This is a genomic window from Mycobacterium sp. E802 (genome assembly GCF_001666875.1).
GTDB lineage: Bacteria > Actinomycetota > Actinomycetes > Mycobacteriales > Mycobacteriaceae > Mycobacterium.
In genome coordinates, this window is sequence record NZ_LZJD01000047.1 from 1 (window position 1) to 42,908 (window position 42,908).

Consider the following 42,908-nt stretch of genomic DNA (forward strand, 5'->3'; position numbering starts at 1 on the left):
TCATTTGTCCTTCGGCCGCCGCGCCCGGCGCAGGGGCGTTGTGCCCGCTTATGAGCGACAATCGAGCGACAATCGCCACATGGGTAGCCATTGACAACTATTGTCACAAGGACGCTCTTTACTCCTGTCACTTGTGTGTGTTTTAGCCTCAGCGGCAACGGTTTTCGGGTTGTCCAGCTATCAGCGACGGTGTCGCTGACAGTCGGGCAATGGACTGGTGAGGCTGACGAGACACCAGAACAATATGGGTCGGATGTGACTACCCGCTGTGGGGCTGGCGTTCCCCATGTGGCGCAGGAGGCGATTGTCGCTCGATTGTCGCTTGTAGGCGGGCATCTCGACTCCCCTTCCGGAGGCGCGATCGGTGAGGCGCCTGTGACTCGGGGGACGACGAGTGGTCAACGGCTCGAGGGCTTTCTGGCGGGCCCGGGGCGGGCGGCCCTACGGTGGGCGGGCTCGGGGCGGGAGGCCTCCAGTCCGGCCGCGAACTCCCGCCCTCAGCGCCCGGCGGCGAACTCCCGCAAAGACTGCACCTGCGCCGCATCGAGCGACGGGCGCACGGTCTCACGGGCTTTCGCCACGTCCGCCGCGGTGACGTCGGCCGCATCGATCGACCGTCGCATCGCCGTCATCGCCGCCTCGCGCAGCAGCGCCACGCAATCGGCCGCGCTGTAGCCGTCCAACTCGGCCGCCAGGGCGTCGAGGTCGACGTCGGCGGCCAAAGGGATGGCTTTGCCTGAGGTCCGCAGGATCTCGCGACGTGCCTCGGCGTCGGGCGGTTCGACGAACACCAGCCGCTCCAGGCGGCCGGGCCGGAGCAGCGCGGGGTCGATGAGATCGGGCCGGTTCGTCGCACCGAGCACCACGACGTCGCGCATCGGCTCGATGCCGTCGAGTTCGGTCAGCAACGAGGCCACCACGCGGTCGGTTACCCCGGAGTCGAAGCTCTGCCCCCGTCGCGGGGCCAACGCATCGATCTCGTCGAGGAACACCAGCGACGGCGCGGAATCCCTGGCCCGGGCGAACAATTCGCGAACGGCCTTCTCCGAGGAGCCGACCCACTTGTCCATCAGTTCGGCACCTTTGACGGCATGCACCGAGAGCTTCCCCGAGCTGGCCAGCGCCCGCACCACAAAAGTCTTGCCGCATCCGGGCGGCCCGTAGAGCAGCACGCCGCGCGGCGGCTGGATACCCAGCCGCTGGAACGTGTCGGGATGCTGCAGCGGCCACAGCACCGCCTCGGTGAGGGCCTGTTTGGTCTCAACCATGTCGCCGACGTCGTCGAGCGTGACCGAACCGACCGAAACCTCCTCGGCCGCCGACCGCGACAACGGCCGGATCACCGTCAGTGCACCGGTCAAATCCTCTTGCCACAGCACCGGCTCATTGCCGTCGGCACTGGCCCGTGAGGCGGCCCGCAGCGCACCCTCGCGCACCAGGGCGGCCAGGTCGGCGACCACGAAACCGGGTGTGCGGTCTGCAATTTCGCCAAGATTGAGCTCGGCCGTCGGGACACCGCGCAGCAGCACTTCCAGTAGCGACTTGCGGGTGGCGGCGTCGGGCAGGGTGAGGGCCAGTTCGCGGTCGCACAGATCCGGCGCGCGCAAGCGCGGGTCCACCCCGACGGGAACGGCCGACGTCGCGACGAAGGCCACCCCGGCGGTGGCGACCGCGTCCCGCAGCTCGGCGATGATCAGGGCGGCCACCGGTTCGGGGGCCCGGTCGGCGGCAGCCGGCAGCAGTGCGTCGATGTCGGAGATCAGCAGCACCCCGCCACCGTCGCGCACCGTGGCCACCGCGTTGGACACCCGGCTCAGGCGATCGTCGGCGGCCAGTGCCCCCACCTCGGGCCCGTCGAGCTCCACCAGCCGGCGCTCGCTGCACACCGTCCGCACCATGGTGGCCTTGCCGACGCCGGCGGAACCGGTCACCAGCACGCCGAGATGGGGTGTGGCGCCGAGGGTCTCGAGTAATTGCGGCTCGTCGAGGGACAGCTTGAGCCATTCGGTGAGCTTGCCCGCCTGGGTATGGGCGCCCTTGAGATCGTCGAAACTCACCGTGGGCTCGCTGCGTGCGGGGCTGACCGTATGGGCGCCAGTGGAATCCGTCGTCGCCGTCGATGTCGCAGACGGCTCAAGGCCGGGCCCCCACGACACCACCGAGTTGGGCTGGATGCTCACCGGACCGCCCGGATCGACACCGGTGACCGTCAACAGCTCCGAGGTCCAGGTGATGCCGACCGACGACGCCAGCGCCGCGGTCGCCGCCGATGTCGAGGTCCCCGGTCCCAGATCGCGGGGCAATAGCGACACAGTGTCGCCGACCGTCATCACCTTGCCCAGAAGCGCCTGGCGCAGGGTTGCCGACGAGATCGAGTCGGTGGCCAGTTTGGACCCGCTCACCGTGACCGCGCGGGCGCCGTACACCGTCACCGGCGACACGATCACCGTGGCGTTCTCGCGGATTCCGGCATTGGACAAGGTGACATCGTCGAGCAGCGCGGTGCCGCTGGGCGTACCGGCGGGAGCGACGCCGACGACGGCTGCGGTGGTCCGTGACCCGGTCACGGAGACGGCGTCCCACTCGCGAAGACCCAACGCGGCGATCGCCTCGGGATGTAGCCGCACCACGCCCCGTCGTGAATCGAGCGCCGAGGTGTTCAGCCGCGCGGTGAGGCGCAGGTGTCCGAGTGCCGGATCTTCGTCGACCTCGAGCTGCGACATGTCAGCGTCCCGGCTTCCTCAGACCGAGGCGCGCCATCGACCGGCGGTGCGGTTGTCCGCGCCGGATCGCCCGCCGGGCGGCGCGTCGCTGCCGCGGCTTGTCGTCCCAGGACTCGGGGTGGCTGGCCACCCACTTCTTGGTGCGGATGGCGAACGGGATGTGGATCACGTAGGCGACGATGATCACCATGATCACGATGTAGCCGTAGAACACCGAGGCGGCGACGCCGATGGCGACCAGTGCCAACAGTGGGGCCACCATGTTCGGCGGTACCGAGAAGGTGTGGATCTTGCGCATCGGGATCCGGCTGACCACCAGCAGTGAGACGCCGATCATCCAGATCGACACCGCCCACTCGCTGGTCCACCACCCTTCGCCGAACTGCATTTTGGCGGCCAGCAGGCCGATCGCGCCGATGGCACCCGCCGGTGCGGGCATGCCGACGAAGTACTCCTTCTCGTACGCAGGCTGGTCCACGTCGAGCAGCGCGTTGAACCGGGCCAACCGCAGCACGATGCACACCGCGTACAGCAGCACCACGATCCAACCGATGCGGGAGTGCGACAGCAGGGTGCCGTAGACGATGAAGGCCGGTGCCACACCGAAATTCACCGCATCGGCGAGGGAGTCGATCTCCTCGCCCATCTTCGAGGTGGCATTGAGCATGCGGGCCACCCGCCCGTCGAGCGCATCGAGGATCGCCGCGACCGCCAGAAACGCCATCGACTCGGTGGGCCGGTTGTCCAGCGCCATCTTGACCGCAGACAAGCCCAGACAGATTGCGGCCACCGTCATCGCGCTGGGCAGCATCCGCACCGTGAACGTGGGCGGTTTGATGCGCGGCTTGACGCGGGCCTTGATCACGGCAACTCCGCCAGAACGGTTTCCCCGGCCAGCGTCCGCTGCCCATTGCTGACGAGCAGTTTGGACCCGGCGGGCAGGTAGGTGTCGAGCCGGGAGCCGAACCGGATCAATCCATAGGTTTCGCCGATCGCGAGTTTGTCGCCGACGTGGGCGTTGCACACGATGCGCCGGGCCACCAACCCGGCGATCTGCACCGCGATCACCTCAACGCCGTCGGCGGTACGGATGACGACGCTGTTGCGTTCGTTGTCCTCACTGGCGGCTTCGAGCTCGGCCGAGTGGAAGCGGCCCGGGCGGTGCTGCACGGCCACCACGTCACCGCCGATCGGGGCGCGCTGCACATGGGCGTCGAGCACCGACAGGAAGATGCTGACCCGCGGCAGCGGGGTGGCGGGCAGGCCCAGCTCGGCCGGTGGCACGGCGTCCTGGATCAGACACACCAGGCCGTCGGCCGGGGCCACCACCACGCCGGGGCGCGTCGGCGGCACCCGCGGCGGATGACGGAAAAACGCGGCGTTCGCCCCGGCCGCCAACAGGCCCGCGCGTCGTACCCAGCGCCGCTTGCGGCCCAGGGCAGCGACGGCGAGGCTGGCGCCGACAAACGGTAGGCCCGCCGAATGCATCGGCGGAACACTGGATCGCACCAGCGCCGCAAGGCGTTCTGGGCCGGATTGGAGATCAGGGCGTCTGGCCATCGGGAGGATTCTACGTGCGGACCGTGGCGGATTCGCTAGCTCAGGTCCCAGACGGGAACTGCTGACCCGGCCGTAAGTTCGGTGACGTCCTCGTCGATCTCCAGCAAGCAGTTCGCCGAGGCGAGCCACCGCAGATGATGCGACGCCGGCGGGCCGTAGCTGCTGACCGAATCCCCGGTCAGCACACCGCGGCGGAACTGCCGTTTCCCGCGCGGAGACGTGAGGTCCTCGGTCAGCTGCGCGGTGCGTCGTGGTCGGTCGGCTGCGGCGTGGCCCATGGCCGCGCGCAGCGGGGAGCGGACGAACACCTCGAAGGACACCAGCGCGCTCACCGGGTTGCCGGGCAGCGTGATGATCGGCACGCCGTTCACGGTGCCCGCGCCCTGGGGCATACCGGGCTGCATCGCCACCTTGACGAACTCCACCTGATCCGACAACGCATCCTTGACCACCTCGTAGGCGCCTGCGCTCACGCCGCCGGTGGTGATGATCAGATCGGCATCACGCGCGTGGGCGGCCAGCCCGGCGCGGAAGGCGTCGACGTCGTCGGCGGACATCGGCGCGATGGTGGCCTGCGCGCCGGCATCACGGACCGCCGCGGCCAACATGACCGCGTTCGACTCATAGATCTGTCCCGGCTGCAGCTCGGTGCCCGGGGCCACCAGCTCGGTTCCGGTGGACATCACCACGACGCGCATCGGCGGCACCACCGGGAGCGTGGCCAGACCCAACGCGGCGGCCAGTCCCAGCGCGGCCGGGGTGATCACCTGACCGGCCTGCAGCACCACGGTCCCGGCGGTGACGTCCTCGCCGGCCCGGCGGATGTGCTGGCCGGCCCGGGCGCTCGCGCGGATGGTGACGGTATCGGTGGCGCCGTCGGTGGCCTCGACGGGAACCACCGCGGTGGCACCGGCGGGCAACGGGGCCCCGGTCATGATGCGGTGGGCCGTGCCGGGCTGCAACGTCAACAGATCGGTGCGGCCGGCGGGGATGTCCTCGGCGACCGGCAACCGCACCGGGGCGTCCTCGGTGGCGGTCGCCACGTCGTCAGCCACCACGGCGTATCCGTCCATCGCGGAGTTGTCGAAGCCGGGCAGCGACAGTGGGGCGATGATCTCGGCGGCCAGCACCAGCCCGAGCGTGTCGTTGAGTGGAAGTTCTTGTGCTGCGCGGCTTTTGATCAGCTCGGCGACGACGTGCTGGTGTTCTTCGACGGTCCGCATGGTCACACGCCGAAGCTGACGCCGGTGAGCTCTTCGGACACCGCCCACAACCGGCGCTGCAGCTCCTCGTCGTGCGACTGCTTGCTGGATTTCACGAGCTTCGGATAGCCGCGCAATTCTCGGAAGCCGTCGGGCCCGTAGTACTGGCCGCCTTGCACGCCGGCATCGGTCGCGGCACGCAGGGTGGCCAGCGCACCCTTGAGCGCGCTGTTGGTGACCAGGGCGGTGATCTGGCTGACGCCGGGCAACCCGGCCCCGGGAATGTGGCGGGTCAGTTCGGTGTCCGAGATCCCCGGATGGGCGGCCACCGCGATCGTCGGCGCGTGCTTGGCCGTCAGACGCCGCTGCAGCGCATAGGTGAACAGCAGGTTCGACAACTTGGACTGCCCGTACGCGGCGACCCGGTTGTAACTGCGTTCCCACTGCAAGTCGTCGAAATGGATGCCCGCCTGGATGTCATGGGCGATGCTGGCCACTGCCACCACGCGCGATCCCTCGACCGGCAACAGGTGATCGAGCAACAGCCCGGTCAGCGCGAACGCGCCGAGATGGTTGGTGCCGAACTGCAGCTCGAAACCGTCGACGGTGGTCTGCTTCGGTGGGTACATCACCCCGGCGTTGTTGATCAGCAGGTCGATCCGCGGATAGGCAGCCTTCAATTCGTCCGCCCCGGCCCGGACCGAGTCCAACGAGCCCACATCGAGCTTCTGCAGCCTCAGGTCCGCTTTCGGCGCCGCTTTGGTGATCCGCTCGACGGCATCACGGCCCTTGTCCAGATTGCGTACCGCGATGAGGACGTGCGCCCCCTTGGCGGCGAGCACGCGCGCGGTCTCATAGCCCAGCCCGGTGTTGGAGCCGGTCACGATGGCAATCCGGCCGGACTGATCGGGAACGTCGGCCTCGGTCCACTTGGAATTGGCGCTCATGCGTCGAACTCTACGGGCAGCCTTGGGGCATGCTCGGGTCATGGACAATGTTCCGGCGGTGACGTTGGGTGATCCGGCGCATCCCCCCAGCCGTAAGGCCCCACTGGTGTGGGCCTTGAGCGCCGCGATCCCGTGGGTGTTTCTGACTCTCGCCCAGGTGATCTGGTTGGCTCTGGACCGGCGGATGATGTGGCTGCACGGTGTGGCCGCGATCGTCACCGTGCTGGGTGCGGTGCTGTTCATCGTCGTCGTACCGATGTGGCGCTACCGCGTGCACCGGTGGGACGTCAACGTCGGCTCCGGGACACCCGCGGTGTACACCCGCACCGGGTGGATCGTGCAGGAGCGGCGCATCGCGCCGATTTCGCGGGTACAAACCGTGGACACCTACCGTGGCCCGCTGGATCGGTTGTTCGGCCTGGCCAACGTGACGGTGACGACGGCGTCCTCGGCCGGTGCGGTGCGCATCGTGGCGCTGGACGACGCCGTCGCCGAGCAGGTGGTGGCCCAGCTGACCGACATCGCGGCGATCGGTGAACAGGACGCCACGTGACGGCGCCGGCTGGGCCGTCCTGGCAGCGGCTGAGCCCGCGCATGCTGCTGGTGCACCCGGTTCACGAGGTGCTGCAACAGATTCCACTGCTCGTGGGTTCGGTGGTGCTCGGATCGGCCACCGGTAATGCCGGTTGGACCGTCGCCGCGATCGCGCTGACGATTGCGGTCGGCATGGCGCGATGGTTCACCACCGGCTATCGCATCGAGCCCGACGAGGTCCAACTGCGTACCGGCCTGCTGCAACGCAAGGTGCTCTCGGTGCCGCGCAACCGGATTCGCTCGGTGTCCACCGATGCCCGCCTGCTGCACCGCGCCCTCGGGCTGACCGTGTTGCGGATCAGCACCGGCCAGGAAGCCAAGGGCGACACCGAATTCGCCCTCGACGCGGTCGAGGCGCAAGAGGTGCCGCGCCTGCGGGCGATCCTGCTGGCCGATGCCGTACCGGCCGCCGACGCCCCGACGGGGCGGTTGCTGGCCCGGTGGCAACTGTCTTGGTTGCGTTACAGCCCGCTGAGTTTCACCGGTCTGGCCATGATCGCGGCCGCCGCGGGGGTGATCTACCAAGCTGGAGTCGGTGCGGCGCTGCAGGATTCGCAGCTCGCACGATCTGGTGTCGCGTTCGCGGAACGGCTTGGTGTGCTGGTCACCGTGGTGGTGGCGGTCATCGGGGTCTTGGTGGCCTCGGTGGTGTTGTCGGTGCTCAGATCACTTGTGACGTACGGGAACTTGCTCCTGCGTCGGGATTCCGAGGTGCTACACCTGCAGCACGGCTTGTTACGCCTACGCGAGCACACCTACGACATGCGGCGGCTGCGCGGCGGCACACTGCGCGAGCCGCTGCTGGTCCGGGCTTTCGGTGGTGCCCGCCTGGACGCCGTGATGACCGGCGTGGGTGGCGAAGGCGAGGCATCGCTGCTGCTGCCGCCGTGCCCCGCCGGTACCGCCCGCGCCGTGCTGGCCGACCTGATCGATGACCCCGGCGCTGTGGAGGCACCGCTGGTGGCCCACGGTTCGGCGGCGCTGCGCCGGCGCTGGACCCGTGCCCTGGCGTTGCCACTGCTCGTGGGTGCGGTGATGCCGGCCGTCGGGGTGCCGGTCTGGGTGTGGGTGCTGTGGGCGCTCATCACGGCGTGTGCCTGCCTGCTGGCCGCGGATCGGGCCCGCTCACTGGGGCACCTGGTGCGTGACGGCTGGCTGGTCGCCCGGTCCGGCTCCCTGCAACGTCGTCGCGACTGCCTGCAGACCGCCGGGATCATCGGATGGACGGTGCGCCAGACGTTCTTTCAGCGCCGAGCCGGCGTGGCCACCCTGATCGCGGCGACCGCGGCGGGGGAGAAGCGCTACACCGTGATCGACATCCCCGCGGCCCAGGCCTGGTCGGTGGTGGCGGCCGCCTCACCGTGGGTGGCCGACAATGCATGGGCAGGCCCCGAGTTGCGCTGACTTCGCCGACGTTTACTGTCGCTGCATGGCTATCGGTGGGGTGCTGTTCGACATCGATGGTGTGCTGGTGACCTCCTGGCAGCCCATCGACGGCGCGGCAGCGACATTGCGGGTATTGGCCCAACACCAGATTGCCCGGTCGTACCTGACCAACACCACCACCCGCACCCGGGCACAGATCGCCGACCTGTTGACCGCGGCCGGCATGGACGTCGCCCCCGACGAGGTGATCACCGCCGCCGCGCTCACGGCCGAATATGTGCGTGACCGCTATCCAGGGGCACGATGTTTTCTCGTCAACAGCGGGCACATCGACGAGGACATGCCGGGCGTCGACGTCGTCTACTCCGGCGATTGTCATGGGCCACGCGCGCCGGAAACCCCCGACGTGGTTCTGCTCGGCGGCGCCGGCCCGGAGTACAACCACCTGACGCTGAGCTGGGTGTACGACTGGATGTCCCAAGGAGTCCCGGTCGTGGCGATGCACCGCAGCACCGCGTGGAACACCACCGACGGACTGCGGGTGGACACCGGCATGTATCTGGCCGGCATGGAGCAGACCTCCGGCCGTAAGGCCACCGCCGTCGGCAAGCCGGCCCCGGAAGGGTTCCTGGCCGCGGCCAACCGCCTTGGCGTCGACCCCGAAGAGATGTACATGATCGGCGACGACCTCAACAACGATGTGCTGGCCGCGCAGGTGGTGGGGATGGCCGGCGTGCTGGTGCGCACCGGGAAATTCCGTCAGGCCACGCTGGACCGTTGGGCCACAGACGAATTCGCCATGCAACCCAACCACGTCATCGACTCGGTGGCTGATCTTCCGGAGTTGTTGGGCCTGTAGGCCTTCTGCCGGCTGGGATGCGCCGCTGCGGCCGTCGCGCCGTCGCACCGTTTTCTACACCAGGGTCGTGGCTTTCGGGCGAGCGCGACCCTGGGGTGGAAATCGGCGTCGGGCCCGCCCGACTCTGCGACTGCTCTCAGGCTCTCAGATCCCGAACGGCCTCGATGCGTGCCTTGAGCTGATCGGTCGTCGCAGCCGCCACCGGAGGGCCACCGCAGATGCGTCGTAGCTCGTTGTGAATCCAGCCGTGCGGTTTGCCGGTGCGGTGATGGGCGATGGTCACCAGGGCGTTGAGTTCGCGGCGCAGCTCGCGCAACTGGCCGTGCGTGGTGCGTGACGGCGGTGGCCCACCTGACACCGCGGCCTCGGCCGAACGCTTTGTCAGCTGTTCATCTTGCCTGCGGCGCAAGAGATCTCGCATCTGTTCGGCATCGAGCAGGCCGGGGATGCCCAGGTAGTCGGCTTCCTCGTCGCTGCCGGCCGGGGTCGCGGTACCGAACGAGGCGCCGTCGAAGATGACCTGGTCCAGTTCGGCGTCGGCACCCAGGTACTCGAAGCCGTTCTCCAGTTCGCTCTTCTCGTCCTGGCGCTTCTCGGCGGCTTCGAGTGCCTCGTCATCGAGGCCGTCGGATTCGCGGTGCGGCTTGCCCAGCACGTGGTTGCGTTGGGCTTCCATCTCGCTGGCCAGCAGCAGCAGGTTGGGGACCGACGGCAGGAAGATGCTCGCGGTCTCACCGGCGCGGCGCGACCGCACGAACCGGCCGATGGCCTGGGCGAAGAACAACGGCGTCGACGCACTCGTGGCGTACACCCCGACCGACAGCCGGGGCACGTCCACGCCTTCGGACACCATGCGCACCGCGACCAGCCACCGGCTGGTGCCCGCCGAGTACTGGCTGATCCGGTCGGACGCGCTCGGATCGTCGGAGAGCACCACGGTGGGCACCTCGCCGGTGATCTTGGTGAGCAGGTCGGCGTAGGCGCGGGCGGTGGTCTGATTGGTGGCGATGATCATGCCGCCGGCGTCGGGCACGTGTTGACGCTTCTGCTGCAACCGCTTGTCGGCCGCGGCGATGACCGCCGGCATCCACTCGCCGGCCGGATTCAGCGCGGTGCGCCAGGCTCGTGCGGTCTGCTCGGCGGTCAGCGGTTCGCCCAGCCGGGCCGCATGCTCCTCGCCGGCACTGTCGCGCCAACGGGCTTCTCCCGAATAGGCCAGGAAGACCACGGGCCGGACCACACCGTCGGCGAGCGCATCGGCGTAGCCGTACACGTGGTCGGCGTGCGAGCGCTGGAAGCCGGCCTCGTCGGGCTCGTAGTTGACGAACGGGATCGGGCTGTCGTCGCTGCGGAACGGGGTACCGGTGAGAGCCAGCCGCCGTGTCGCGTCGTCGAATGCTTCACGCATCGCGTCGCCCCAACTCTTCGAGTCACCGCCGTGGTGGATCTCGTCGAAGATCACCAACGTCTTGCGGTTCTCGGTGCGGACGCGATGCCGGGTGGGATGGCTGGCCACCTGGGCGTAGGTGACGACGACGCCGTGGTACTCCGCCGACGTCTGGGAGTTGGAGTTGCTGAACTTCGGGTCGAGCGCGATGCCGTTGCGTGCCGCCGATTGCGCCCACTGGATCTTGAGGTGTTCGGTGGGAACGACCACGGTGACCGCGTCGACCGTGCGGTCATTGAGCAATTCGGCCGCGATCCGCAGCGCAAACGTGGTCTTACCGGCGCCGGGGGTGGCCACCGCCAGGTAGTCCCGCGGTTTCGCGGTCAAATACTTCACCAGCGCCTTGCGCTGCCAGCCCCGCAGTGCCTGGGTGCTGGGCGCTGCATCAGCCCGCACCCAAGGACTCCTCTCGGTCGGAAAGCAGTCTATGGCAGGGCGTTACGTCAGCGCATATCTGCAGGACGGCGTCGGGCGTGTCGCTGGGGATTGTTCAGGGGCGGCTTCGGCCGTGGGTGCTGGTGGTGCTGCCCCTCGCCTCGTCGCCCTGTCGCCGATTTCTACTGGAGGGTCACTCGCGCCGCGGCGCAGCAACCGTGGCGTAGAAACCGGTGACGCGGTCAGGCGTGCGTCCCGCTGAGGACCGGATACGTCACCCCGGTCAGCTCCTCGGACACCGCCCACAGTCGGCGTTGCTGATCGAGGTCGTAGGACCGCTCACTGGAGGTGACCAGTTTCGGATGGCCCTTCTGCTGGCCGAGGCCATCGGGGCCGTAGTACTGACCGCCCAGGGCGCTCGGGTCCGTCGCCGCGCGCAGCGTCGGCAACGCGCCCATCGCGGCCTCCTGGAACACCGGACGCAGCAGCGGGACGGCGCGCTGTACGGCGTTCGGCAGATGACGCGCGAGTTCGGTGTCGGATCCGCCGGGGTGGGCCGCCAGCGCCGTGGTGTGCTGACCGACGAGGCGGCGTTGCAGCTCGTAGGTGAACATCAAATTGGCCAGTTTGGACTGCCCGTAGGCGCCGAGCCGGTTGTAGCCGCGCTCCCACTGCAGATCGTCAAACCGGATGCCGCCGCGGGCGAAGCGGTGGCCGATGCTGCTCACCGTCACGATGCGGGAGCCGACAACTGGTAGCAGGCGACCGAGAAGCAGACCCGTGAAGGCGAAGTGGCCGAGATGGTTGGTGCCGAACTGCAGCTCGAACCCGTCGGTGGTGAGCTCCTTCGGCGGCGTCATCACCCCGGCGTTGTTGATCAGCAGGTCGATACGGTCGTATTTGTCTTTGAGTTGGTCGGCCGCGTCGCGCACCGATGCCAGTGAACCCAGGTCGAGACGCTGCAGGTGCAGGTCCGCGCCGGGCACCGACCGGGAGATCCATTCGGCTGCGGCCTCGCCCTTGATGAGATTGCGGACGGCGAGGACGACGTGAGCGCCCTTGGCGGCCAAGGCCTTGGCGGTTTCGAGTCCCAGGCCGGTATTGGCCCCGGTGATGACGGCCGTGCGGCCGGTTTGGTCCGGAATGGCGACGGTGGTCCACTTGGCCATGAGAGACTCCTGAAGGGACTAACCGGAGCGAACTCTCCGGTTTTGTCCCGACTATACGGAACGGCCGCCCCGGTTTGTCAATGGTTGTGTGAGGTGAGGACTGATGCGTGCGGACGCGGCGCGAAACCGGGCCCGGGTGCTCGAGGTCGCCTACGAGACATTCGCGGCAGATGGGCTGTCGGTGCCGATCGACGAGATTGCGCGTCGGGCCGGCGTCGGCGCGGGCACCGTGTACCGACACTTTCCGACCAAAGAGGATCTGTACCGCGCCGTGATCGCCGACCGGATCCGCGGTGTGGTCGACGACGGGCGCACCATGCTCGCCGAGGAACCGCCCGCCGACGCGTTGTTCACGTTCCTGCGCTCGATGGTGCTGCAGTGGGGTGCAGCTGACCGCGGACTGGTCGACGCACTCGCCGGCCTCGGGATCGACGTCAAAACCGTAGTGCCCGAAGCCGAAGACGAATATCTTTCGGTGCTGGGGGATCTGCTGGCCGCTGGGCAGGACGCCGGCACGGTGCGCAGTGATGTCACGGTCGCCGACGTCAAGGCGCTGTTGGTGGGTTGTCAGGCCATGCAGAGTTACAACGACGACGTGGCCGAGCGGGTCACCTCGGTGGTGTTCGACGGATTGCGGACGCGAGTAGCGTCGAGAAAATGAAGTTCGGGATATCCACTTTCGTCGACGACGACAGCATCGACCCCGTCTCCTTGGCGCAGGCGATCGAGGAACGCGGTTTCGCGTCACTCATCGTGGCCGAGCACAGTCACATCCCGGTGAGTCGGGAGTCCCCATACCCCGAGGGCGGCGACCTGCCCGCGTGGTACTACAACACGCTCGATCCCTTCGTCACCCTTGCCGCCGCGGCGGCAGTCACCTCGCACATCCAACTCTTCACCGGCGTCGCTCTGCTGATTCAGCGCGATCCGATCCACGCCGCCAAAGAAGCCGCCAGCATCGACCTCATCTCCGGCGGGCGGTTCGTGTTCGGCGTCGGCGCCGGCTGGAACCTCGAGGAGATGCGCGACCACGGCACGGATCCGAAGACCCGTGGTGCCCGGCTCGACGAGAGCATCGAGGCCGTCAAGGCACTGTGGACCAACGAGCCCGCCGAATACCACGGCACCTACGTCAACTTCGATTCGTCCTATTGCCGACCCAAGCCGGTCCAGAAGCCCCACCCGCCGATCTATATCGGTGGCAATTCGAACGCCACGGTCAAACGCGTGATTCGCCATGGCGCCGGCTGGATTTCGAATCCGCTCCCGCGTCATGAGCTGGCTACACGTATCACGCAGATGCGCGACGGTGCCGGCCATGACGTGCCTTTGGCGATGTTCGGAACGCCGATCAAGCCTGACTACTGGCACGCCGCAGAGGATCTCGGCTTCGGCCAACTCGGCTTGTTCCTGCCGTCGGTGGGCAAGGACGAATCGCTTCGGCTGCTCGACGACTACGCCGCGCAGGTGCAGACGTATCAGTCGGGAAACTGAGCCGGGCCGATCTCAGCGGATGAAGCGGGGGACGAACTGGTGGATCGTGGCGTTGATCGCGTTCGCGGTGCTGGCGGGCGGGTTCGGTGTGTTGATCGTGGCTGCGGTCGTCGTGTTTGGGCTCTCCTTCGGTAACGACGACGCCCTCGGTGCGCATGATCTCGACGCCGCCACGGCGGCCGAGGCAATGGAACATCGCGGCATCGAAATCCCGGATGGCTTCACCTTCGAGAAAATGACCGTCGATCGGATGTTCGTCGGGGCGGATTTCTATCGGGGCCGCTATTCGACCGACGGAAACTTTGACAATGCGAAACATGCCCTCGCAGAGTCAAACCCGGATTTCCCGGCGCTGCGGAGCGTCGCCTGCAATGACGAGATCGTCGCCACGGACTTCGCCGCAGATCCGCAATTCCACTGCGCTGCGGGCACGGAACTCGCGGTCAGCACGAGAACCGTCGACGGCGCCGAGGTGCTGACGGACAACTACCGGGGCACACCGCCGGACTGCGAGACCGTGTTGCTGGTGCGTAACGGCGCGCGTACCGAACTGTTCGTGCTGTCGCAAGGACATTGAGCGACCCCAGTCAACCCACAGCTGACAGACGGGCTGCGACAAAGATTCGCGCCTACAGTCCGGATGGTGATCACCAGGCGTGCCTTCCTGGCGGCGACAGCGGTCGGTTCGGTCACCGCCGGCTACGCGCTGCGCGCCGGAGCGTCTATCGCGCACGCCGACCCGAACACCGTCGACCCACCGTCCGTCGCGGTGCTCAACAAGCGACGTGTGCCGACGCAGTGGGGGATGGCGTTACCTGGAATCACCACATCTTTCGTGGCGACCGGCCGCCAGATCGCGCTCACCTTCGACGCCTGTGACGGTGCCTGCGATGACGCACTTCTGGACACCCTGCAACGCAACGGGGTGCCGGCGGTGCTGATGTTCAACTCGAAATGGATCGACCGAAATCCAGACCGGGCAAGGCAATTGGCGGGCAATCCGTTGTTCGAGATCGGCAACCACGGCACCCGGCATGTGCCGCTGTCGGTCACCGGGCGTTCGGCCTACGGCATCGCCGGCACCCGCTCGGCGGATGAGGCGGTCGATGAAGTCTGGCGTAATCATCAACGGTTGACGGCGTTGACCGGCAAAGCGCCGACGTGGTTCCGCCCCGGCACCGCGCATTACGACGACGTGGGCGTCGAGATTGTGCACGAGCTCGGCGAGCAGCCACTGGGATTCAGCGTCAACGCCGACGACGGTGCGACGGCGTCGGCGGCCGCGGTGCGCTCCAACGTCATGAACGCCACGCCCGGGTCGATCGTGCTCGCTCACATGAACCATCCCGCATCTGGCACGCATGCCGGCTTCGCCGCTGCCATCCCCGCGATGCAGGCCGCCGGCTGGCAGTTCGTCACGCCGAGTGGGCGGACGGTCAGGTAGTCAGCCGCGGTTCTCGACTTGGTGGCCACGATGCGTGCGCAGGTTCACCGCGCGTGGTGGCAACATCCGGCTGCGTTCCTCCTCGGTCAATCCGCCCCAGATCCCAAACGGTTCCTCGAACGCCAGGGAATGTTCGCGGCATTGCCGCAAGACCGGGCACTGTGCGCACACCTGTTTGGCTTCCAGTTGACGACGTCGTCGTGCCTTCCCGCGTTCCCCGTCGGGATGGAAGAAAATCGACGGATCCCGCTGGCGGCACAACGCTTTCACCCGCCAGCCCCACTCCTCGGCATCGGTGGACGCGTGCGTGATGGTCCCGCGACGGCTCCAGACCATGTCACGACCCGGTGCCCGCGGTGGTGCGCTGTACCCGGGCGTAGGCCGCGGTGGCCGCCAACGCCATCAGGCCCACCAACAGGTACTGCCAGGCTTGTGAAAGCTTGAGGAAGATGGTCGCGTTGCTGATTACCTGCAGCAGCAGGACACCGAACAGCACACCGACGAAACTCCCTCGCCCGCCGAAGATCGACGCACCGCCGAGCACCACCGCGGTGATGGCTGTCAGTGTGTAGGTGATGCCTGCGGTGGGGTCGCCCACCCCGATCTGGGCCATCAACAGCAGGGCACCGACGGCCGTCAGCACAGAGCTGGCCAGATACGCGAGCAGCTGTACCGAATCAACGCCGACGCCACGCTTGCGCGCTGCCGCCTCATCGGATCCCGAGGCGCGCAGCTGCAGACCGAAGAAACTACGGCGGGAGGCAAATTCGAAGCCGACGAGGACGGCGATGCCGATGATCACCGCGATGGGTAATGGACCCACCCGCATGCTGAGAGCTTCGACCACGTCGAGGGCGATGACGCCGCCGGGTGCGTCACGCCATACCAGCGACAAGCCCTGCAGCGCGGTGTAGGTGATCAGCGTCGCGACGACCGGTACCACCCGGGAATATCGAACCATTGCGCCGTTGGCGAGGCCGACCCCGGCGGCAAGGCCGAACATCAGGACGAATCCCAGTATCCACCAGCCGAATCCGTATCCCTCGACGATGAAGAAGGATGCGACCACCACCAGTGTTCCGCTCAGCGGACCCACGGAGAGGTCGATGCCGCCGGTGAGCATGACGATCAGCTGCCCGGCCGCCAGGAACAACACCGGCGCCATGAGCATCAGCACATTGGCGATGTTGAACTCGGACAAGAACCGGCCGTTGACTGCCGTGGTGACCGCGCCCAGGGCGAGAATCGCCGCCAGCAACACCAAACTCGGCGACTGCTGGCTGGCGAGCAGGCGCTGCCAGCGGCTGGGCCGCCCGGACCGAGGCGCGGTGACGGCGCCGTCCTCCTCGTCGGCGCGGCCCGCCGTCAATGATGCTGCGGTGATGGCGTGCTCGGTCACTTCCTCGCCGACGAGCTCCTTGACCACGTGTCCGCGGGAGAACACCAGCACGCGGTCGCACAACCCGGCCAGTTCCACATCATCGGAGCTGAGCACAACCACCGGAGTTCCGGAATCGGCCACGTCCCGCAGACGGTGGTAGATCTCGGAGCGCACGCCGACGTCGATGCCTTGGGTGGGTTCGTCGCACAGCAAGAGTTCCGGCGCAGACAGCAGGGCCCGGCCCAGCACCACCTTCTGCTGGTTGCCGCCCGACAGCGTGCCCACCTCGGTGTCGATGCTCGCTGTCTTCACGCCCAACTCGGCGACCTGTTCCTGGGCCAGTTCACGTTCGATGGCCGGAGAGACGAAACCCGCCCGCGATACCCGTGGCAACGCGACGAGGGAAAGATTCTCGCGCACCGACAGAATCGGTGAGATGCCCTCGATGCCGCGCTCCTGCGGCATCAGGATGATCCCCTTGTCGCGTGCGGCGCGCGGCGAGGACAGGCGCAGCCGGCCACCGTCCACGCTGACCTCACCGTGGGAGGCGATCGCGCCGCCGAGCGCACGGATGAATTCCCGCTGGCCGTTGCCTTCGACACCGGCCAGCCCGAGGATCTCGTGCCGGCGAATCGTGGTGGTGACGCCGGGGGAATCGACGGACCCGAAATCGGAGACAACCACCGCGGGCTCGCCGAGGTCATCGCTGCGATCGGGGAACAGTGCCTCCACGGTGCGCCCGGCGATCAGCGTGACGATCTCGGCCTCGGAGACATCGTCGGCGGCGAACCGGCCGCGAATCCGCCCATCCCGCAGAACCGTTATCCGATCGGCGAGACGGAAGACATCGGGCAGGCGGTGACTGATGTAGACGACGGCCACACCGGATGCGGTGAGCTCGCCGATCAGTTCGAAGAGCCGCGCCGACTCCGCGGCGGCGAACGGCTCGGTCGGCTCATCGAGAATCAGCACGCTGGGTTCGCAGGCGAGGGCACCGCAGATCTCGATGGCCTGCTTCTCGGCCAGCCCGACCTGACCCGCAGGCAACGAAGGGTCGATGGGGATGCCCATCGGTTTGAGTTTGTCGGCGGCCCAGGCGTCGAGATCGCGCAGCGGCGGCCGCAAGCTCGGCGGCACTGCCAGCGCGAGGTTCTCGGCCACGGTGAGATCGGGCAGGATCGCCGGAATCTGGTAGGCGATGGCCAGCCCGGCTTCCTTGGCGGCCACGGGCGAGGCGGAGGTGAGCTCGTCGTCGCCGATCCGTACGGTGCCGCAGTCGGGCGCCAGGGCGCCTGAGGCGACCGCCATGAGCGTCGACTTACCGGCACCGTTGCCACCGACCAGGGCATGCACTTCGCCGGGCACGGCTTCGAAGCTCACACCGTCCAGGGCCGTGACGCCGGGGAAGGTCTTGGTCACGCCGGCGACTGACAGTCCGCGAAGGGGTTTGGGCGCCAAGGACTTCGACCCTTCGTCGTGTCGTTGGGGTGCGGCGGTGTTGTGGGTCATCGGTAGATCTCCGCGAGTTTGTCGGTGCTCAACTGAGAGGAGGTGACTGCGCTGGCAGGCAGGTCGGGATCGCACGTCGGGGCGAGGTCGGGATCCAGTGAGTTCATCACGATCGGCACGTTGACGATGTCGGGCTCAGGCTCGGGAATGTCCTGCGCGGCAGCGACGGCCTTGCGCAACGCGAGCCGGATGATCCACGTCCTCGAGGTGACGGCGACGATCTGGAACTGCGGCTGCTTCGGCTTGTTCTCGACGTAGGCGCACGCAAAACCGTTGTTGTCGTTGGCCGTCCACACCGGAAGCGGCCGGCCGGCTTGCAAGAATGCGCGGATACCGCCGAGAGAACTGTCGCCGGAGTCGGTGATGACGGCGTCGATCTTGGGGTACTTGGCCAGTAGACCGGACACGACACGCTGCGTCTGTGCGGGGTTCCAGCCGGTGTCGATCGGCGCGCCCGGATCGTTGAGCAGGGTGACGTTCCGGCAGTCGGGGTTGGTGGCCAGCTCATCTTCGATGCCGTGGATTTCGCTGAGGCTCTGCGCATTACCCGGAGTGCCGCCGAGGAAGATGGCATTGCCGCCTTTCGGTCCCAGTGCGTTGCATACCCATTCAGCCCATTTCGCGCCGTCGGTGACGGTGTTGTGCCCGACGAAAGTGGTGTAGTCGACGCCGGGGGTGCCGCCGGGGCTGGCGGTGTAGGGCACGACTGCCACACCGGCCTCGAAAGCCTCACGCAAGGTGGGTATCAGAGCCGGCCCGGCGTCGGGGAACACCACCAGCGCGTCCACCCCGAGGGCGACCAGCGCCTTGATGTCGCTGATCGCCTTTTGCGGGTTGTTCTGTCCGTCGGCGTAGGGCAGTACTTCGAGATTTGGGCACTTGGCGGCCTCGTCCTCGAACTCGGCACGCGCGGTCTTGCGGAAGGCGTTGTCACCCACACCGTCGGCGAGGGCGACCTTGATGGGCCGGTCGCCGCAGAAGTCGGTGATCGGCCGGAGCTGCTCGACCGAGCCACTCAGTTCGGGGTCGAGGTAGACGGGGTCGACCTCGAATGCTGCGGGCGCGCTGAACGGCCCCCCGGCGCAGGACGTCAACGTGAGGCCCGCGAGCACCGCCGCCACTGTTGCCTTGATTCGATCGGGCACGTCAATACTCCTGTCAATCACTGCTTTTGTGGGTGGACGGGTTCATTGCGGAATCTGACGAATCGCCGCCAGTCCACGCCGCGCAGGATGATGGCGGCCGCCAGCACCAGGGCCTGGATGAGCAACTGCATGGCCGTCGATGCACCGGCGGCCAGCACCACCTGTCCCAGCTGGGTGAGGAACAGGGCGGCGACGGCGGTGGCGATGATCGATGAGATGCCGCCGCGCAGGAGCGTGCCACCGAGAACGACGGCGGCGATGGTGGTGAGCTGATAGCTCTGGCCCAGCTGTAGATCGGGCGTGCGCAGGTAGGCGGCGAGCAGCATGCCGGCGGCCGCGTAGGCAGTCCCGGCCAACACGTAGGCCATCACCCCGTGGATGGAAGTGTGAATACCTGCGATACGCGCGGACGGCACGCCGGCGCCGACGGCGATGAACCGGCGACCCGCCACGCTCTGCTTCAACACCAGGTGGGCGACCACCACCAGCAACGTTGCCAACAGGAACAGCGTCGGAACCCCGGCGAAGGAGCTGACCGCGAAGGCGCTGACGGCAGGATGGGCGGTGCCCGGGAATCCACCGGACACCACCAGCACCAGGCCGGTGAGCAATGAGTTCACCGCCAGCGACGCCACGAAGGCGGCAACTGAAAACCGCACCACTGCAACGCCGATCACCAAACCGGACAGAGCCCCTGCGGCGATGCCGAGCAGCACACACGCCGGCGTGGGCAGCTGCCCGCCCTGGGCGAGCTTGGTGACGCAGACGGCGGATATCGCCATTACCCCGGGCACTGACAGGTCGATGCCGCCGTGGGTGATCACCAGGGTCTGTCCCAGCGCGGCGATCGCCATGACACCGGCGAAGGGCAGCATCGCGGTGAGCGCTGATGGCGTCACACTGCCTGGCGCGATCAGCGGGCTGATCACAAACACGACGATCGCGAGCAGCCAGATCGGCATGAATCGGTCGGTGCGGATGCGGTGTAACAGCGTCGGGCCGGGCGGCAACCGATTGTCCGGCCCGGCTTTCGACATCAGAGATGACATGGTCGGCTCCTCGAAAGGCATTGTGCTGGGCAGTGTTCGGTCAGACGCTGGTGTAGCCGCCGTCGACGGCCAGGGCCGCCCCGGTGACGAAGCTGGAGTCGGATCCCAGCAGGAAGGCGATGGTGGAGGCCACCTCGCGTGCTTCGGCGACGCGCCCGATCGGGTGCGCCGCATAGAGCGCTTGACGGGCCGCGTCGGGGTCGGGTTGTGACCCGAGGTAGGTCGCGAGCTGCGCGGTCTCCACGGTGCCGGGACTCACCACGTTGGCACGGATTCCGCGTCCGGCATATTCGACGGCGATCTGCCGGGTCAGCTGCGCCACAGCGCCTTTCGATGCGCAGTAGGCGGCTTGATTCGGCAGCGCGACCGTCCCGGAGATCGACGACAGATTGACGATCGAACCTGGTCGGCCGATGTCGGTGAGACGGCGCACGAACTCGCGGCAGATCAGGAAGACGCCTGTCACATTGACCGACTGCAGCGTGTTCCAGTCGTCGAGCGTGGTCTCGGTCAACGGTTTGGAGATCATCACGGCCGCGGAGGTGACCAGGCCGTCGATCACGCCGAACTTTTCATACCCCGCGGCGAGTGCGTCCGCGGCCGCAGGTTCGTGCGATACATCGCCGACGACGGTGACCGCCTGACCGCCGGCGGCTCGAACGTCGTCGGCCACCCGTTCCAGACGGTGCTGGTCGATGTCGACCAGCACAAGTCGGTGGCCGCGCTGGGCCAGCAGGGACGCGGTGGCCGCGCCGATCCCGCTGGCAGCGCCGGTGATCAGGGTGGTGTTGGCCGGGGTTGATGGGGCGTCAGTCATCAGCAGAACCGCCCGTCAGCACATTGCATGCAGCACGCAGAGTATCCCACGTCACATACATTGACATGCTGCATGCAGCATGTCAATGTGAACGGACGACCTTATGGAAGGGGGTAACCGGTGTCCGACGACGAGTCACGCCGAGGCCCATTCGCGCTCGGCGCCGGCGCCGCAGACGCCGCGGACGCCGTCGTCGCCGTCGCCCAGGTCCCCTCGGTACTCGGTGACCCCGTGGCCAACATCGAGTCGGTCGGGCAGTGGTGGCGGCGGGCCGCCACCCGGGGCGCGGCACTGACCGTCTTTCCCGAGTGCGCACTGTCCGGCTACATGATGGACTCGCGCGATCAGGTTGAGGCCGCGGCTTTGCGCGTCACCGACGACCGGCTCGATTCCCTCGTCGAGATCGCCGCGGACACCGGAACATTCGCGGTGGTGGGCCTACTCGAACGTGCCGATGACAAGGTCTACAACGGTGCCGTGCTGATCGGCCCCGGCGGCATCGTAGGTTCCTATCGCAAGCAGCACCTGCCCAGGCTGGGCGCCGACATGTTCGTCGACCCCGGTGACGGTGTGGCGCCCCGGGTTTACGACATCGGCAGCCTGCGCGTCGGAATCATGATCTGCTTCGATTTGAGGTTCCCGGAATCGGCCAGAGAACTGGCCCTCGGTGGCGCCGATGTCATTGCCATGCCGACCAACTGGCCGTTGACTGGGGGCTTTCTCGCCGATCACATGACCCGAGTGCGGGCAGTGGAAAATCTGGTATATGTGGCCGTGGCCGACCGGTGCGACCGCGAATCCGGCACCGACTTCCTCGGCCGCAGCCAGGTGGTGGCGCCCTCCGGTGAGGTGCTGGTCGACGCGGGAAGCGGAGAGGGGATCGCCGTCGCACCGGTCGACGTCGCCCAATCCCGCACCAAGACCTTGACGTTCGACGACCCGCCGTTCTCGCTTCCGGTGTTCGACGGACGCCGGCCGGAACTGTATTCGGCGCTCACAAAGCCCGCCAACCCCACGACCCGTTAGGCAGGAGAAGACCACCATGTGTGGACCCGGCATCATCGACGAGCGCACCCGTGACCTCATCGCCGCGCACGCCGCGAAGTTCCGCGAGATCACCATGAGTCCGTTCGGCCCGGACGACGAGATCGGCATGCTGAACCTGATCAGCGCCGAGAAATCACGAGAGGTGATGCGGGCCGCCGACGGAGGCAAAGCGATCGACCTCTCCGTCGACTACTTCGTCGGGATGCCGTCCTGGACCAAAGCCGGCGACCCGGGATTCCAGCAGTGGATGACGCATACACCCAACGGGACCGTGCTCGACGACATCACCGGCGTCGGCGTCGACCAGAACCATCTGGTGTCGTACTCGGGCGACGCGATGTCGATGTACACCCACTGCGGTACCCACATCGACACACTGAACCACTTCGGTTATCACGGCAAGATCTTCAACGGATACGAAGCGGCGCAATGCATCAGCTCGCGACACTGGATCAAGTGTGGGGCCGACAAGTTTCCCCCGATCATCACGCGCGGGGTGCTGTTCGACATCGCCGGTCTGCACGGGGTCGACGTGCTGCCGGACAACTACGGCATCGGGGCAAAGGATCTCGCCGATGCGCTCAAGCGGCAGAACGTAGAATTCCAGCCCGGCGATGTCGCGCTCGTACGCACCGGCCGCATGAGGTACTGGCCAGACACCGATCGCTATATCGACAACGCCCCCGGCCTGAACCGGGAGGGAGCGGAGTTTCTCGCCGAGGCCGGGGCCGCCGTCATCGGTGGTGACAACCTGGCACTCGAGCAGTCACCGTCACCTGATGCCGAGAACTGGCAGGTGGTGCACACCTACCTGCTGGCCGAGGCCGGCGTGCCCATCATGGAGGTGGTCGACTGCGAAACCCTTGCCGGGGAAGGACTTTACGAGTTCGCCTTCATCGGCGCCTGCATGAAGGTGCGTGGTGCAACCGGCGCCCCCATGCGTCCGCTGGCGATGCCGCTGCTGCCCTGACCGGGCACCGAAAGGATCTACATGTCTGAATCGTCCGGGTATCAGCCGGGCACCTCGGCCGTCGACAGCAGTCGGACGTCGTACGGGGATGCCGGCTTCAGCCGTTACCTGCGCAGGGCATTCCTGGCCTCCGCGGGCTACGACGACGAGAGCCTCGAGCGGCCGATCATCGGGATCGCGGTCACTCAAAGCGATTACAACACCTGTCACCGTGACATGCCCGCGCTGCTGGCGGCGGTCAAGCGCGGGGTGGAGCAGGCCGGTGGGCTGCCGATGGACTTTCCCACGATCTCACTCGGCGAGATCCTCACCTCCCCGACGACGATGTTGTTCCGCAACCTCATGGCGATGGACACCGAGGAGATGATCCGGGCCCTGCCGATGGATGCGGCAGTGCTGCTCGGCGGTTGCGACAAGACGGTGCCGGCCCAACTGATGGCGGCCGCCTCGTCGGACATCCCGGTGATGCTTGAAGTCGTCGGACCCATGATGACCGGCTCGTGGCGCGGCGAGCGGCTGGGTGCGTGCACGGACTGCCGACGGTTCTGGGGCGCGCACCGTGGTGGTGAGCTCGACGGGGACGAAATCGTCTCGGTGCGACAGGAATTGGTGTCGACCACCGGAACCTGCACGGTGATGGGAACCGCATCGACAATGGCGGCGCTGACCGAGGCGCTGGGCATGATGCTGCCCGGCGGTGCGACGCCGCCCGCGGTGAGCGGGGCACGGTTGCGGCATGCCACCCAGACCGGCAGGCGTGCAGTGGAATTGGCCCGGACCGGGGGACCGCTGCCGCGGGAGGTGATGACGCGTGAGGCGTTCGAGAACGTGATCCGGGTGTTGGCGGCGATCGGCGGTTCGACCAACGCGCTGATCCACGTGATCGCGGTCGCGCGTCGGGCGGGGGTATCGCTGGAGCTCGCCGACTTCGACAAGATCGGTTCGGACACGCCACTTCTGGTCGACTGCAAGCCGTCCGGCGCCGGCTACATGGAGGACTTTCACCGTGCCGGTGGCGTGCCGGCGTTGATGACCGAGTTGGCGCCGCTACTGCATCGCGACCATCGCGGGGTCAGTGGACGCTCGGTTGGCGAGCTGATCGCGGACACGGACGGACCGGCAGAGTGGCAGAACACGATCCGGCGCCGAGACGATCCACTGGGACCGCCGGGGGCATTGGCGGTGTTGTCGGGGTCGTTGGCGCCGAACGGGGCGATCATCAAGGCCTCGGCCGCCAGCCCGCACCTCATGCAGCACACGGGTCCGGCGCTCGTCGTCGACAATCCGGCTGATGCGTCGACGATCCTGGATGACCCGGATCTGGACGTGACGCCCGAACATGTACTGGTGTTGCGGTTTTCGGGGCCGGTGGCGGCTGGGATGCCGGAAGCGGGTGCCCTGCCGATCCCCGCGAAGCTCGCCCGGGCCGGGATCCGGGACATGGTGCGCGTCTCGGATGCGCGGATGAGTGGCACGTCGTACGGGACCGTGGTGCTGCACTGCGATCCCGAGGCGGCCGTGGGCGGTCCGCTGTCGGTGGTGCGTAACGGGGACCTGATCCGGCTGGACGTGCCGAACCGGTCGATTGATCTGCTGGTGCCCGAGGAGGAGATCGCCGAGAGGCTGCGATCGTTCACGCCTCCACCGCGGGCCGCGCGGGGTTGGCGGAGGCTCTATGAGGAAACAGTCTTGCCTGCGAGTCAAGGTGCCGACCTGTCTTTCCTGTGAGCAGCCACGACACGGCGTATCGGAACCAATACGGCGCATGCTGCATGCATTTATGCTGACGGGAATGTGCTGGTCGATCAGGGGGACGTGAAACGTGTTCGACCCCGGGCAAGTTTCGTTGACCGATCGTGTCTACGAAGAGTTGATGCGCGCCGTCCGCGCGGGCGAACTGCAACCCGGCACGATGCATTCGGTGGTGGAGATCTCGAGCCGTCTCGGGGTGTCACGGACTCCGGTGCGCGAGGCGCTGCTGCGAATGGCGAGCAATGGCATGGTGCGCTTTGAGCGCAGCCGCGGCGTGCGAATCCTGGAGGTGTCCACCCGTGACATCGAGGAGATCTATTCGCTGCGGATGATGCTGGAGGTGCCCTCGGCCTACCGGGCTGCTGAATTACTGACCGACGAGCTGCTGGGGCCCATCGAGGAGGCTTTCGGTCGGATGCAGGACGCGGCCAAGGCGGGCGACGAGTCCGATTTCCAGGCCGCCGATGTCGACTTCCACGCCGCGATCCTCAATGTCGCGGGCAATCGGCGAGTCACCGAGGTGGCGGCGAACACCCGTATCCAGATGATGGATCGCGGCCTGTCGACCACCGCCACCCGCACGCTGGCCGACATCCTGCTGGTGCACGAGCGCATCCTCGACGCCCTTCGTGCCCGTGACCCGCAAGCCAGTGCGGCGCGGATGCGCGACCACCTGGTCGAGACGGTGGGGTTGCTGCTGACCCAGTCGACCGGCGACGAGGCCTCGGTTGACGCCTACACGCCGCCGCCGCTGCCGGTGTAGCGCCGCCGGTATAGGTATGCCGCGCCGACTTCTACCCCCTGGTCGCGGCGAGGCGCTCGGAACCGCCCTGACGTGGAAATCGGCGACGTTCGCCGCAGGCGTAGCGGGGAACTCGAAAGGCGCCGGTCCAAACCTTGCACTCACCCTGGTCGAGTGCTAAGAATGCAGTTGGCACTCTCGATCAGTGAGTGCTAGGTCGGGACGGTGAGACCGGGGCCGCACCTGCGGGAGCACACCTTGGTCGTCCGTCGCGGGCACTGCGCCCGACCGAAAAGACGTGCATCCCCAATCCGGAGGAATCACTTCGCAATGGCTAAGACAATTGCGTATGACGAAGAGGCCCGTCGCGGCCTCGAGCGGGGTCTGAACGCCCTCGCCGACGCGGTAAAGGTGACGCTGGGCCCCAAGGGTCGCAACGTCGTCCTGGAGAAGAAGTGGGGCGCCCCCACGATCACCAACGATGGTGTGTCCATCGCCAAGGAGATCGAGCTGGAGGACCCGTACGAGAAGATCGGCGCTGAGCTCGTCAAAGAGGTCGCCAAGAAGACCGACGACGTCGCAGGCGACGGCACCACCACCGCCACCGTTCTGGCCCAGGCCCTGGTTCGCGAAGGTCTGCGCAACGTCGCTGCCGGCGCCAACCCGCTCGGCCTGAAGCGCGGCATCGAGAAGGCCGTGGAGAAGATCACCGAAGGTCTGCTCAAGTCCGCCAAGGAGGTGGAGACCAAGGAGCAGATCGCTGCCACCGCCGGTATCTCCGCCGGTGACCAGTCCATCGGTGACCTGATCGCCGAGGCCATGGACAAGGTCGGCAACGAGGGTGTCATCACCGTCGAGGAGTCCAACACCTTCGGGCTGCAGCTGGAGCTCACCGAGGGCATGCGCTTCGACAAGGGCTACATCTCGGGTTACTTCGTGACCGACGCCGAGCGTCAGGAAGCCGTCCTGGAGGATCCCTACATCCTGCTGGTCAGCTCCAAGGTCTCGACCGTCAAGGACCTGCTGCCGCTGCTGGAGAAGGTCATCCAGTCCGGCAAGCCGCTGCTGATCATCGCCGAGGACGTCGAGGGTGAGGCCCTGTCGACCCTGGTGGTCAACAAGATCCGTGGCACCTTCAAGTCTGTGGCCGTCAAGGCTCCGGGCTTCGGTGACCGCCGCAAGGCCATGCTGCAGGACATCGCCATCCTCACCGGTGGCCAGGTCATCAGCGAAGAGGTCGGCCTCTCGCTGGAGACCGCCGATGTCGCGCTGCTGGGCCAGGCCCGCAAGGTCGTCGTCACCAAGGACGAGACCACCGTCATCGAGGGTGCCGGCGATGCCGACGCGATCCAGGGCCGTGTCGCCCAGATCCGCGCCGAGATCGAGAACAGCGACTCCGACTACGACCGCGAGAAGCTGCAGGAGCGCCTGGCCAAGCTGGCCGGCGGTGTTGCGGTGATCAAGGCCGGCGCTGCCACCGAGGTGGAGCTCAAGGAGCGCAAGCACCGCATCGAAGATGCCGTGCGCAACGCCAAGGCCGCCGTCGAGGAGGGCATCGTCGCCGGTGGTGGCGTGGCCCTGCTGCAGGCCGCCCCGTCGCTGGAGGAGCTGTCGCTCACCGGTGACGAGGCCACCGGCGCCAACATCGTGCGTGTCGCGCTGTCGGCTCCGCTCAAGCAGATCGCCTTCAACGGTGGTCTGGAGCCCGGCGTCGTCGCCGAGAAGGTCGCCAACTCGCCCGCGGGCACCGGCCTGAACGCCGCCACCGGTGAGTACGAGGACCTGCTCAAGGCCGGCGTTGCCGACCCGGTGAAGGTCACCCGCTCGGCGCTGCAGAACGCGGCGTCCATCGCGGCGCTGTTCCTCACCACCGAGGCCGTCGTCGCCGACAAGCCGGAGAAGGCCGCCGCACCTGCGGGCGACCCGACCGGTGGCATGGGCGGTATGGACTTCTAGAAGTCCTGCTGCTTCGGCGAGAACTACCCGGGAAGGCCCGGTCTGCTTCGGCAGGCCGGGCTTTTTCGTGGGTGCTCAAAACTCGCTCGCTCCTGTCGGTGGCCTGTGCCATGGTGCACTCGTGGGGCATGCACTTCCTGATTGCATCGGGATTACGCGGGTGGATGAGAAGACCAGCGAATACGCCTACCTGGCGCAGCATCACGACGAGCTCGTGGGGGCATCGGCTCCCGACGGCTGGTTCGTGTCCAGGTGGCTGGATGACTCCGGGGCGATGTTCGTTCTGAGCAGGCACCAGGCGGGCTATTACAACGGCAGCGCGCACTTCGACGGCAACGTCACCGCCACTCTCGGAGAGGCCGACTGGATCAAGGACACCGTCTACGTAACCGCTTCGGTTCTCGGCACCGACGGCGCCACGGCGACGCGACTGTGTGCCGCGTTCGGCCAGTTCCCCTATTTCGCCGAGCTCGATCCCGAGGTACCGCAGGAGGCGGTCATCACCGGGCTGGCTCGTGAGGTCACCGTGTACGCGAACGCCGAGGTGTTCGACCGTTCGAGCGACGGCGACGTGGGTCCGCTGAAACAGTCCATCGAGATGCCCGATGGCACGGTGGTCCGTCGTCTTCGCTACGGGGTTGGTAGTTTTCTTCCGACCGGAATGTTCGGCGATGAGACCACGCCGATGGCGATCGTGTTCGGGGAGGTCGAGGAGGCCTTTGCCCGCACCGTTTCCGATACCGCAGCGACGTTCCACGTTGCGCGGGTCACGGTGGTCGGCTGCCTGCCGATCTACGTCTGCTGGCCCGAATATCTCGCCCCGGTACCGGTGCTGGGCAGCATCATTCGGGTCAGTGCGTTCCTGACCGCCTTCATGCCAGCGCTGTGGGAACGGTTGCTGGCGGATGAGTGAGTGGGATGCGTTTGTCTTCTGCACCTGTTTTCAGGACGGATTGACAACCGAACCGCCGTATCCGCGATCGGACCTAACCATCAATCGATTCGGTGTGGTGACGCTGGCTGATAGCACCGATCACACGAAAGACCCTGAGACTCTGATGGATTGGCGGCAGGGATGGGTCGGCTTCGACTTACCGTTCGACGAGCCAAACCCGCCGTGCGTACACGAATACATGAAGTTGGTGTCGGTCAGCCCGTTCTATACACCCGCCAACTGGCCCGACACCGACCCGTATGAGTTTCAGGGCTGGCTGAACGACAGCGAATGCCCAGTTCTCTCCGAAGTCCTCTACCGGCGGCAATTCCCTGACTACCCGTCCGGCGGGATCTGGGTGGTCGGAAAGGAGGTGGGTGCCGCACTGGCCGAATTGGTGCGATTCGTGCCGCGTGTCCGCCGGGGCTTACGGACCGAGGATGCCTATTTCCTCGAGAACCTGCAGACTCTGCTCGAAGCATCTGTGCAGACCGGTAACCCGATCATCTGTCATTACAACGGGATCGCCGACGATGCATGGTGATTTCACGGGATGGTCTGTTCGGGTCGGGTGATGCTGTTCGGTACCGATATCGACGCCGCGACGACGGGGCGCGTACGGATGGAACGACGTCGCACCCGACCATGGCTTCCGGCTACCGCCAGACACAGCGCTGGACGGCAAGCCCCGCCGCACGAGTGGAAATCCTCGACCGTCTGCTCGGCGAGAACCATTTCCGGGGTCAAAGAGAACAACGTGCAAGAGCCAGACCGACGGTTGCTGAGGTTCTCCGGTAAGACGGACTCTCTTCAGTCAACGCTGACCGACTGATGAACTGTTCTCGATGCGCCTGGATTGCCGGCGTTCGCGTGCGACTGTCAGGGTCCGCGTTCTGGCAGCAAGGTAAGAACTTGAGCGCGGTTGGGGCGGACAACGCGAAAGTGCCTGTGGTCGAGCGTCGCGATCTCGTCCACACCAAGGCGCTCAGCGAGCGCAATCACGGACGCGTCGGTGGTGCCGAGCGGCAGATTGTCATAGCGCGCCACCAGTTCGGCGACTCGGGTCACGTCAGCCTGGGTAAGGCTGATCAGCTCAAAAGTTCGGTTGGCCACGGACTTGAGGAATGCCACCTCAGCGAAAGTTCCGAGCTTGGTCTCCAGCATGTAGCCGACCTCCGCCAGCACCCGTCTGGGGCAGAAGTAGTCGGCGATTGGCACGTCGGAGATTGGTGAACAGGTCCACGCACGCCTGGTGGTCGGCGTCCTTTCGGTCTGCTGCGGCGAAGATCGGACCCGTGTCGCAGACGATCACGAGCGCCGGGAACCGAAGCCCTCGGCGAGGATTTTATCGACGCGACGTGCGTTGTCAGTGCGGCCATCGCTGGATTCTCCGATGCCGAAGAACTGGGGTGGCCATTCCCCACGCGGGCTCTCCGTTGACAGCCGCCGGACATCGGCGAGCACCGCCTCGACCTGATCATCGGGCAGGTGCTCGATCAAGTGAATCAGCTCGTCGCGACTCGCTGTCATAGAAGCCAATTGTAGGCGGGCAGGCCGACAGGAGCCGGACACCGACCTGGTTCAGGTGAACAGAGTCCTGTCCTCGTGGGAATGCCGCCGATTCTAGGGGTGCGGTTGCTCTGCAGTTCATTCTCGGCTCGGCGGTGATTTTCTTCCAGCAACCGGCGCCCGAGTGGAAATGCTCGACCGCCGCCGTACCTGTGGGCGACCGACCGGTGGCATGGGCGGTATCGACTTCTAGGAGTCCTGCTCTTTCCTTTGCTCTGCTGCGCCCCTGCGTGGCGCGGTAACCCGGTACGCGTGGCGTGATACCGCCGTGATACGGTCGGCCAGCGATAGCTGTCGTGGCGTCTTGTGGGGGGAGATCAGATTGTTGTCGTTTCGCACGAGCGGGTTTGCTGCGTGACGCAGCCGCCGCATTCGCCGTTCGGAGGACCCAACCCCGTCGACGGATCTACGCCGCAGAATTCCGGCTACCGTCAGGCACCTCCGCCGCCACCTCTACCCCAACCCCCGCAGTGGGGCGGTCCCGCGCAGCCGGCCGCGCCCCATCACGCGCCGGCCGGGCACGTCGCCCCCGGTGGGCCGCCGGCACCCGCTCAGGCCGGCTGGCAGGGCCCGTTGCAGCGCGACTTCAATAACCTGCAGCCCGGGTTCACGCCGGCACCACCGCGTCGCAACAAGAAGGCACTGCTCATCACGGCAGGCGCCACCGCTGCGGTGCTCCTGGTCGTGGCCATCGTGGTGGGTGTCGTGTCGTTCTCGGGCGGTGGCGCCGGCGATATCAGTGCCCACGGCGCCAGCTCGCCCACCGACGCGGTCAAGGGCTATCTGGACGCGCTGTCGAAGGGAGATGCCAATGCCGCGTTGGCATTCGGATCCGATCAGCCGGCGTCGAAGGAGTTCCTCACCGACGACATCCTGAAGCAGCAGATCGCGAAATGGCCCATCACCAACGTCCGGGTTCTCAGTGCCAACGAGACCGGCGACATGGCGCAGGTGCACGTGGTGGCGAACTTCGGTGAGCAGACCTCCGATCAGACGCTGCTGGTGAAGAAGCAAGACGGCGGCTGGAAGCTGTCCACGGCCGCTGCCAAGCTCAATCTCGCCGCGTCCACCCTGACCGCCAATCCGGTGACCGGTCAGCCGCTCGCAGCTCCGCCGATATCCCTGTTCGGCAAACCGATTTCGAGCGGCTCCACGGTCTATGTGCTGCCCGGCTGGCTCGATCTGGGCTCGGCGAACAAGTACATTTCGGTGACGGCACTGCGGCCGGTGCTGCTGGACAGCCTGGTCACACAGGGGGCGGCAATGCCATCCCCGGTCCAGGTGCAGCTCAGCGAGGCCGGATCGGCAGCAGCCAAGAAGGCCGTCGCCGACGCGGTCGCCGAATGTGCGAAATCCACGGCGCTTTCGCCGCCCGGATGTCCGCAGAACGTTCCCAACCCCTCGTTGGCCGACGGCACCGCGCACTGGGAAGCGCCCAATCTGGACAACCTCCAATACTCCTTCATGTCGTATGACATGACGCTTCGGGTGCTGGGCACATCGGAGTGGAAGCTCACCGCCAACAGCACCGACGGCACACCCATGCAGGGCACGCCGCTCATCCCGTTGATGGGGGAGATCGACATGACCCATGACCCGTTGACCGTGAAATGGATGGGCCGATGAGCGTCACGATGCCACCCCAGCGGGCACCCCAGCCCACCCGCGACGAGCTCGACCGGGCGCGCGCCGTGGTGGGCGCGCTGTCGAATGCCTTCGCGGCCAAAGTGGTCGGCCAGACCGGGTTGCAGCAGAGCCTGCTGGTCGGTCTGCTCACCGGCGGTCATGTGTTGCTGGAAAGTGTTCCGGGACTGGCCAAGACGACGGCCGCGCGGGCCGTCGCCGATGCCGTCCAGGCCAAGTTCCGGCGCATCCAGTGCACGCCCGACCTGCTCCCCAGCGACATCATCGGCACCCAGATCTTCGATGCGTCGCGGGGCGCCTTCCACACCCAGTTGGGCCCGGTGCACGCCAACATCGTGCTGCTGGACGAGATCAACCGGTCCAGCGCGAAGACCCAGAGCGCCATGCTGGAGGCGATGGAGGAACGTCAGACCAGCATCGCCGGCGAGATCTACAAGATCCCCGAGCCGTTCCTGGTGCTGGCCACCCAGAACCCGGTCGATCAGGAAGGCACCTATCCGCTGCCGGAAGCGCAGATGGACCGGTTCATGTTCAAGGAGATCCTGACGTATCCGACGCCCCAGGAGGAGTCGGAGATGATCTTCCGGATCGATGCGGGTGTGTATGCGAACAACCGGACCGCCGCGGTGGCCTCGTTGGATGACATCCTCTACCTCCGCGATGTGGTGCGACGCGTCTACCTGGACCCCGCGATCGTCAACTACATCACCCACATCGTCGCGGTGACACGTGCGCCGCAGCAATACCTTCCGGCGAACTTGGCCCGGCTCATCGAGTACGGCGCCAGCCCGCGCGCGACCATCGCCTTCACCAAGGCCGCGCGGGCGCTCGCCCTGCTGTCGGGGCGCAATCACGTTCTGCCCGACGACATCAAGGCGCTCGCGCACCGGATCCTGCGGCACCGGCTGATCCTGGGATTCGAGGCGGTCGCCCAGAACGTCACTCCGGAAGTCTTGATAGACAACGTCATTCAGGCAGTGCGTACCCCGTAGTCGCGATGGGAGTGCTACTGCAGGAGGTGAAGGCCCAGACCCTCGCCGGTAACCGGCTGTCGGGGCCGAACGGGGTGTCGCGGGGACTTCTCGAGGGGGAGCATCGGTCGATGTTCCACGGGCGCAGCCTGGAATTCGACGATCTACGCCCCTACATTCCCGGTGACGACGTCCGCGACATCGACTGGAAAGCGTCGGCGCGCTCGACCGACGTGCTGGTGAAGCGGTTCGTCTCCTACCGTCAACAGCGCGTCCTGATGGTCACTGATCTCGGTCGCAACATGCTCGCGCTGGCCGCCGGCGGTGAAGTCAAACAGCGTGTGGTCCTCAATGCCGTGGGCCTGGTGGGACTGCTCGCGATCAGCAAGGGCGACGAGATGGGCCTGGTGTACGGAGACGCCACCGGATCGGTGCACATGCCCAACCGGCGCGGTGAGGCGCATCTGGAGCACATCCTGGAGCGGGTCAACCGTCATCAGGTCGCCGACAGCGACCGCAGTGACCTCGGCACCCAATTGCAGTACGTGCAGCAGCATTTCCGTCGTCGACATATTGTCTTCGTGATCTCCGACGAGCCCGACGTCTCAGCGGAATTGGACGAACAGTTCCGTAAGGTGGCGGCCCGTCACGACGTGTACTGGATCACCGTGCGCGATGCCCCGCTGATCGGTGTACCGGCGTTCGGCGGCGAGGGGTACGACGTCGACAGCGGCAGAACCCTGCTGCGCGAGGAGATCCTGGGCCACCGGGTGCTGGAGGCCTACCGCCGGGCCGAGGCGCAGCGCGAGGCCGCGTTCGCCGACTACGTCAACAGCTCGGCGATCCCGTGCGCCCGGGTGGCCGCCAGCGGCGAGTTGTTCGGGGCCGTCACCCTGATGCTGAAGAAGGCCAGCCGTGGCAAATGACCATCTGAAATGGATCGTGGCGCCGCTGCCATATTCGGTGGGCTGGCTGGTGTTCGGTGTGCTGCTGATCCTCGGCGTCATCGGATGGTTCGTCGGCGTATGGGTGTGGACGCTTCCGGTGCAACGGCTGCGCACCATCCCGGTGATCCGGGACATCAGCGCCCGGGTGTTGCGGCGTAAGTTCAGCGCGGCGATCAGCCGGATCAGCGAGCGGCATCACGCCGGAGAGCTGACGTCGCGGCAGGCCTACACCGCGATGAGCCGGATACTGCGCAACTTCGTGTACCTGCAGACCGGGGTCGCCGCGCAGTACATGGCCCTCGGTGAGGTGGCAGACAGCCCTGCGGCAGCAGCAGCACCTGCGGTATCAGCCCTGTACGCACGACAATTCGACCTCGAAGACAGCCCAGACGTCGCTGCCACGGCAGCTCAGGTGCGGAGCACGATCCTGTCATGGAGCTGAGGTGGGGATGGATCGTCATAGCCGGCCTGGTGGCGCTCGTCGCCATCGTGCTGGTGGCATTCCTGTGGCCGATGCGCCAGCAACCGCGCCGGCTGCGTCCACTGGCCTGGGTCGGTCGGCTGACCGAACTGCCCGAATACGCCCGGGCGTACCGGCGCTATCGAATCCTGTTGGCGGCCATCGCCGCCACCACGGTCGCCGTGCTGCTGTGCGCAATCGTCGCGACCGCCCGTCCGGTCAGCACGCAGGCCACTGCCGCCGAGATCAACCGCGCACATCCCGAAGACGTGATGCTGTGCCTGCAGGATGACCCGGCCACCCACGACGCGTCGGTGATGTTGTCCTACTTCGCCGACCAGGCCGCCGATTTCGACACGCAACGCCTCGGCTTGACATCCCTCACCAACCGGGTGATCCCGCTGACCCGCGACTACCCCTTCCTGCAGGAGCAGCTCGGCCGGTACGCGAGCCTGGAACGGTTGCAGTCCACCCAGAATCCGACGCCGGAGGACACCGCTGTCCTGCAACGCGCCCAGCACGAATTCGGCCGCATGGTCAGCTACTCGGACTACCAGCTGACCGCCAACGATGCACTTGCCATGTGCCTCAACGGTTTCCCAGGCGTCGGGAAGCCGTCGGATGCCCGGCGCTCGGTGATCTACATGGGCCCCGCCGGTGCGTCGGAGAAGCCGATCTACTCCGATGACGCGCTCGCCGAGCTGGCGCGGTCGTCGGGAATCCAGGTCAACGTGTTGACCAGAACGACTCTCGACGCCAGCGGTGGGCTCAGCGGTCTCGCCGAGGCCACCGGTGGACGCTTCATCAGCTATGTCGCGGCGGCGTCCGCCGGAGGAGCCACTGGTGGCATGGCGCAAGACAGTCAGGACAATCTGGACAAGGCCCTACGCAGCCACCTCGACGACATCCGTTCACATCCACCGGCGCTGACCCGCTCGGACGGGACGATCATGGTCGAGCAGGTGCGGGACCGACCCAATCTGGTGCTCACCATCGGCCTGATGATCGTGATCGTCTTCTCGATCAGCCTCGCGGGGGTGCGGCGATGACATTCGAGCCGATCCTGCCGTGGTGGATCTTCCTGTTGCTGGCCGGGCTGACGCTGGTGCTGCGGATGTACACCCTCTATCGGGTGCTCGTGGTCGTCGGGAAAGGCAGCCAGCGCAAGGTCGTCGTGCGGTGGAGCCTGCTGACCCTGGTGATCGTGTGCCTGTTCGCGGCGGCGGTGCGGCCGGGGATCGAGGGAGACCGCCACGCGGTGAATCAGGCCGCGGCGGCGGAGGCCGCCAACAGCAACGTGAACGTGTTCTTCGTGGTGGACCGATCGCTCAACTCCCGCGCAGAGGACTTCGGCAACAACCAGTTCCGGATGGCCGGGGTGCGCGCCGACATGCAGTCGATCGTCGATCAGTACCCGGACGGACGCTTCTCGATCACCTCGTTCGCCACCAAGGCCAGAGTGGACTGGCCGCTCTCCGACGACATCTGGAGTCTGCGGGCACTGCTCAAGGACTACTCGGCCTACGAGTCGGATTTCGACTCGGTGTACCAGGTCGACGTCGGCGCCGCGGACGAACAACTCAAGCGGCAGCTCGAACTCGCCGCCCAGGAGTATCCCGGGTCGAACAATCTGGTCTTCTATCTCGGGGAGGGAGCCGGGGTTTCGAGGCGGGCGGCGACGACGTTCGACGTGCCGGCCGATCTGGTGGCCGGCGGAGCGGTGCTCGGATACGGCACGGCCGCCGGCGGTCCGGTGGCCAGTCGGCTGGCCGAGAATGGGGAGAAAACCTACTTTCCCGATCCGTCAGGTGCCGGCCCACAGTTTCTTTCGGTGCTCGACGAAGCGTCGTTGAAATCCGTTGCCGAGCAACTGCATGTGCCGTACTTCCACCGTGACCTCGGTGCCTCGACGTCCACGCTCATCCCACCGCTGGATGAGGATTCGTCGACCGCGGTAGCGCAGGAAGTGTCGTTGCCGGGGGACCGCACCGAGTTCTACTGGGTTTTCACGGCGATCGCGATGCTGTTGATGTTCTATGAGTTGTTCGCGATGGCACGCGAGTATCGGGTCTCCCGCATGACCAGCCAGCGGGGTGCGTGATGTTGAAACAGCGCAGTGTTTCGGCATTCCAGTCGGCGATCAGGTGGGTCCGCGCGTTCTTCTCACAGGGGCCGAGCCGGAAAGTGCTGCGGCGTAGGCTGATTCTGTTCTCGATTCTGCCCGCCGTGGTGCTGGTGGCGATCGGCGTCAAACTGGTGACGATGGTGATCTACGGCCACTCGGCCAGATCCCATTACCTCAGCTATGACTCGTACGGCTTGACCGACGACGTACGTAGGCTCAAGTCGTTCAACGTGATCGACTCGTACAAGCCATATTTTGCCGACGGCGACCGCTACGTGCTGGAAGGGAAATTGGCCGACGCGGAGTCGGAGTTCAAGAAGTCGCTGTCGCTGGTCAGCCCGGAACGATCATGTCCGGTCCGGATCAATCTCGAGGTGGTGCTCGAGACGCTGGGCGATCTCAAGAACGCCGACCAGAACCGCGAAGAGGCCAAAAAGTTCTGGACCGAGGCGCTGAAGGTGACGCAGGAGGCGCCCGGCGGCTGCTTCGACACCACGACCGAGCCCGATGAGGAGCGCCGCGCGCACCTCAACGAAACCGAACAACGACTCCAGGACAAGTTGAAGGACCCGCCGCCGTCGCAGGGTGGTGGCGGCGGTGGCCAGGATGGTGGCGGCCAAGGCGGCGGTGGCGGCCAGGGCGGTGGTCAAGGTGGCCAAGGCGGCAGCGAAGGCGGTCAAGGCGGTGGTGGCCAGGGTGGTGACCAAGGTGGCCAGAGTGGCCAGGGAGGTCAAGGCGGCCAGGGCCAACCGGACCAGGGCCAGGGAGACCAGGGACAACCCGGCCAGGGGCAATCCGGCCAGGGTCAACAGGGCCAGGGGGCAGATCAGGGCGGTGCCGGCCAGAACGGTCAGGGCTCGGGCGGAGTGACAGATCAGTCCACGCGAGACACCGTCGGCGCGGACCGCATCGCCACCGAATCGAACGGGGTGGCCACCCACCAGTTGAATCCCGGACAAGGTGACCCGGGTGACGTCCTCAAACGACTGCTGGAAGATTCCAACGCCACCGGTACCGACCGGGAGTGATCACCGCCGCTCGGCGCCGCGGCACGACTCGCCTCAGTTCTCCGACAAGACGATGCAGTCACTCTCGCATTGACTGCTGGGCGGGCCGGGCCGGGCAGCTCGTCGATGCAGCACGGCCCGACTGGGCACGATGTGCTGGATCTGGTCTTCGGTGGCCCCGGCCTCACCGCGACCGTCGACGATCAGCGAATACCCGCCGGGCACACTCGGCGGGCAGACCAGGGTGACGTCTTTGTGCTGGGCCAGGTTTTTGCGGGTGTGCCCGCCGACCGGGCCGACGTGAATGACCCCGTCGACCAGGTGGGGCTCCACCGCCACCGTGTGTGCGTGGTAGTTGTCGTCGACCGTGACGAGGTAGGCGAACGTGTAGTCCGCCAGCTTGTCGGCCAGCTGGTTGAGGTCCACTTTCACGCTCATGACGTGAGGATAGGCCGGTTGGGCTCGCTGGGTGCCCGACCGGCCAGACTAGGCTGAGCCGGACAACCGCCTCGGACGAAGGATTGGTTCTGGTGAGACGCGTGCGCGCCTGGCTGGCGGTGTCATCGGCGTTGCTTCTGCTCGGTTGCGCGCCTGTACCGGGGCCGGCCGCAACGGAGGGCCACAGCGCACCGCAGCGCATCGTCTCCCTCAGCCCGTCGGCAACCGAGACGCTGTGGGCGATCGGTGCGGGCCCGCAGGTGATCGCCGTCGACGCGCAGTCGAATCATCCGGGTGACGTGCCGACGCAGGCCGATCTGTCCGGGTATGAACCCAACGTCGAGGCCATCGTGCGCTATCAACCGGACCTGGTCGTCACGGCCGATGCCCCCGACTACCTCGTCTCGGGCCTGAAGGCGGCCGGCATCGAGTTGTTGGCGTTGCCCGCCCCCGCCACCCTCGACGACGCGTACGCCCAGATCGAGAAGATCGGTGCGGCGACCGGGCACGCCGCCGACGCCACGGAGTCGGTTTCGCAGATGCGCCGAAAGATCAGTGCGGCCGTCGACACCGCTCCGAAAACCCACCTGAGCTACTACCACGAACTCGACCCGATGTTGTTCAGTGCCGGCAGCGCCTCCTTCACCGGTCAGCTCTACAGCCTGTTCGGTTTGGTCAACATCGCCGACAGCGCCGGAGGTGACCCGTATCCCGAACTGTCCGAGGAGTACATCGTCACCGCGAACCCCGATCTGATCCTCCTGGCCGATGTGCAATGTTGCGGCACCAGCCGGACCTCCGTTGCGGACCGGGCCGGATGGGCCGACGTGTCGGCAGTTCGCAACGGCCACATCTACGAGCTCGACGCCGACGTGGCCAGCCGGTGGGGCCCACGCATCGTCGACATGGTGCAGACGATCGCCGCTGTGATTTCCGAGGTGCACGCTGTCCCGGCCCGGCGGTGATCGTCGCCGCGTCTGGGTGATGGCTGCGGCCGTGCTCGGGGCGCTCGGCGCCGCGCTGCTCGCGACGTTCGTCGGCCCGGCGGGGTTGCCGCCGCGCGGGGTGCTGCTCGCGCTGGCCGACGGACTACCGGGCATTGATGTCGATCACGGTCTGACGGCGTCCCAGCATGCGGTGCTGTGGCAGATCCGATTGCCGCGGGTGGTGCTCGGTGCCCTGGTCGGCGGCACCCTCGCCATCGCCGGCGCCGCCTATCAGGGCGTCTTCCGCAACCCGCTGGCCGATCCGTATCTGCTCGGCGTTTCCAGCGGGGCGGGTCTCGGTGCTACCGCGGTGATCGTATCCGGCTTGGCGGCAAGCACTTTCGCGGTACCGGTCGCGGCGTTCGCCGGCGGCATTCTGGCGGTCACCGCCACGTACCTGCTGGGCCGCGGTGTGGGCGGTGGGCGCACGGAAGTGGTGATCATCCTGGCGGGTGTTGCGGTGGCCGCGTTCGCCAATGCGGGGCAGACGTTCCTGCAACAGCGTTACGACGAGTCCATGCGTCAGGTGTACAGCTGGCTGCTCGGGCGACTGAGCACCGATGGCTGGAGCGAAGTGGGCGTCGCGCTGCCGTATGTGGTGTCGACGATCGTGGTGATCCTGCTGTTCGCCCGGATCCTCGACGTGATGGCCGTGGGGGACACCGAGGCGGCCAGCCTCGGGGTGGACCCGGGCCGGGTGCGGCTGCTGCTGGTTGCGGTGGCGACCTTGGGCACGGCGGCGGTGGTCAGCGTCAGCGGACTGATCGGATTTGTGGGAATCGTGGTGCCGCACGCGGTTCGGTTGGTGGTCGGGCCCGGACATCGGTTGCTGCTGCCGTTGTCGGTACTGTTCGGCGCCGCTTTCCTGATGCTGGCCGACGTCCTGGCGCGCACGGTGATGGCGCCGGCCGAACTTCCGATCGGCGTGGTGACGGCGGCCATCGGGGCGCCGTTTTTCCTCGTGGTGCTACGCCGCAGTCGGAGGTTGCCATGACGGTTGCCCTGACCTGTACCGATCTGACGCTCATCCGGCGGGAGACGGCGGTGCTCGGGTCGGTGAACCTGACAGTGTCTGCCGGCGAATGGGTCAGCGTGGTCGGCCCCAACGGAGCCGGCAAGACCACGCTGCTTCATGTGATCGCCGGCTTGGTGCCGGCCGGCAACGATGCGCGCTTGACCGGGACGGTACGGGTGGCCGGTCTGGACCCACACACCGTGCGTCGCAGGCAGATTGCCGCGGAGGTGGCGCTGATGCCGCAGCGGCCTGTCGTTCCGGAAGGGGTGACCGTGACCGAATTGGTCACCCTGGGCCGGACACCACACCTGCCGCGGTTTGCCGCACCGTCGGCCGCCGACCGTGACGTGGTGACCGGTGTGATCGAACGACTCGGCCTGCAGGACATCGCCGCCCGTGTCGCGACCGAGCTTTCCGGCGGTGAACTGCAACGCGTGGTGCTCGCCCGGGCCCTGACGCAGCAGCCGTCTGTGCTCCTGCTCGACGAGCCCACCAGCGCACTGGATGTCGGCCACCAGCAACAGGTCCTCGAGTTGGTGGACACCCTCCGCGCGGCCGACGGCATCACCGTGATCGCCGCGATGCACGATCTGACATTGGCGGGCCAATACGCCGATCGGATGCTGATGCTTGCCGCGGGGCGGGTGGTCGCCGACGGCACTCCCACCGAAGTGCTTACCGCCCAACGGATCGCCGAAATCTACCAGGCCCGTGTCGATGTGGTCGAGCGCGGCGGGCGGATCGCGGTGTTGCCGGTTCGGGAGCCGGTGCGCTGATGGATGTGATGTTGTTGGGCACCGGCAGTGCCGACGGCTGGCCCAACCCGTTCTGCAGTTGCCGGTCGTGTCGGTGGGCGTTGACAGCCGGTGAGATCCGGGGGCAGACCGCCGCGCTCGTCGACGATGTTTTGTTGATCGACTGTGGTCCGGAAGTGCCCCGGGCCGCACTGCGCGCCGGGCGAACGCTGGCCGCGGTGCGCCACATCCTGTTGACCCACGGCCATTTCGACCACGTCGGCCCGGCAGCCCTGGTCATGCGGCACTGGGTGGGCCGGACCGAGCCGCTCGACGTGATCGGGCCGCCGGGTGCTCTCGATCAGTGCCGCGACTGGGTGGGCCCGGACGACCCGATCCGGTTCCGCGCCGTATACCCCGGTGAGGAGCTCACCCTGCCGGTGCCCGGTGGCGCGTATACGGTTCGGGTGGTGGCGGCCGCGCACACCGATGCACTCGTCGACGATGCCGTGCTGTACGACGTATCCCGCGGTGATACAAGACTTCTGTGGGCGACCGACACCGGTCCGCTGCCCGACGCGACCCACGCGGCCATCGCCGCGGCCGGGTTCGACGCGGTGTTCCTGGAGGAGACGTTCGGCCCCAAGACCGACCACGGCACCGACCACCACGACCTGCCGTCGTTTGCGCGCACGCTGACCCAGATGCGGGAATCCGGCGCGATCGGAGACCACACCGACGTCGTGGCCGTACACCTAAGCCATTTCAACCTTCCGGGCCCCGAATTGTCCACGGCGCTCACGCAATACGGTGCGCGTGCCGGCCGGGACGGCGAGGTGGTGCGGGTGGGCACGCGCCGTTCCCCGGTGGCATCCCCGACTTCCCGCACATTGGTTCTCGGCGGCGTGCGTTCGGGGAAATCGGTACACGCCGAAGGGCTGCTCGCCGGGCATTCGCGGGTCCGGTACCTGGCCGCCGGTGGGCCGCGGCACGGCGATCCGGAATGGGCTCAACGGGTCCGGCAGCACCGGGCGCGTCGCCCACCGGAATGGCACACCGTCGAAAGCTCCGATGTGGCAGGCCAATTGCGCACCGCCCAGACGCCGGTCCTGCTCGATTGCCTCGGCACCTGGCTGGCCGCGCGGATGGATCGGCACGGCTGCTGGGACAGTGGACAGCTGGTGCCGGTGCACGACGACATCGACGAGGTGGTGGCGGCGTGGCGTCAGTGCACCGTCACGGCGGTGGCGGTGAGCAACGAAGTGGGTAGTGGGATCGTGCCGGATACCGCGTCGGGCCGCATCTTTCGCGACCTGCTCGGGATGGTGAACATGCGGATCGCCGCGGAATGCGATGACGTGCTGCTCATGGTGGCCGGCGTCGCGATTCCGCTGCGCGGCTGACCCCTTACGCGGGTGCGGCCTGGCGACCGCGAACCAGCCGGCCGGGCCGCGCGTCCGTCGGAACCCCGTTCTCGGCGATGATCTCGCCGGAGACGACGGTGGCGACATAGCCGTCCGCGGTCTGATCCAGGCGACGACCACCACCCGGCAGGTCGTAGGCCACGACGGGCCGGTGCAACCGTAGCCCGGCGTGGTCGATGACGTTGAGATCGGCCTTGTAACCCACCGCGATTCGACCTCGATCGGCCAGCCCGGCGACCCGGGCCGGGACCGACGTCAGCTCCCGCACCACGTCCTCGACGCTGAACGTCCCGGTGGCGCGGTCGCGTACCCAGTGGGTCAACAGGTAAGTGGGAAAGCTGGCGTCGCAGATCATCCCGTAGTGCGCGCCGCCGTCGCCGAGACCCAACACCACGTCGTCGCGCCGCAGCAACTCGGCCACGGTGTCGAGCGAGTTGTCCCGGAAGTTGGCCAGGGTGACCAGCAGCATGGCGTGTCCGTCGTCGTCGAGGACGCGGTCGTAGGCCTCCTCGAGCGGGTCGACGCCACGGGCACGGGCTCGCGCGCCGATGGAGTTCGACGGATCGGGCTCGTAGTCGGGCACCTCACCGAGCGGATACATGTAGTCCCATGCCTGCACCGCGAACATCAGCGGGTGACCGTCGCTGGCTGCGGAGTCGTTCAGAATGCGTTGCCGGACTTCGGGTTTACGCATCTCGGCGACCCGTTCGGCCAGCGGCAGATGGGCGATCTCGCGGTAGCTCGGGTAGAGCACGAACGGGTTGCCCGACAATTCAAGCCCGAGCACCAGGCCGATGGGCCGCGGGAAGATCTGGGCAGTGATCTGCCCGCCGTTCGAGTTCGCCTTCTCCACCATGCGCAGCGCGTCCTCGAAGAAGGCCGGCCCGGCATTGCCGATCGCCAGCGTGAACGTCACCGGCAACCCGACGTCGGCGGCCACGTCGAACACGGTCTGCAGGGCCGGTTCATAGTCACCCGCCACCAGATCGGGCACGAACTGGATCAGGCCGCCGCCGGCGTCGTCGACCCCGCGGGCGATCGCCTCGATTTCGGCATAGCCGGCGTCGTAACTGGGGATGGGGCGCC

41 protein-coding genes are annotated in these 42,908 nt (G+C 66.9%); 25 read left to right on the plus strand and 16 right to left on the minus strand.

The window, feature by feature from the left end:
- Nucleotides 1–497: 497 nt before the first annotated feature.
- The 5 genes from A5699_RS07175 to A5699_RS07195 are packed head-to-tail and all read right to left on the minus strand — an operon-like array spanning nt 498 to nt 6,432.
- Nucleotides 498–2,723, minus strand: coding sequence for an AAA family ATPase (locus A5699_RS07175; protein WP_067767531.1), 2,226 nt, complete (start codon nt 2,721–2,723; stop codon nt 498–500).
- Between the two features lies 1 nt (nt 2,724).
- On the minus strand, nt 2,725–3,534 hold the full coding sequence (pssA, locus tag A5699_RS07180; protein WP_067767628.1) for a CDP-diacylglycerol--serine O-phosphatidyltransferase: 810 nt from the start codon (nt 3,532–3,534) through the stop codon (nt 2,725–2,727).
- A gap of 50 nt (nt 3,535–3,584) precedes the next feature.
- Nucleotides 3,585–4,283, minus strand: a complete 699-nt coding sequence (locus tag A5699_RS07185) for a phosphatidylserine decarboxylase (RefSeq protein WP_067767535.1) — start codon at nt 4,281–4,283, stop codon at nt 3,585–3,587.
- Nucleotides 4,284–4,318: 35 nt separating this feature from the next.
- Nucleotides 4,319–5,506 carry a gephyrin-like molybdotransferase Glp gene (gene glp / locus A5699_RS07190; protein WP_067767631.1) on the minus strand — a complete coding sequence of 396 codons (1,188 nt, stop codon included), beginning with the start codon at nt 5,504–5,506 and terminating at the stop codon, nt 4,319–4,321.
- A 2-nt stretch (nt 5,507–5,508) separates the two neighbouring features.
- Nucleotides 5,509–6,432, minus strand: coding sequence for an SDR family NAD(P)-dependent oxidoreductase (locus A5699_RS07195; RefSeq protein WP_067767538.1), 924 nt, complete (start codon nt 6,430–6,432; stop codon nt 5,509–5,511).
- Between the two features lie 40 nt (nt 6,433–6,472).
- Between A5699_RS07195 and A5699_RS07200 the strand changes: the two genes are divergently transcribed.
- Genes A5699_RS07200 through A5699_RS07210 form a run of 3 tightly spaced genes read left to right on the plus strand, consistent with a single transcriptional unit; the run spans nt 6,473 to nt 9,271 of the window.
- Entirely contained in the window at nt 6,473–6,985 is a 513-nt protein-coding gene (locus A5699_RS07200; RefSeq protein ID WP_142253929.1) for a PH domain-containing protein, read from the plus strand.
- Complete coding sequence (locus tag A5699_RS07205) at nt 6,982–8,430, plus strand: PH domain-containing protein (protein WP_067767541.1); 1,449 nt, start codon at nt 6,982–6,984, stop codon at nt 8,428–8,430. The genes A5699_RS07200 and A5699_RS07205 overlap by 4 nt, the downstream gene beginning before the upstream one ends.
- Before the next feature lie 25 nt (nt 8,431–8,455).
- Nucleotides 8,456–9,271 carry an HAD-IIA family hydrolase gene (locus A5699_RS07210; protein ID WP_067767544.1) on the plus strand — a complete coding sequence of 272 codons (816 nt, stop codon included), beginning with the start codon at nt 8,456–8,458 and terminating at the stop codon, nt 9,269–9,271.
- A gap of 136 nt (nt 9,272–9,407) precedes the next feature.
- Here A5699_RS07210 and A5699_RS07215 read toward each other — a convergent pair whose 3' ends face one another.
- Complete coding sequence (locus A5699_RS07215; RefSeq protein ID WP_067767547.1) at nt 9,408–11,114, minus strand: DEAD/DEAH box helicase; 1,707 nt, start codon at nt 11,112–11,114, stop codon at nt 9,408–9,410.
- A 221-nt stretch (nt 11,115–11,335) separates the two neighbouring features.
- Nucleotides 11,336–12,262, minus strand: a complete 927-nt coding sequence (locus tag A5699_RS07220; RefSeq protein ID WP_067767550.1) for an SDR family NAD(P)-dependent oxidoreductase — start codon at nt 12,260–12,262, stop codon at nt 11,336–11,338.
- Nucleotides 12,263–12,365: 103 nt separating this feature from the next.
- Here A5699_RS07220 and A5699_RS07225 point away from each other — a divergent pair, with 103 nt between their 5' ends.
- The 4 genes from A5699_RS07225 (at nt 12,366) to A5699_RS07240 (ending at nt 15,200) form a co-directional block, all read left to right on the plus strand.
- Nucleotides 12,366–12,923 (plus strand): TetR/AcrR family transcriptional regulator, encoded by a 558-nt coding sequence (locus A5699_RS07225; RefSeq protein WP_067767553.1) that lies wholly within the window; start codon nt 12,366–12,368, stop codon nt 12,921–12,923.
- Nucleotides 12,920–13,756, plus strand: a complete 837-nt coding sequence (locus A5699_RS07230) for an LLM class F420-dependent oxidoreductase (protein ID WP_067767556.1) — start codon at nt 12,920–12,922, stop codon at nt 13,754–13,756. Before A5699_RS07225 ends, A5699_RS07230 begins: the two co-directional genes overlap by 4 nt.
- Before the next feature lie 52 nt (nt 13,757–13,808).
- On the plus strand, nt 13,809–14,333 hold the full coding sequence (locus A5699_RS07235) for a hypothetical protein (RefSeq protein ID WP_157561136.1): 525 nt from the start codon (nt 13,809–13,811) through the stop codon (nt 14,331–14,333).
- 66 nt (nt 14,334–14,399) lie between these two features.
- Nucleotides 14,400–15,200 carry a polysaccharide deacetylase family protein gene (locus A5699_RS07240; RefSeq protein WP_067767637.1) on the plus strand — a complete coding sequence of 267 codons (801 nt, stop codon included), beginning with the start codon at nt 14,400–14,402 and terminating at the stop codon, nt 15,198–15,200.
- Here the strand turns inward: A5699_RS07240 and A5699_RS07245 are convergent, their stop codons facing one another.
- From A5699_RS07245 to A5699_RS07265, 5 genes are read right to left on the minus strand one after another with little or no spacing between them, the layout of a single operon-like run.
- Complete coding sequence (locus A5699_RS07245) at nt 15,201–15,536, minus strand: WhiB family transcriptional regulator (RefSeq protein WP_067767563.1); 336 nt, start codon at nt 15,534–15,536, stop codon at nt 15,201–15,203.
- Nucleotide 15,537: 1 nt separating this feature from the next.
- Nucleotides 15,538–18,090: an ATP-binding cassette domain-containing protein gene (locus tag A5699_RS07250; protein WP_067767566.1), complete on the minus strand. Its 2,553-nt coding sequence runs from the start codon at nt 18,088–18,090 to the stop codon at nt 15,538–15,540.
- Nucleotides 18,087–19,235 carry a substrate-binding domain-containing protein gene (locus tag A5699_RS07255; RefSeq protein WP_197508217.1) on the minus strand — a complete coding sequence of 383 codons (1,149 nt, stop codon included), beginning with the start codon at nt 19,233–19,235 and terminating at the stop codon, nt 18,087–18,089. The genes A5699_RS07250 and A5699_RS07255 overlap by 4 nt, the downstream gene beginning before the upstream one ends.
- Before the next feature lie 17 nt (nt 19,236–19,252).
- A complete protein-coding gene (locus A5699_RS07260) occupies nt 19,253–20,284 on the minus strand; it encodes an ABC transporter permease (protein ID WP_197508218.1) in 1,032 nt (343 codons plus the stop codon).
- 40 nt (nt 20,285–20,324) lie between these two features.
- Nucleotides 20,325–21,101 (minus strand): SDR family NAD(P)-dependent oxidoreductase, encoded by a 777-nt coding sequence (locus A5699_RS07265; RefSeq protein ID WP_067767572.1) that lies wholly within the window; start codon nt 21,099–21,101, stop codon nt 20,325–20,327.
- Nucleotides 21,102–21,221: 120 nt separating this feature from the next.
- Between A5699_RS07265 and A5699_RS07270 the strand changes: the two genes are divergently transcribed.
- The 7 genes from A5699_RS07270 (at nt 21,222) to A5699_RS07300 (ending at nt 29,046) form a co-directional block, all read left to right on the plus strand.
- Entirely contained in the window at nt 21,222–22,127 is a 906-nt protein-coding gene (locus A5699_RS07270; RefSeq protein WP_082957615.1) for a carbon-nitrogen hydrolase family protein, read from the plus strand.
- 16 nt (nt 22,128–22,143) lie between these two features.
- Complete coding sequence (locus A5699_RS07275; protein ID WP_067767575.1) at nt 22,144–23,118, plus strand: cyclase family protein; 975 nt, start codon at nt 22,144–22,146, stop codon at nt 23,116–23,118.
- A gap of 21 nt (nt 23,119–23,139) precedes the next feature.
- On the plus strand, nt 23,140–24,846 hold the full coding sequence (locus A5699_RS07280) for a dihydroxy-acid dehydratase (RefSeq protein ID WP_067767578.1): 1,707 nt from the start codon (nt 23,140–23,142) through the stop codon (nt 24,844–24,846).
- A 118-nt stretch (nt 24,847–24,964) separates the two neighbouring features.
- Nucleotides 24,965–25,633 (plus strand): GntR family transcriptional regulator, encoded by a 669-nt coding sequence (locus tag A5699_RS07285; protein ID WP_142253927.1) that lies wholly within the window; start codon nt 24,965–24,967, stop codon nt 25,631–25,633.
- A 309-nt stretch (nt 25,634–25,942) separates the two neighbouring features.
- A complete protein-coding gene (gene groL / locus A5699_RS07290; RefSeq protein ID WP_067767581.1) occupies nt 25,943–27,568 on the plus strand; it encodes a chaperonin GroEL in 1,626 nt (541 codons plus the stop codon).
- 160 nt (nt 27,569–27,728) lie between these two features.
- Nucleotides 27,729–28,481 (plus strand): hypothetical protein, encoded by a 753-nt coding sequence (locus tag A5699_RS07295; RefSeq protein ID WP_067767584.1) that lies wholly within the window; start codon nt 27,729–27,731, stop codon nt 28,479–28,481.
- Entirely contained in the window at nt 28,474–29,046 is a 573-nt protein-coding gene (locus A5699_RS07300) for a hypothetical protein (protein WP_067767587.1), read from the plus strand. Before A5699_RS07295 ends, A5699_RS07300 begins: the two co-directional genes overlap by 8 nt.
- A 335-nt stretch (nt 29,047–29,381) precedes the next feature.
- On the opposite strand, the gene A5699_RS07305 is transcribed toward A5699_RS07300, so the two are convergent.
- Both A5699_RS07305 and A5699_RS07310 read right to left on the minus strand, forming a co-directional pair.
- Complete coding sequence (locus A5699_RS07305) at nt 29,382–29,720, minus strand: type II toxin-antitoxin system VapC family toxin (protein ID WP_231965637.1); 339 nt, start codon at nt 29,718–29,720, stop codon at nt 29,382–29,384.
- A 90-nt stretch (nt 29,721–29,810) separates the two neighbouring features.
- Entirely contained in the window at nt 29,811–30,032 is a 222-nt protein-coding gene (locus A5699_RS07310) for a hypothetical protein (protein ID WP_067767593.1), read from the minus strand.
- A 393-nt stretch (nt 30,033–30,425) separates the two neighbouring features.
- On the opposite strand from A5699_RS07310, the gene A5699_RS07315 reads away from it, so the two are divergent.
- From A5699_RS07315 to A5699_RS07345, 7 genes are read left to right on the plus strand one after another with little or no spacing between them, the layout of a single operon-like run.
- The gene (locus A5699_RS07315) at nt 30,426–31,697 is read left to right on the plus strand and encodes a DUF4878 domain-containing protein (protein WP_067767596.1); all 1,272 of its coding nucleotides are present in this window, start codon (nt 30,426–30,428) and stop codon (nt 31,695–31,697) included.
- A gap of 8 nt (nt 31,698–31,705) precedes the next feature.
- Complete coding sequence (locus A5699_RS07320; RefSeq protein WP_067767648.1) at nt 31,706–32,707, plus strand: MoxR family ATPase; 1,002 nt, start codon at nt 31,706–31,708, stop codon at nt 32,705–32,707.
- Between the two features lie 5 nt (nt 32,708–32,712).
- Entirely contained in the window at nt 32,713–33,612 is a 900-nt protein-coding gene (locus A5699_RS07325; RefSeq protein WP_067767599.1) for a DUF58 domain-containing protein, read from the plus strand.
- On the plus strand, nt 33,602–34,075 hold the full coding sequence (locus A5699_RS07330) for a hypothetical protein (RefSeq protein ID WP_067767602.1): 474 nt from the start codon (nt 33,602–33,604) through the stop codon (nt 34,073–34,075). The genes A5699_RS07325 and A5699_RS07330 overlap by 11 nt, the downstream gene beginning before the upstream one ends.
- A complete protein-coding gene (locus A5699_RS07335) occupies nt 34,066–35,142 on the plus strand; it encodes a hypothetical protein (protein WP_067767604.1) in 1,077 nt (358 codons plus the stop codon). Before A5699_RS07330 ends, A5699_RS07335 begins: the two co-directional genes overlap by 10 nt.
- Nucleotides 35,139–36,194: a VWA domain-containing protein gene (locus A5699_RS07340; protein WP_067767607.1), complete on the plus strand. Its 1,056-nt coding sequence runs from the start codon at nt 35,139–35,141 to the stop codon at nt 36,192–36,194. Before A5699_RS07335 ends, A5699_RS07340 begins: the two co-directional genes overlap by 4 nt.
- Nucleotides 36,194–37,246 (plus strand): hypothetical protein, encoded by a 1,053-nt coding sequence (locus A5699_RS07345; RefSeq protein WP_067767610.1) that lies wholly within the window; start codon nt 36,194–36,196, stop codon nt 37,244–37,246. The genes A5699_RS07340 and A5699_RS07345 overlap by 1 nt, the downstream gene beginning before the upstream one ends.
- 33 nt (nt 37,247–37,279) lie before the next feature.
- Here the strand turns inward: A5699_RS07345 and A5699_RS07350 are convergent, their stop codons facing one another.
- Complete coding sequence (locus tag A5699_RS07350; RefSeq protein ID WP_067767613.1) at nt 37,280–37,663, minus strand: hypothetical protein; 384 nt, start codon at nt 37,661–37,663, stop codon at nt 37,280–37,282.
- Nucleotides 37,664–37,755: 92 nt separating this feature from the next.
- Here A5699_RS07350 and A5699_RS07355 point away from each other — a divergent pair, with 92 nt between their 5' ends.
- The 4 genes from A5699_RS07355 to A5699_RS07370 are packed head-to-tail and all read left to right on the plus strand — an operon-like array spanning nt 37,756 to nt 41,801.
- Nucleotides 37,756–38,628: an ABC transporter substrate-binding protein gene (locus A5699_RS07355; protein WP_231965638.1), complete on the plus strand. Its 873-nt coding sequence runs from the start codon at nt 37,756–37,758 to the stop codon at nt 38,626–38,628.
- A 19-nt stretch (nt 38,629–38,647) separates the two neighbouring features.
- Nucleotides 38,648–39,643: an iron ABC transporter permease gene (locus A5699_RS07360; protein ID WP_082957617.1), complete on the plus strand. Its 996-nt coding sequence runs from the start codon at nt 38,648–38,650 to the stop codon at nt 39,641–39,643.
- On the plus strand, nt 39,640–40,440 hold the full coding sequence (locus tag A5699_RS07365; protein ID WP_067767622.1) for an ABC transporter ATP-binding protein: 801 nt from the start codon (nt 39,640–39,642) through the stop codon (nt 40,438–40,440). Before A5699_RS07360 ends, A5699_RS07365 begins: the two co-directional genes overlap by 4 nt.
- Nucleotides 40,440–41,801, plus strand: coding sequence for a bifunctional adenosylcobinamide kinase/adenosylcobinamide-phosphate guanylyltransferase (locus tag A5699_RS07370; RefSeq protein ID WP_067767625.1), 1,362 nt, complete (start codon nt 40,440–40,442; stop codon nt 41,799–41,801). The genes A5699_RS07365 and A5699_RS07370 overlap by 1 nt, the downstream gene beginning before the upstream one ends.
- A 4-nt stretch (nt 41,802–41,805) precedes the next feature.
- Here the strand turns inward: A5699_RS07370 and A5699_RS07375 are convergent.
- Nucleotides 41,806–42,908: amidohydrolase family protein (locus A5699_RS07375; protein WP_157561138.1), on the minus strand; the 1,103-nt coding region annotated here is incomplete at its 5' end.

Excerpts from the sequence above, each read along its gene's own strand:
- A5699_RS07175 (WP_067767531.1), bottom strand. The coding sequence starts at position 2,723 with ATGTCGCAGCTCGAGGTCGACGAAGATCCGGCACTCGGACACCTGCGC.
- pssA (WP_067767628.1), bottom strand. The coding sequence starts at position 3,534 with ATGCTGCCCAGCGCGATGACGGTGGCCGCAATCTGTCTGGGCTTGTCT.
- A5699_RS07185 (WP_067767535.1), bottom strand. The coding sequence starts at position 4,283 with ATGGCCAGACGCCCTGATCTCCAATCCGGCCCAGAACGCCTTGCGGCG.
- glp (WP_067767631.1), bottom strand. The coding sequence starts at position 5,506 with ATGCGGACCGTCGAAGAACACCAGCACGTCGTCGCCGAGCTGATCAAA.
- A5699_RS07195 (WP_067767538.1), bottom strand. The coding sequence starts at position 6,432 with ATGAGCGCCAATTCCAAGTGGACCGAGGCCGACGTTCCCGATCAGTCC.
- A5699_RS07200 (WP_142253929.1), top strand. The coding sequence starts at position 6,473 with ATGGACAATGTTCCGGCGGTGACGTTGGGTGATCCGGCGCATCCCCCC.
- A5699_RS07210 (WP_067767544.1), top strand. The coding sequence starts at position 8,456 with ATGGCTATCGGTGGGGTGCTGTTCGACATCGATGGTGTGCTGGTGACC.
- A5699_RS07220 (WP_067767550.1), bottom strand. The coding sequence starts at position 12,262 with ATGGCCAAGTGGACCACCGTCGCCATTCCGGACCAAACCGGCCGCACG.
- A5699_RS07225 (WP_067767553.1), top strand. The coding sequence starts at position 12,366 with ATGCGTGCGGACGCGGCGCGAAACCGGGCCCGGGTGCTCGAGGTCGCC.
- A5699_RS07230 (WP_067767556.1), top strand. The coding sequence starts at position 12,920 with ATGAAGTTCGGGATATCCACTTTCGTCGACGACGACAGCATCGACCCC.
- A5699_RS07245 (WP_067767563.1), bottom strand. The coding sequence starts at position 15,536 with ATGGTCTGGAGCCGTCGCGGGACCATCACGCACGCGTCCACCGATGCC.
- A5699_RS07250 (WP_067767566.1), bottom strand. The coding sequence starts at position 18,090 with ATGACCCACAACACCGCCGCACCCCAACGACACGACGAAGGGTCGAAG.
- A5699_RS07260 (WP_197508218.1), bottom strand. The coding sequence starts at position 20,284 with ATGTCATCTCTGATGTCGAAAGCCGGGCCGGACAATCGGTTGCCGCCC.
- A5699_RS07265 (WP_067767572.1), bottom strand. The coding sequence starts at position 21,101 with ATGACTGACGCCCCATCAACCCCGGCCAACACCACCCTGATCACCGGC.
- A5699_RS07275 (WP_067767575.1), top strand. The coding sequence starts at position 22,144 with ATGTGTGGACCCGGCATCATCGACGAGCGCACCCGTGACCTCATCGCC.
- A5699_RS07280 (WP_067767578.1), top strand. The coding sequence starts at position 23,140 with ATGTCTGAATCGTCCGGGTATCAGCCGGGCACCTCGGCCGTCGACAGC.
- groL (WP_067767581.1), top strand. The coding sequence starts at position 25,943 with ATGGCTAAGACAATTGCGTATGACGAAGAGGCCCGTCGCGGCCTCGAG.
- A5699_RS07300 (WP_067767587.1), top strand. The coding sequence starts at position 28,474 with ATGAGTGAGTGGGATGCGTTTGTCTTCTGCACCTGTTTTCAGGACGGA.
- A5699_RS07310 (WP_067767593.1), bottom strand. The coding sequence starts at position 30,032 with ATGACAGCGAGTCGCGACGAGCTGATTCACTTGATCGAGCACCTGCCC.
- A5699_RS07320 (WP_067767648.1), top strand. The coding sequence starts at position 31,706 with ATGCCACCCCAGCGGGCACCCCAGCCCACCCGCGACGAGCTCGACCGG.
- A5699_RS07325 (WP_067767599.1), top strand. The coding sequence starts at position 32,713 with ATGGGAGTGCTACTGCAGGAGGTGAAGGCCCAGACCCTCGCCGGTAAC.
- A5699_RS07335 (WP_067767604.1), top strand. The coding sequence starts at position 34,066 with ATGGAGCTGAGGTGGGGATGGATCGTCATAGCCGGCCTGGTGGCGCTC.
- A5699_RS07340 (WP_067767607.1), top strand. The coding sequence starts at position 35,139 with ATGACATTCGAGCCGATCCTGCCGTGGTGGATCTTCCTGTTGCTGGCC.
- A5699_RS07345 (WP_067767610.1), top strand. The coding sequence starts at position 36,194 with ATGTTGAAACAGCGCAGTGTTTCGGCATTCCAGTCGGCGATCAGGTGG.
- A5699_RS07350 (WP_067767613.1), bottom strand. The coding sequence starts at position 37,663 with ATGAGCGTGAAAGTGGACCTCAACCAGCTGGCCGACAAGCTGGCGGAC.
- A5699_RS07360 (WP_082957617.1), top strand. The coding sequence starts at position 38,648 with ATGGCTGCGGCCGTGCTCGGGGCGCTCGGCGCCGCGCTGCTCGCGACG.
- A5699_RS07365 (WP_067767622.1), top strand. The coding sequence starts at position 39,640 with ATGACGGTTGCCCTGACCTGTACCGATCTGACGCTCATCCGGCGGGAG.
- A5699_RS07370 (WP_067767625.1), top strand. The coding sequence starts at position 40,440 with ATGGATGTGATGTTGTTGGGCACCGGCAGTGCCGACGGCTGGCCCAAC.